Source organism: Microcoleus sp. B3-D7, assembly GCF_036705305.1.
GTDB lineage: Bacteria > Cyanobacteriota > Cyanobacteriia > Cyanobacteriales > Microcoleaceae > Microcoleus.
In genome coordinates this window covers 1-52,563 of the sequence record NZ_JAUBUE010000045.1, presented here as the reverse complement: position 1 = coordinate 52,563, position 52,563 = coordinate 1, and the positions used below count along the sequence as shown (strand labels likewise).

Genomic DNA, 52,563 nt, shown 5'->3' with positions numbered 1-52,563 from the left:
ACATTCTCGATGCTGGAATTGACAACGACTATCTCTGGGGTGGTCAAGGCGATGACACTTTATCAGCCCAAGCTGGCGACGACTACCTGTTTGGGGAAAACGGCGATGACATCCTTGATGCTGGCGAAGGTAACGATTCCCTCTACGGTGGAGACGGCAAAGATACCCTGTTCGGCGAAGCTGGCAACGACTTATTGCAAGGCGGTTTCGGCGATGACTCACTTTTAGCAGGCGACGGTAACGATACCCTTCTCGGTCAAGCTGACAACGACACTCTCTACGGCTTCAGTGGCGATGACATCCTGGAAGGCAACTCAGGAACAGACCGACTTTTTGGGGAACTCGGCAACGATACTCTCAATGGCGGTACTGAAAACGATACCCTCGAAGGTGGCGACGGTAACGACATTCTGGACGGTGGCGAAAATAACGACAGTTTGTTCGGACAAGTCGGTGATGATACGGTTATCGGCAACCGTGGCGATGACATTGTTGACGGCGGTTTGGGCAATGATTTGCTTCAGGGTAATCAAGGGCGCGATCGAATTTACGGTCAAGCCGGCCTCGATACCCTGTTCGGTGGCAGCGACGGCGACACTCTTTGGGGAGGAGACGACAACGACAATTTGCTGGGAGAATCCGGCAGCGATACCCTGTTCGGCGGTTTCGGCAATGACCAACTCGACGGTGGCGAAAATAATGACAGCCTCTACGGGGAAGGTGGCGATGATACCCTAGCTGGCGGAACAGAGGACGATTTTGTAGATGGCGGTACCGAAAACGACACTCTCTCCGGCAATGACGGCCGTGACAAATTATACGGCCGCCAAGGCAACGACTTTTTAGAAGGCAATGCCGATAACGACCAACTGTGGGGTGGAGATAACGAGGATACGTTGTTAGGACAAACCGGAGACGACATTCTGCGGGGCGAATCCGGCAATGACAGCCTTGATGGTGGCGAAGGGGCCGATCGACTTTTCGGTCAAATCGGCAAAGATACCCTCTCCGGTAACATTGGCGACGACTACTTAGAAGGTGGCGCAGACGATGATAGCTTAACTGGCGGCGCAGGGCGCGATCGCATTTTCGGAAATGATGGCAACGACATCGCCGACGGCAACAGCGGCGACGACTACATCGACGGCGGCGCTAACAACGATACTTTAGCAGGGGGAGAAGGGGGCGATCGAATTTTCGGTCAATCCGGCAACGACAGCCTCGAAGGTAACGACGACAACGACTTCCTCGATAGCGGCACCGGAAATGACACGCTGTGGGGCAACGACGGGGACGACGAACTCTACGGCCGAGAAGACCTCGATTTCATCGACGGCGGCCGTGGCAACGACCAAATCTACGGCGGAGATGCAGCCGACACCCTCCTCGGACAAATCGGCAGCGACAACATCGACGGTGGTTCCGGCGCCGACTCGATTCTCGGCGGCGATGGCAACGACAACATTTGGGCCCAAGCCGGCGATGACTTCATCCACGGCGGCGCCGGCAGCGACAACATTTGGGGCGACGAAGACGACGACCTGATTTTTGGAGAAGCAGGTGAAGACAAAATCGATGGCGGTTCCGGCTACGACAGCATCGACGGCGGCGCCGGCAACGACCAACTGTTCGGCGGTACGGGCAACGACCAACTGTTCGGCGGTGCCGGCAACGACAAAATTGACGGCAGCATCGACGACGACAAACTCTTCGGAGGTGCCGGCAACGACTTGATGTTTGGCAGTCAAGGGCAAGACACGATGTTAGGCGAAGTAGGGGAAGACACCCTCTACGGTGGCGATGAAACCGACTTGATGGACGGCGGGGCCAGTAACGACATGGTTGTCGGCGACTCCGGCGACGACACCCTCACAGGCGATTCCGGCGACGACACCCTCACAGGTGGTGGTGGCAACGACTGGATGGGCGGTGGTAACGGCGACGACTTAATGTTCGGCGAATGCGAAGACGACACCATGCTGGGAGGTGCCGGTCAGGACACCCTTGACGGCGGTTGTGGCAACGACTTGCTAACTGGGGAAGCTGGCAGTGACAACCTCTTGGGCAACGAAGGCGATGACAGTCTCGATGGTGGCAGCAGCAATGACACCCTCGATGGCGGTAATGGCAACGACTTCTTAAATGGTGGCAGCGGCAACGACAGCCTTAACGGTAACGATGGCGATGACAGTCTCTACGGCGGCGAAGGTAACAACGTGCTCAAGGGCGGAAATGGTCAAGATTCGCTGATTGGAGGCAGTAGTTCCGACATATTTGTGCTAGCACCAAGTTCTGGACTTGATAACATTTTCTACTTCCAGGCCGATCGCGATTATTTTGGACTAACACAAGACCTCACCTTTGACCAATTGCAAATCGTTCAAGGCGGCGAGAATTATAGTAACGATGCTTTGATTAGCATCGCAGGCACCGGCGAACATTTAGCTTGGGTGAAAGATACTCAATTTAGTGCGATCGACAGTTCTCGGTTTATTTCCATCACCCCCGGAACCCCGCTGCCTGGAGTTTTCAATACTCCCTCGGATATCGATCTTTTAACCGGGCAACCTGTTGATAGTGACGATGTTCTAAGTGCGATCGACAGCGGTTCTGATACTAGCTTGTCCAGCACGACTACTGAACCAATTAGTCAGCCAAACAGCACGACTACTGCACCAATTAGCCAGTCAAACAGCACGATTACTGAATCAATTAGCCAGTCAAATAGCACGACTACTACTCTAGAAAGTGCCAGCCAGCCACTGGTGACAACAGCTACTAATCCAGCTATTTCAACACCAACTGCTGCCACATCTACCACCGATGACATCTTGCTAAATGGCGGTTCAATTCCAACACTGAATAGCTTTAGTGGCATCGATGATGACATTCTCATCTACGACTCTAACAGCTTGTTAACATCTCTAACCAACGCTCAAACTCAGCCAATTATTCCTTTGCAAGCGACGAGTGTTGGTAGTGCGATCGCTCCTACTGCTAATCCTTATGGTAATGAATCTGACCTCTTACTTAATGCGAATCCGAGTCCCATTCAGCTACCAACAAGTAGCGATTTAAGTGCCACTTCTACCTTGTAGTAATTGTAGATTTGGGTGAGGGCGATCCAATAGATAAAAACCCGGTTGATTGAAGAAACCGGGTTTTTATTATTGGTTATTTTCAGTCTGCACTACTATAGCTATCTTCTAGAAGTGCCAGTCTAGTAACTTAGTGGTCTAACGGTATAGTTGAGCAGCAACAGACAGCCTCAAACTTAGCACCAAGCTCTGTTGGCTGTCCGCTCCAACGCAGTGTTAGACTGCTGGTCTTCAGGGGGCGACAATCGCCCCAAAACCATTACAGGCTAATGTTTTCGCGCTTCAAACCCACGTCATAAAATAAAGCTTATTGACAAAATAATCTTTATAGAGGAAAAAGCGCCTAGTTGTGATAAAAAGGAAAGGCCTCGCTAATACCACAAGACCAAAGTTATAATATGTTACCCTCATTCTATCACAGAATCCTCGAAAAATATCTCAACCCCCAACAGTTATTGACTCTTCAGATGCTCGCACAAGTTGTTACAATCTCAAAAACAAGTCAGAATAGAACGATTAGCTGCAACTCTGCCATTAACCATTTTACAAAACAGTCGCCGTCGTCACATACAACGTTTTTTATCAATTAAAGCGCTCAGCATACTTGTGACGCAGGTTCCCGATTATTAGAGAGGTCATATCTCGTCAAATCAAAGCGGGAACTCAATTAATTATTGCATTGGATAGAACAAAGTGGAAAGAGTATAATGTTTTAATGGTAAGTGCAATTTATCAAAAAAGGGCTTTCCCCATATTCTGGACACTGTTAGATAAACAAGGGGCTTCTAATTTAGCCGAACAACAACAGGTACTACGTCCGGTTATTCGGTTGTTAAAGAAATATAAATTAGTGATAATTGGCGATCGGGAGTTTCATAGCATAGAGTTAGCACTTCGGGTTGCACCGTCAGCATCTCAGCTTTGTACTCCGTCAAAAAGGTAATACGACTTTTCGAGAAAAAAGACAGCCATTTCAAGCACTAAGCAGCATTCTAGTTAAACCAGGCATTCATCTCTTCTATCCCCTAATTAATTTAACTCAAAATAAAGGTTTCTCTCGCTTTAACTTGGTTGCTTCTTGCCCAAGGAAATATAAAGGTAAACAAGAAGAGGAACCTTGGTATCTGCTAACTAATCTCCCAAATTTAAAAAGTGCTAACAAGATTTACGGCTGGGGGGTGACAAAGAGGCTTAGGAAATAGACCGAATCAGCGTTGCAGCTTAAATTAAGGTTCAATAGTCTCCAACTTGTGAGCGAGTAGATTATCCATAACAACTACTGCGCCCTCCCTTAAGTTTGGCACTAAAAAATGTCCAAATCGATTTTTTGGGAATTTTCAAAACAAATCAAGTTACTTGTTGTTATACAACGAGCTATAAAATTCTCAACCAGCCAACTACTAGAAGGAAAATTAAGTTTGCTGACCAAAACAACAACATGAGCCACAGTAAGCTATACGCGATATAAAAGTTAACCTTACCATTGTGAGGGTTCACGGTTAAAAACTTTTGCTTTGCCACAGTTAGTTGCTAAATTCTAAATGTGGTGTAAATAGTGCCAATGATGAGTAACAGACTCGGAGAAAAAATGCGACTGCAAATTTGCTCGGTGACAATTTGAATTACCATAACTAACAAATAGCCTCCAAAAATAGTCCGCACGTTGGGATTACGTATTCACACCAAAAATGCAATTACAGGCAACAGTAAGCCAATCACAATCGCAATTTGTATCCAAATCTTCACAAAACCCAGCTCCGCTTCGCTGTAGGCTATCTGAGTTTTAATCGGCAGGAGGTTGGCGGTCATCAGCCAACCGCTCAACAGAGTTAAAAGTGTGGCACCAATGATAAAAAAAAGTATTGTTTTCCAGTCCATAATAACTATTTTGCACGGGACAATATAGATGGAGTTTAACTAATCACACTCACGCTTGGAGCCGGGCAAGTTTTGAACTTTTAGCATTTTAAGAACGGCATAAATTTTCTCCATTTATCTAACGTTTTACTGATAGCTGTCAGGACTTTTTGGGAAGTTGGTTGTTTTTTGTAAAATGCTCAAAGGTAGTTGATGTAATTGCTTCGAGCGTTCGTACCGATACATAAATTACGTTATGATATTCAAGGGCAAGGAACAGGTCGCCTAACTCTTTTTGGACAGTAATAGTTGCTCCCATCAATGCAAGGCACTACTGGAGCGATTCAATTGCCACTTGCACCTATTCTATCGGGCAATCGAGCAATTGTGAAAGGACAGCCTTTATTTCCAAGAGCGTTAAATTTTCTGGTTCCATCAAATTACAAGTCCACTTACCTGGCCAACGATGGTCGAGTAGATATTTTGCTACCTCATCGCCGATATCATGAGTGCTAATCCACGGAAGATCGTGGTCATTGGCATAGGGGAAGTATACGGTGCGATCGCGCAGTGAGCCAGAGACCTACCGTTTCCCTAGTTCCTGAACCCAAATCCATAATTGCCACCAAATTCAGTCCGACTCCCAGTTGGTTTTTTTGGAATTTCCTCTCTCGTTCTTTTTCCTACCTATCGGTAGTAAGAGAGAAAAGATTCATTCTTAGAGTGACCAATGCCTCCCGATTATATCAACCTTCTTTCCCAACTAATAGCCAGACATGATTTTCACCAAAATAACTTTCCAGAAGCAAGCCACTTGCAGCCAACTGCAACAGCCGACTTGTGTGAGTTTTTAGGCGAAGAGGTTATTTATCAGACAATCGCGACTGCTACAACTCCTAAGCTCTACAAAATTCCTCAAGACTTGCCGCCTTCAATAATTTCTGCTTTGCACCGCCAAGGCATTCAACAGCTTTATTCGCACCAAATTAAAACACTCAAAGCCGTCCGCCAGGGCAAAGATGTCATCCTCAGCACAGCAACAGCTTCTGGCAAATCTTTAAGTGCGTACTTGCCTATTTTAGAGGGCATTCTCCAACATCAATTTACTGCACTCTCTATTTATGGCTTGAAAGCTTTAACAGCCGACCAAAGTCAAAAACTTGCCGATTTGCTCCAACTGATTCCTGAGCCTGCGCGCCCGCGCCTTGCTCTTCTAACTGGCGATACTCCTCCCCAAACCAGAGAACAATTATTGGCTACAAATCCTAGCATAATCAGCGCAACACCAGAGTTAATTCACTATGCGCTGAAAGGGGTTCACTGGAGTCAGCCTTGGCAGCACTTTTTAAGTCGCCTCCGCTATATTGTTTTAGATGAAGCTCACACTTTTAACGGAGTTTACGGAGCTAACATGGCTAGCTTAATTCGCCGCTTAAAATTGGCAGTAGACGAGCGCGGAGGTTGTTCTCAAAAACTGCAATTCCTGATGTTGAGTGCTACCGTTGGCAATCCCGTTCAATTAGCGAAGTTACTATCTGGTAGAAGTCGAAAGCGAAATCTCAATAAATCAGAGCGGTTAGTTTGGATTAACTCTAGTGGAGCTGCTGTCCCAGAACGGCAATTAATTGTTACTAAACCGACTCATGATGCTAATTCCGATGTTGCTCGCATCATTATGTTTTTGTTGCAGCAAGGGAAAAGCGGAATTTGCTTCGGTAACGGCAGACAAGCAATTAAGAACTTGTGGGCAACTTTTAAGCAAGAAGCTGTAACTCAAACTAACTCTGGAATTGAGTCGCAAGTAGCAATTTTCTACGGCAGTTTAACAAGCGAGCGCCGCATGGAAATTATTAACTCTTTGCAGTCAGGAACAGTTAAGTGTATCCTCAGCACTAGCGCTCTCGAAGCGGGAATTGATTTGCCTCAACTTGATTTTGCTATTATTAGGGGATGGCCGGGAAGCTTGCAAGCTTTTAGGCAGAGGGCTGGCCGGGCTGGTCGCGCCAACTCCGGTTTAATTGTTTTCATTCCCATTGCACAATCACCTTTGGATAACTATTTTGCCGAGCGCCCTGAATTGTTACTGTCGGCCGAATCTGAATTGGTGAGTTTTAATGCCAATTATCCCATAGATATTGCCAAACATTTGATGTGCGCGGCTGTCGAAACGGGCATTCCTGCCAGTAAACTTAAGCACTACTTTGGCAAGAGCGCTCCTCAAATTGCAACGGCTTTAATTGAGCAAGGTGTTCTTCACAGAAGCCGGGATAAATTATGGGCTAAGGGCTTTCCCCATAAAGATGTAAACTTTCGAGGGGGAACGGGTGCTAGCACGATACAACTGGTGGATGCAGATACTCAAGAAGAGATTGAACTCCTCAGTGCGGAGATTGCTTATCGAGAGGTATTTCCTGGTGCTATTTACCGCACGCAAAACTCAGACGGCTGTTTGGTGACTTATACTTCGCGCTCGCTCTTGAATGGCAAAGCTATTTTGCAAAACACCCCTGAAACTCGACTGTTTACTGTAGCGATTAGCCACACTGATACCAGCCTCAAGCAGAATTTGAGTTTGCCTCAACAAATCCCGTTGGTTATTCCAGAAGTTGAAGGAAATGTTCAAACCAATTCAACGGATAGTAAGGCAATTCCAGCTCAAGCTATTCTGGAACTGGTTTGGGGAGAAATTAGCCAACTCGTCACTGGTTATCAATTATTAACTCGCAATTACGAGTTAACTTGTCTCAATAGAAAGTGTGTCAATTACAAAGAGCATTTACCAAAATGTACTGCCTGTCCTGTTTGTGGCAAGAGAACTCGCTCTGCTGAGCTAACATCGGTTCTTAATGAGGTAAACTTTGAGCAACCTTACGAAATTAAATTTGCGACTCCTGTACTGCAAATTAGTTTGAATTCCCCGGTTGAATGTTACCTGCAACAGGTAGTAACAGCTACTCGCCAAGAATTGCTTCAATCTCAACAGCCGATTCCTCCCGGATATCAGCAGTTGTGGGAGTACCCCGCGAATTTGTTGGCTATTCACAGTTTCGGTCATCAAATTTTAGCAGCTTTACCTCTGACTATTTTGGCTTCACCTAATGATGTGAATTTTCTGGTAGAGAAGAGAGGTGCAAATGATTATGCAGGACTCTTTTACGATTTAGCAGAAGGGGGTTCGGGAACCTCGGAAGCTATTTTTCGTTCTCTCCCTCAATTAGCTCATGCGGCTGCTGAGTTAGCCCGCAGTTGTTCTTGCAGTTCTGGCTGTCCTAAATGTTTGATTCAGTCGGGATGCCCTGATGGTAATAAAGCTTTACTTAAGCAGGTGGGGCTGCTGCTGTGCGAAGCATTTTCTACTCCTTAAATATCAAAAAATGGGTGGAATAGACGGCTGAGAAAGCGGAATAGGGAGAGAGAAATAGGGAAAATGGGAGTGGGAATAGAGTGTAGCTTTTTTGTTGGAAAATAGCTACACTCTATTCCCCAAATTTTTTTACTGTTTTTATTAAACAAGACGCTGCTTGCATCAACATAGAATTGTGCGAACCGCTACTGCGGTTTTTAGGGGTGCATTTTTCAGACTTGTACTCATGAAAAACAAGCTTGTCTTACCAGTCATTGACTCCAAGACTAGAGAGTCAACGCTGTTACATTTCAGAAATCAACCCTATAAACAAAAGAAAAAGCAAGCTTTAATCCCCAACCTCACACGAGATTTAAAGCATGGCTGGCTTTTAACAATTCTCGCACAAATAGACCGATGTTTATGGGGAAGGTGGGATTATTGGGCTTTGTGTCAAGCTGTCCCCGCTCATGCCTGGATGCGGTGGAAGATGGAGCCAATGCTAGCCATTCTGGAAAACAGAAAACCCGAAAGCTTACCCAAATTTGTAATTGAGGAAACTTTGCCAGCAGAACCGATTCCCCAAATTGAATGGCAGCATTCTCCTGCCGCAGAAGCCATGTTAGATAATAGCCTCAATTGCATTCCTCAACATGGAGAATGGAAAACTTGGTCAGCTTGGGACTATTTGGAGTTTTTCTTGGACTGGGTTTTGTTCGCATTCGGACATCCAGCTTATAAAATGTTACCCAAAGAACCCGCCGGCTGTGAAGGTGCATCAATGCGTCTCTATCAGATGTTTGACCTATCAATTCTCATGCTATATCCTGAAGATTATATGGGCAGACTGCTACCCCAAATTTGCGGAAAGACTGCTCAAAAAAGTTCAGGGTTTTATCCGACACCCTTAGCTTTGTGTCAGTTCATATCTAAGTTAGTCAGTGGTGATAAAACAGAGCGAATTTCCAGCTTCAATGAACCTGCGTGCGGTACGGGTGCTTTAATGTTAACACAGTCGAATTACTGTCTGAGCGGTATCGGTCAAGATATAGACCCTACTCTGTTAAAATGCGCTTTGTTTCAGTTTTATCTGTTTTCACCTTGGCTGGCTGTTCCGATTTGGTGGTTGGGTCAAACTGATTTGCTCCTTGGCAATACTTTAAGTAGCGATCTACCCCAATCAATGAACGCCACTTATTGGTACAATGAGTGGTTTGAGCCTGTCGAGTCTCAGGCTAAAAATCATACTGATTGTCCAGTCGAACATGAAATAAGTTCAGGAGAAAGCTCAGAAGTTATTGATTTGAATGAGAAGACATCAATTCACTCAAATCCAGTAATTCAAGAAGTTGTTAAGGGCAAACGCCGATCCAGAAAAACGACAACATCTCCTCACCAATTTACGCTGTTTAATTTGGATGATTTCTAGCCCAATACGTACCTAATTCTCACTTGTGGCGGCGGCGGGCGTAATGTTATGAGTAGGCTGGACTTCTGAAGCGAAACTGATTGTAGAAACTGCTGCTTTGAGGAGTTGTTCCGCCCAATCTGCTACAGCCAGCCCTTGAGTTTTAGCCGCATCTTGCATCTGGGCTTGCAGGTGTATCGGGAGCTGTAGAGTTAAGGTAAAAGTATCTCGTTGGGCTCGTCTTGCCTTTTTGACTAACTCTGGCTCGATCCATCGATCGAGCCACAATTTACATTTAGATCCTCGTTCGTTACCATCTTTCTCAATAAAGCTTAGTTTGCCTAGCTTTTGACAATAAAAACTGTGAGGGTCGTCTTGAACAGGCTCAAAACTGCAATGATAGCAATTCCAGCAGCTTCGGCATTGAGTTTCTGTCTGACTGGATGTTGCTCCCAATCCCTCAGCATTCTCTTGAGTGGCTGCTGAAATCTCACGGTTTGACGATGGATGATTGGCCCAAAGAGTTCGTTGGTTTTTGGAACTGTTCTCGTTGTTAGACTTATTCCTCGAATTTTTTTTCTGGTGTTCTTCAACAACTCGGGCAACGTGAAAAGCCGTAAGTTTGCCGTTAGGAGCAGTAGAAACGGCTTGGGCCCAAGCCCTAGGCTGCTCTTGGGAGGGTAGTGCTGTTAGAGGGCGAACTTGGCGCTCATTGGCGGGAAGGATTTGTGCGCCATGGCGCACATTTTCATAGACGGTTGCCGCTTCAATCAGTTGGTAGGCCCAGCGACGAGACATTTCCCACCGATTAGTGCAATAGTCTTCAAAAGTCGAGAAGTCTTGTCGGTAGAGGCGGCGATCCCGGATCTGGCGCAAAGCTTGCCCTATTTCCCAGAAAGCTTTCAAGCTCCGTTCGACTGTAGCTTCCAAGCTGCTTAATTCTAATGCTTCAGCATCAGTGAGCGTACTGCTGTGGGCAGACAAATCTTTAGCGTCGGCTTTGTTTAGGTGGCAGTCCTGTGCAACTCTCGCAGTGAGTTCAGCGCTGGGAACAACAGAGAAGTTATGTGCATCAGAACCGCGAACTGTGTTGGAGGATGACATTGATGTTCCGTCCGTCTTGCGCGGTGCAAGATTAAGTATTGCATAATGCAATGGTAGTTGCGTAATCGATTAAGGCTGTGATTGCTCAAATTTTGTAGAAAGGGCGTAAAATAGCGAAAAAGTATCGGCTTCAACGCAGCAGAAAGTAAAATAGTGTACGGTAAAAGCGTTAGTTGACATCCTCCGGGTGCGTTCGCGCGCGGGGATTCCCAAGACCACTCTTTGGGCTTCCTCTTTCCACTACTCGGCTTACACTCGGAGGAGTCTCCTCAGCCAAACTCTTGTCGGTGTCTCGCAAGGGCGTTAGTTCCCGTGTGCCCCAGGACTTTAAACCTAAATTTTCGGTAAGCAATTGTGACTGTTAGCTCTGTATCTTCTCTTATACTCGATCGCCAAAAGCGGCTGACTCAGTTGATCGAGCTGCTGCTGAAAGAAGGCTGGACTCAAAGCGCTTTAGCGTCCGCTATCGGAGTAGATTTTTCAACCGTATATCGGTGGTTAAAAGGGAAAACGATACCCGAATCCGATTCTAAGAACTTTCGGCAACTGGCAAAGTTAAGCGGTGGCAGTACCAAGACTCTGCAACTTTATTTGGATGGAGAAATATCCTTATCAGTTTATCAACGCGGTTTGGATGAGGTGGCGATCGGTCAAGTGAGTGGCAGCAAGAGGATAGGCTCTGAAAAAATTAAAAAAGAAGTTTTAGCAAAGATTTATTCCCTCGATCCAGATGATATTGCCGATATCATTTCTTCATCAGTAGCATTTTTAGCCAAACTTGTATAATTAGGTAACAAGCAGCCTACACCCTCACGGTTTTCGGTTGAGAAGCCGGAAAAGTCAGCGTCTCATTCTCCATTCCCCCCTGACTTCTGGCGATCGCCGCTATTGCTCAGTCTTTTATGCTCTGAGCAATGTACCTCCTTACTCTATCAGACCTCAATCAAACTATTCATACTAGCCCAGTACAAGAGCCGCCTCTTGTTCCTTCCTATCTGCAAGAACGCTTGCAACTGCTTGTCAAGCAAATTTTAATGGGATTACCTGTCGAGCCAATTCTCAACAGTCACCCCCAGTTCCAGCAGTGGGTTTTCCAGCTCAAAGAACTATCGCCATCACTGTTTTTACCGCAGCGAAAACTGTTTGTTGACATTCCACTTCAAACAAAACTAGACCGAACAAAAAGGGGAGTGACAGAAGAAAATTCTTCCCCTTCTCCTCCATTTAAAGTGATACAAGTCCGTACAAATGTGGGTTTAGTCAAAGGAACACCCAGACTATTTGAGTGGGCGATTCGCCATCCTGTACTGACTTGGCAAGACCGAGTTAAGTTATGGGTAGCTGCCGAATTCTTCGAGATCGAGCCTCACAAGCTACAACTGATTATTTTGGCACTGCACCCGACTCAACCAGCAGAAAAAGTTCTGTTTGCCTGGGACAGCAAGCAACACCGACACACTCAAAATTGGCTTTTGACTACCATTGAACGAGAGAGAAAACAAACAGTTATCAAGCTCAATGGTCATCTAACACCTCAACCGAAGGAAGTAGCAACAGCTATCAATTTGGATGAAGTCAATTTGGATGAAATCAATTTGGATGAAGTCAACGAAGTGTCGATATAATCTGTTCAGACTGTGTATAGCTCTTCTGGATTTGTGGTGGGAACGGTAGTGTGAGCCTCTCGCGCGGGCTTTTCGGGCCGCATCACTAGAATTTTTATGATCACCTAAAAATCGGGAGAACCGACTTTATTACCATCCTCCTATCGAGAGACATCCACCTTCCGACGAAATTGCCCAAAAATCAATACTTTTCTTCTCTCCATAGGAGGATGACACTCTTTAATATGAGGAAAAACAATAGACTATGGATAAAATGTAGTAGGAATCTTAATCGTGACTGCAACTACCGCCACCCAACCAAAAACAAGCCAACTAAAAACCATCCTGATAGTTGAAGATGACCCGATGATGCAGCTCGGTCTACAGCATATCCTCAATAACCAACCCCATTTAACAGTTGTCGCACAAGCTGTTAACGGCAACGAAGCCGTCAGTGCTGCACTGCAACACCAACCAGACATAGCCCTGATGGACATTGACTTACCCGGAATCGACGGTATTGCAGCCGCGCAGCAAATCAGAGCCGTACTGCCGCATACTCGCATCCTGATGCTCACCCACCACAGCAATCCAACTCAGGTAATGGCGGCTTTGTCAAGCGGCGCTCACGGCTACTGCGTTAAAGGCACTAACGCAGAACAACTTCTAGCAGCGATTACGACTGTGCAAGAAGGTGGCAGTTACCTAGTAGACCCTAAGATTGCCGACTGCGTGCTGCAAAATCTCAAAACGCCACTGCCCGAAAGCTATGCGAATGACGACATCAAGCTGACAGAACGGGAAATGCAGGTTTTGCAGCAGCTAGTTGAGGGTAAAAGCAATAAACAAATCGCTGCTCAACTAGGAATGAGCGTCCACACCGCCAAAGGTCATGTAGAGATGATTATAGCTAAATTTGAAGCGAGCGATCGCACTCAGGCAGCCGTTAAAGCACTGCGTTTGGGGCTGGTTTAGCCGTTGGAATGCAGCTTCTAATTGTTCTAAAAAAAGTGGTTTTTGAGGCGTAGCTATCGCGTAGCAAATTATGACAGCCTATCAATCTTCAAACTTTGGCAATGTCAACCAAAACCTCGCTCCTTTTCCCAATTCGCTATCAACGCCAATCTCTCCGCCGTGAGCCTCAACAATTTGCCTGCAAATGTAAAGTCCCAATCCCAACCCTTGCCTTAAACTAACTCCAACTCCCCTCGTATAAGGCTCGAATAATCTTACACATTGCTGAGGAGAAATTCCTGCCCCATTGTCTGCAACCGTACAGCGAACCATCTCACCTTCCCGTTTAGCTTCTACAGTCAAAATAAACCCAGACTGATTGTATTTAACAGCATTGTCGATCAGATTGCCAAACACCCGCCAGAGCTGCTGGCCATCAGCATTGACTAAAGGCAAATCTGCTGTAAAACGCTGCTTAACCTTGACTCGATGCTGGTTGAGAATTGGTAATCTTTCAATAAGAATATTTTGGACTAAAGCGGGCAGCGACAGCGGCTTCCTTGCTAAAGAAGCACTTTTCAGATCAAACTGTTGTGTTGCTGTTAGTGACTCAATCAACTGAAGTTGGCGCGAACAACTTTGCACCATCACCTCCACAGTCCGCCTATCAATAGCAATGTTACTGGCAGCATTATTGAGGCAACTCCGCAGCAGCAGCGACATTCCCGATAGAGGCGATCGCAAATCGTGCGAAACAGCGTGCAACAGCATTTTTAAATTGGCTTCTGCTTGCTGTCTTTCTTGAATTTCCTGGCTGAGCTGAGCATTTTGTGCAGCCAATTGCACGTTAGCGCAGCGAAGTTGCTGCTGTAAACGCTGCATTTTAAGTTGGGCAGATACCCGCGCCAACACTTCAACAGGCTCAAAAGGTTTTATAATGTAGTCAGCACCGCCCGCCTCAAATCCTTTTACTTTGTCAAATATGTCATCTAAAGCGCTGATGAAAATTACAGGGATACCACAAGTAGCTTCAGATGCTTTAAGTTGGCGGCAGACTTCATAGCCATCCATACCGGGCATTTTTATGTCTAGCAAAATCAAGTCGGGTGCTTGCAATTCTACTGCTTTTAAAGCTCGCTCTCCACTAATCAGCTTCCTGACTTTGTAACCGTTTTCAATTAGCAGTTGAGAGAGCAGTTGAATGTTAGCTGGAATATCGTCAACAATCAAAATGTCAGCCAAAAATTGTTTAGTTTGCTCCATTATCTATCGCCACCAAATGACAGATTTTTAAGTTTTGTCCGAATATTGCCAACCGCTATTTTTCCAGCCGCGCTGTTCGCACCAGCAGCATTAACAGGCGACTTAATATCAGCCACAGTCACGGGTTCTTCTGGATCGTTCGGATGTGGTAGCAATTGGTAAGCGAATTGAATCCGCTTGTCGAGTTCTTCATCTATATTGAGCAGTTTACCCGTCTGCTGCTCTACTGACAAAGCTTTCGCCCGCCTTTCAAGTTGCGGTCTGATGCTGCTGTCCCACAGTTCTTCAGACTCTTTGGCTCGTTTTATGTCGCCGGGCCGCACCGGAATCTTGAGAGGGTAGGGAAATAAAGCTTCCGTCCCCGTTGCGTAGGCCGGTGAAGTGATAACGCACTTGCCTTGAGGAAACCTCAGAATTTCGTCAGGACTAATCAGCGGTTTCTTTTGCAACTGTTCGCTCCAGTTGACAGAACGGCTCGTTTGCTGCCCCGTCGAGCTGCCGGTCGATCGATTTTTTACCAGCACTTCCACTTCCCCGTACCGCTTAGAATATTTTTCGGCTGTCTCAAAATCGCCGGGGTTGAAGAGGACATGAGTTGACAAAGCACTGGCGATCGCAGCCCCTTTTTTATCCCCATAGAGATTATAGAGTTGATTGAGCGATTGAATGCCAACAATCGGTACGCCGCCAGCAGAACGATATTCGTTAGCCCACTGATCCATTCTGTCGAACTTGAGAGACGGAAACTCGTCTAAGCAGTACAAAAATGGGTCAGAACGTACCCGACTCAAATTAGACACCACACATAAGTGAATAGCAGCAGCTAACAGCGGCCCCACTACAGTGCGCCTTTGGTCATCTAATTTAAAAATAATGCACTTTTTGCCTTCTAAAGCAATCGGAATGGTGCTGCGACCAATAAATGCCCGCAGCAAATCTTTTTGAATGAAACTGGAGTAGGTTGCCTCTGCGGTTGCCTTAATGCCCGCCACAGTTTTTTCAGCATCTTTTGAACTTAATAACTGCGAAAAACTAGAGGCAATCCACCTGTCCATTTTGAGGGGATGACCGTCGGGTCGGTGAACGGCGTGGTCGATGCGCTTGACCAAATCTGGCAGTTGAATAATTGCATACACAAAAGCTAAATCCGGGTAAGGACTGCTTTTTGCCAACTGCACTAAACCCTTCGCCATCAACTCGCCTGCTTTCTCAAAAAACTCATTGCCTTTACTCTCCCCCGGACTAGCATTTCGAGCAATAACTTGTCCAATTTCTGCTGCCATTACTGCATCTTGTGCATCTCTCATAAAATCCAGAGGATTGATAGTGCCGCTGTAAGCTTCCCCTGGCGCAAACACTTGCACATCGTAGCCATAGCGCACTGCAAGGGGTGCAAGCACTTTCATCTGGTCTCCTTTTTTGTCGTAAATAATGGCAGGAAAACCTTGCTGGAATGCACTTTCAACCATCCGGTCAATGACGCTGAATGTTTTGCCAGAACCCGGAGCACCAATGACTAAAGTTCCGCGTTCTGCGTGGGGAAACCAAACCGTCGGATTTGCACCTAATAGCGTTTGCAATCGAGCACTCAATCCCTGACAACCTTTAAACCAATAAGTCGGCGTACCGCTCCACAAAGTGACGGGCTGCCGTTTTTTTTCTTTCATTTGCTTGAGGGCAGAGCCTGTGGCTGCCAATTTTTCAGCCGTCCCGCAGAGCCGCCCGGAGGTAATTTTACCCTTCCCGTTTCCCACTAATTTGGAAGCAATAAGTAAGCCTGCCATTAGCCCTAACATTGCCAGTCCCTCTGGCTTCATAAACTGACCCAACAACCCCCCAAAATCTATGCTAGTTAACGAACGTTTAGGAGCTTGAACTGCCATTGGTACCAAGGTAGCTTTGTTAATTTTAGGCAAAAATTGCAAATTGTTCATTTTTTTTACATCTTAAAAAACTAAATGTTTCAGCTAGCGGCTATCGCCTCAAGGGGGAGACCATGACAAAAATAGGTAAACAATGGTAAGAAGTAATAACGCGAAATCTCCCAGTAAGACAGTACAGAATTCTAGTGGAAACTCCAACACGCAAAAGAACAAGAGTGCTGATTATTACGAGATAGATCCGGAGCTATTCAACAGTGAATACAACCAAACTCGCAAGCCCTCTTTGCCCTATGGAATCGTGATTAACGATAACCCAGCAGGTATTTTGCTCCCGAACGACCAGCTTGTCAAAGCGGAATGGCACGTAATGCCTAATGTTGAGGAATTGACAACGGTCGAACTAAGCGAAGAAGTGACAGGCTTGCTGCTCCCAAAAGCGAGAATGTTGGTATTAGCTTTTGTGCCTGAGTACATCCGCTACAAAGATATTGAAGAAAATGGAGAATTAGCAGGTAGTTTTATTGGGCTTTACGACGAATATCGCGATTCCCTCGATAAAAAGACGCAGGAAGTGTGTTCCGAACACGCTCTCATCTTTCTAAATCCCAAAAACCAACCCCTGCATCAGGTACCGATTGTCGTCCGCTTCAAGAATGTAGCCCTCTGGAGCTTTAAGAGCGCTAGAGAAGAATTTTACCGCAATTTGGAACGGGCATTTGCTGATTGCTTTGGGAGAGATTACAGCGGTAAAAATGACAAGTGGCGCTCTTTGGGAGTGTTGAATGTCGAGTTTAGAGCTCTCAAAGAAGGGGAAGGCAAAAATAAATCGTTTTGCTGCAAAACTCACAGCATTACTCAGCCAACTGATGCTAATTTTCATAAGCTATTTCTAGGTCAAAAACAACAAAAGAAATTGATTTGGGGACTGCACAATAACATTGCTGGTTTCATTGAGGCTAGCGATGCCGGGTTGCCAGCTATAGCTGCTGGTGCCGAACCTGAAGTCCAGGCGTTGCCAGAAAGCCTAACTAACCGCAAAGGTCGAGGTAAATTGTCGCCCCCTCGCAAAATTGCACAAGTTGAAGGAGGAACAGACTCAGAATTAGAGGAGTTAGATGAATTGTCGGAAGCTGCTGAGGTTGAGGTTGAAGTTGAGGTTGATTCAGAAGAAGATTTTGACTTCGATGAACCCGCCGACTACTAAACACTAACCATCTTTGAAAAGCTGGCTGTCAGCAAGTTGATAGGTAAGGCCGTCGTAGCAAAATTGAAGCTGGCGGCGGCCTTCTTTGGAAAGCTGATTCACTCCTAGACAAGGCAAACCCTCGTGTGAGGAACTGTCAGCCTTAAACAAAGGAGTTTTCTGCGGTTTATGGGGGTCGAGATAAGCTGCAAATACTTCTGTTGGCATTTGACTTGAATCATTAGGAATTAAGTAGCCAACATAAAGGCAGCCTTTTGTGCCGCACAGAGTGGAATTATTGAAATCATAAAGGTTCAGCCGTCCTACCGAGCCATTAACTTGCCACACTCGCATTCTCTTAATTGCTTCCGCCGCTGCACTTTGCCCAGCCGCTACTTTGAGTTCTGGAAGGCTGCTGTGTTCCTGTACAATTCGGGTTAAAGTTTCTTTTGGGGTGACTCGCAAAGCTTGTTGCCAAGACGCCGGTACGGTTGTTGCTGAACTAGAAGAACTGCAAGCAACTGTCCCTAATAATAACGACAGGGCAGTAAAAACTGTCAAACCAATGCGAAACCAGTAACCAACTTGATTTAACCAAACCGGGGGTTTTACAATCTTTTGGCTGCCTGCTGTTTTTTGCTTAACTCGATTTTGTTCAACCATTTGTTACTCCAATTATACAAAATAACAGAAAAAAAGGACAATAAAGCGGAAAAAAAAGACACGAAAAGAGAGATTTTTTTGCTTAAGTAAGCTGTTGTATGTCTAAAATTTACAGTCAATTTTAATGACTTCCTTATCGGAATATAAAACGACTATGCAATTTAGAGCGAGAACAACGTAGGAACAAGTCATATCAAATCCGTTGATATCGGAATTATTAATCTCTCTCTTTTCTTTCTCTGCGTCCTCTGCGTCCTCTGTGGTTTAATCATTCCGATGCCACCGGAATAGATGTCAGAACAGAAATGCAATAAAATTCATGTTTCGGAATAGATATCAGAACAAAAACGTAAGAAATTCATGTTTTCAGCACTTAAAAACGTCCTGTTAGCGAAAAAGTTGTTAGAATCCACTACGCTTGGGTTAGCCCTTTCAGACGAATTCCATTTCACGAATTTTTAGGATATACAGACTTGTGAAAGGAAGTTAGAGTGTTCTTACTTGAACCGTATTGTGTTAGAGTTCACGAGTGAACGCAGAGACACTATTTGTAAGGTGTTTGTAGGTGCTTTTCGGTGCAGTTAGCCACAAATACTGTAAAATTTGCTGTCTTGCGTAAGTCCTATAGTTGTTAATACCTTGCATTTCCACTTCCCCTTTCCCTTTGTTCAATGGGAGAGTGCAGCGGTGCCAAGAGTAACTGCTATCCCCAAACCGATTAATATCAGAAAATTTTGCTGCTTTCGCTTGTGAAAAAGTCGAATTAAAAACCACATTCCCACCAAAAAAGAGCTAATGAACAGCGCAACCTTAATACTCCAACTAGCATTTAAAGTAATGCCCGAGCCGACCGAGTTGCTGATGCCACTGCTGTCACCAGAATTAGCTTGGCAATTGTCGCTGGTATTGTGGTTATAAAGCTCTCGAACTTTTTCCCCGTACTGTTTGAGAGAGTAGCCGCCTAAAATGTTGGAATAGCTGGCATCAATTTTACTGCCAGAACCCCCAAAGTGTTTCTGTGCTACTCGCTCAATTAAGCGATCGCCCTTGAACACCTGCCCAGTTTTAGGGTCAATTTCCTGTTGGCTGCGGACTAAGTTCTCAGCTAGAGAATTTTGCAAGACTTTATCCTGAACAGCAGGAGGAAAATATTGGAAGAGTTCCTCTCTTGTAGGTTTTTGGCCTTTGTTGACGTTCAGGATAAAGTTAGCCGCCCCTGGAATTGAGCTGACAGCACGCTGCACGTCTTCCCGGTAACTCATCAACTGATAGCGACCGATCGCCCGCCCGCAGTTGCGAGATCCTTCGGTACAAACCATCTCGCCAATAGCTTCGTAATCGCCACTGGCTGCATTTTCCAAATTGGCGATTCCTTCGGAAAGCTTTGCTAACGCCTCCCCTAATGAAGCTACATCCACACCGTTAACGTAAGTTGCGGGGCGCGCGCACTCTCGCTTTGATTCAGGTACCGGCTGAGCTGGTAAAGCGTTTTTTTTAGCTTGATTTGAACTTAGCGGCTTTGAAGGTTTTGTTTCAGATGCGACGCCTTTTGAACGCGAAATACTGTTAGAAGAACCACCCTCCAATCGACCGACAAACATAGGCGAATTAACGCTGTAACTGAGAAACGGAACCGGACCAATAATGTAAGGTGATTTGCCGCAGGGCAAACTTAACCTGAAGTACAGGGCCGTGTCAACAGTATCGCTGGTTTCTGACGGTTCCATTACCACTACTTTAAACACTTCCCCAAAAGGATGCCGGCCCGTCGGTTCCCAACCAGTCAAACAGCCAGAACCACCTCGCACTTCCTGATATTTGCCGCTAATCCACTGCTTGCCTTCTAGTGATCCTGTGGCGCGGCGACCGGCGTTTTCCATGTCGTCGAGTTCGATATAAGCGCAATCTTTCTCGCACGCTACCGCAAATCCTTCTACATCTGAACCGGAGATTGTATTAGAGCGTTTGCTTTCGTACCGGCTGTAGATCGTGTCAATTCGCATGACTGTGCTGCCAATGGACGCAATAGGAACAGGAAAATTAGAAAGCGGGACTTGACTGAGTAGCGGAATATTGCTGATGAGTTCCTCTGACCACCCAGAGAACTGTTCTAAATTTACGCTATTAAGATTGGGAATTTGGGCGATCGCAAATTCAGATAGGTCAATTTGGTTGAGTTTTGCCTGCGCTAGTTGCGGTACTTGTTTTACAGCTTGACCAATTGGCAATTGGCTGATGTTAGGGTTCACTCCGGCTATTTGAGAAGATAAAGAAGCAATTGGAGGAACATCGCTCAATTGAAATTGGCTGAGATTCGGAACAATTTCAGCTAAGTGACCGACAGTTTGCTTACCAGCTAAGGGAAATGCTGACAAGCTGATATTCTCTAAATTGATATCCCCTAGTGCCAATTGTTCAATTGCTTGCAAAGACAGAATTTCAGGTTTTACATCGTTAATGTCCCCCAGCTTCAAGATGTTGTCAACAGAAGTGCCGGCTTGCCAGCTTCGGCCGCCAGAACTTCCCGAACTAGCAACGGCGGGCAGGGAACTAAAGGTAATCTGGTTCCAATCTGGCAGCAAAACTCTAGATTGCTCTTTTTCCCAAATTTTAGTAGGTAAGGAACTGGCGCTAGCAATTGATGGAAAGCTTAAGAAAGTAATGCAGATGAAAGCAAAAATTAGGCAGAGTGTACTGTCAGCAATTAAAGCATATCCTACCTGGCTTAATTTTTTTAACTGCTTTGGAATGTTCATTGGAATTCTATTTTTGTTAACTACAATCCGGTAGAAAAAGCTGCTATACTTCGGATTTGAAAAACATTTGTACTGTCTTTAAAACATTACCAAAAATAGAGCATCATTGCAGAAATAACCTATCAGCTAAACCTCCCTATCCCTCTCTCCCTATCCCTCTCTCCCCTCTCCATTTTAGGACTTACCCAAAAACCCGGTTTTTGAGGGTAAGTTCGTCATTTTAGGTTGATAATGAGAACAACAAACCGGGTTTTTTAGGTTGATGCGTCCAGGACTACATTTCTTTAATCAAGCTCCAGCTCCAACTGTGGATTCGGGCGGACTGCTGAATCTGTCCAAGGAGTATCTGCTAAGTTTGACAAGTCATAGACATTTTCTTGGTAAGCGTCGTCAAAATTACCTTGACGAACTTCTGTGGATGATGAGTAACCAACTGTCAAATCAGGTTCGGACTCGTAACCCGATTTGCTATAGCCAGAATTAGGTTCAGTCCATGAATTGTGCATGGTTTTTGTTATTTTATGTGGTAAACAATTCCAATTTAAATCGCATCTAGTTCCTGCACCTTCATTCCTGTGAGCGATTTTGTTCCGTAAAAATTACCCCCTCCACATGGAGGGGTCAGCTCTATGAAAGTTACCTAACGGCTCTCAGCACTGGGCAATTCTACGAAGTTGGTAAAAATGTCTTTTAAGAAAAACGATCGTTGCCATTACTGAGGTTTCCTCTGTCGGCGCTGCCGCGATGCGGCCTTGATTGCTGACATATCCAGCGGAGTTGCTTCACCACTGTCTAGCCCAACCTGGATTTCCTGCCGCAATTCCTGCAAGCGAGTTTGCTGGAATTCTTCCCGTTCTTTCAGCAGGCGCAACCCTTCACGGATCACCTTGCTAGCAGAATAATACAGTCCGCTTGAGACTTTCTCCTGGACATACTGCTCTAACTCCGGTGTCAAAGACACGTTCATGCCTGAGTCCTCCTGTAATTTGGGCTATTCCATTTGCGCTTTAATAACAGGGAATAGCAATTGTTGTTATTATTGCACTAAAAAACTCGCTCTTGTGTACAAGCGAGTTGAGCAATTGCTAAAGTAAATCTCGCGATCGATCGAAATGAACCAATCATGCCCCAAGTGGATTTCCAACTAAGCCGATAAAAATCAAAACAGTCAATTACAAGCCTGTAAAAATGTCTTTTAAGAGGGAGTAGGAACTAAAAGCTAAAGAATCCCCATGCTTAAGAAAGGGGATATGACGCAGGTTGGGATGCGTTCAAAGCTACCAAATTCGTTCCGCATTTTTTATTAATTGTTTATTAAGTCCAAGCAAATCACTTGGTTTGGTGCAAGAACACCTCCAACTTTTATTACTTGCAGCTCTCCGGTTTCGTCGGGATATTGTGCTTTAACTTGGGCAAGTGCTGCATCTAAACTAGATGCCTGAGCAATATACACCTTCTCAAGAACACTTAGTACCCAAATAGGTTTGGGCCACTTATGTCGAGGTTGAAGAATTGAATAGTGAATCACTTGACCAGTATACTGAACAATTTGCTCGATCGCAGTTTCCGAACAAAACTCCCCCAATTCTGACTCAATACATTGTTTGAGTTCTTTCGCAGGAATTTGCTCAAAAACTGATTCTAAGAGCATTAATGCCGGTCTTGTCTGCTCTAATTGAGTGTGTTCCTGCACGACTAATGACTCTACGAAACGACTCACCTGGTTGATGATTGAGTCAAAATCTAGCTCCATCAATAAATGACCTAAATACTCCCTTAACAAATTTCTTAGCTTTTCATCAGAGATATTGATACCGCAGGTTTTCAGATAAACTGAAGGTTTATTACCCAAATTCCGACCGCAGCCAACTTCTCCATTAGCTGCATCTTCTGCTTCTATCAGTTCCATCAAGCGCGGATAACTGGTTGTATCATCTATTGTGGATTGCGGCTGGGAGGGAATTGAGTTACTCATTTATCTTTCCTTAATGTTTCAAAGTAATTAAGATTGTCTGGTTCTTCAGGATCTGGACCGCAGTCTAGCAGCCCCACTTTCAACTTTCTATAAAATACTAGCGCACCAGGCAGTGCGTGGAAGCCTATCCTTCCTTGGTATCCTAGTTCCTCACTACGAGCGATCGCAAAATCTATCAGAGTTCCACCTACTCCTTTATAAGTGGGAGGATTGTTAATAGCTGGTCGATTCCAGGGAGCCGTTGCTAGGGCTCTGACGTAGACCAATCTTCGTCTCAATTGAGACTCAATATAGCAGCGTTTTTTTAAAATATCGATAGTCATTAAACCCTGAGTTATGCCATCACACTCAATGGCATATAGTTCATCTCCCGGTAAAAATTGAGTTCGATAGCTTTTGCTAACCCAATTCCAGTATTCATCTTCTTCTCCACTCCCTCGAAGGGTTGGTTCCCAGAGGGTTGTGGCATCTTCTAAATGCTTCTCAGTAAGGGATGTCAGGATAGCATTAACTACCTGTCTATCTCGAACTCGAAGAAGCTGGATAGGGCGATTCAATTGCCAAACCTAATTATTGTGACAACTACATTATATGTCATAATCTTTAAATTTAAATTCAAGCAATATTTTCCCACCCACCTCCTTCTAAAAATCTTTTTCAAAATCTAATCGTACAGACGCTAACGCAGCCGTTTGTAAAAAGATTACATATAGCAAACCAGGCAGCGACTTTTTAGGCGGCACTTGGGATAGCCAAAACAACTGTTGCCGACTCTAAAATTGGCAACTATTTTAAATCAAAACCAGGCACCAACTGGTTTTTTTTAGACCAACCGCCATCCTTTATGTCTCTTACCTTATTCCTAAAGTTCAGGACTTAAATTGATTTACAAAAAACAGACTTATAACTCGTATACTTCCCAAATAAAACCCACCATCCTCAAGCTACCTAATGTCGAAAACTCCTTAAAAATAGTTAAATTTTGTGCATTATTGACACGACGATATTCTTTCACTTTTTTATAAACGAAACTAATCATGAAACCTAATCCGCTAAACAAGCATAAAATATCAACCGCTATCCCAACTTTTTTGGCCTCCGATAAGCTTAAAATAGCTCAGTTGAATGTTACACTTAAAACTCCTTACCAACTGATTGATACTGCTTTCAATCTTGAAACAGCCCTTCAACCATTCCAACAAGCAAAAATCATCGGTATAGACTGCGAAACGACAGGGCTAGACCCCTACAAAGCCAAAATTAGATTGTTACAACTTGCCATTCCTGACCATCCAGTAATCATTGTAGATTTATGGGCCATTGAACCGAGTTCCCTCGAACCGTTACGCTTGCTTCTAGCCAGTCCTGCACTCAAGGTAGGTCACAACCTCAAATTTGAATGGCAAATGCTCACTTTTGCCGGACTGGAACCATCCAAACCCTTTTTCGATACCTATTTGGCTTACCGAGTGCTGACGGCTGGACTAAAACGCCATTTGTCTCTAGAGGCTGTCACTGAGAATTTGTTGAAAGTAAAGCTAGACAAAACGCAGCAAGTTAGCGATTGGTCGGGAAATTTAACACTCGTTCAACTGCAATATGCTGCTGCCGATGCTGCAATCTTACTCCCGCTGGCTGCTGCTCTCGAACAAAAATTGAAAGCTTCTAAGCTTTGGAAAACTGCTTTACTAGAGTTTTCCTGTCTGCCTGCGGTGGCTTCTATGCAACTCAACGGAATGCTTTTAGATAGAGAACAGTGGAGAGTTTTGGGAGTGAAGCTCTGTCATCAACGCGACTCTCTTTTAAAACAACTTAATTCACAACTCCATCGACCTAACCCTAATCAACAAATCTCTCTGCTGCCAGAATTTACGGATACAATTAATCCTCGCTCTCCCAAACAAGTCTTAGCGGCTTTGCAAGAAAAAGGTATTCCTGTTACTTCCACTAGCTCTCAACATTTAATTCCTTTGCAAGGCGAGTATCCCGTTATTCAAGCACTGTTAGAATACCGCAGTTTATCGGCTCGTATCGATACTTTTACTCTGGGTTTACCTGAACGCATTCACCCGATTACAGGGCGCATTCATCCCAATTGGTTTCAGATTGGTGCTAGATCAGGACGGTTTAGTTGTCGAGAGCCAAATTTAACGAATATCCCCAGAGATAAGGAAACCCGACAGTGTTTTAAAGCTGTACCCGGTTACGTCCTGCTCAAAGCCGATTACAGCCAGATTGAACTGCGGATCATGGCGAAGGTTTCCGGCGATCGCACGATGGTGAAAGCTTACTCCAAAGGGGAAGATTTGCACTCTCTGACCGCTTCTTTGGTGCTAGCAAAACCTTTATCTAAAATTACTGTCGAAGACAGACAGCTCGGTAAAATTATTAACTTCGGTTTAATTTATGGCATGGGAACACAGAAATTTAAGAATATGGCTCAAGCAGAGCATGGAGTCACTTTAACGCTGCAACAAGCTTCACACTTTCGTAAGAAGTTCTTTGAATCCTATACAGGTATCAAACAATTTCACGGCAAAGTTCGGAGCGCCTGGAGCCGAGGTATTCGAGAGAGTCGGACTGTCTTAGGCAGAAGGAGATTATGGTCAAAAGATACTAAACCGTTGCTTAATGAGATGCTAAATAACCCAATTCAAGGAATGAGCGCTGACATTACTAAACTCGCTCTTGCTCTACTTTTTATGCCTCTGAGCCACACTGGTGCTAAACTGATTTGTGTGGTTCACGATGAAATTTTAATAGAGTGTCCTCTTGAACAAGTGACGGCAGTTAAAGCCTTGCTTAAAAAATGTATGGTGAGAGCCGGGAATAAATTTCTCTCTCCGATTCCTTGCGAGGTAGAAATTAAGGTGATGGAAAGTTGGGGAGGGTAAGAGATTAACGGGGAAAGATTGGGAGTGGGGAGGGGAGAAACCGCACCGCAGGCATTGCTGTGAAAATTCCACTTCCTGACCACTCCCCATTCCCCTAACAGTCACCGCATAATTCCGCGCCCAACCTCCCACCCCTAAACAACGATTGTTGAGGTGCAAGTGAACAGTTGATTTCAAAACATAATGAATGTAATTCTCACTGTTAGTAACCAAGCCGCAAATATCGTTGGTAAGTTATCAAAATGCGCTATTGCCATGCTGCACCAAGCTGAATATAGCGTTATCAGGCAGGAGGGAGAGCGCGGCTACACAGGTAGAGTCGATAGGGGCATTTCTACCCCTACCTCTCTTTCAGAACCGGACATGAAACTGGCGGGTAAGAGAGCCTACGTCGCCGTATCTCCCTCCCCTAAGAACCGGACTTGACACTTGTCGCATCATCCGGCTCAAGCCTTTGCCTTCACAGTACGTTTACCACTGTGTACAACTTTATGACAGATTTTGTGTAGGTGCTGGAGATTGTCGATGTCATCCGAGCCTCCTTTTGTCATTGGTACTATGTGATGTGTTTCGATAGCTTCACCATTGCTAAGATATTCGCCACAGATAGGGCATTTCCCTCCTTGATTTTGGGCAATTTGGTAATACTTCGACCCTTTTTCCCAGATGGTTTTCCCAGATTTTGCGGCTCTTTTAGCCCAGTATTTTGTTAGGTTGGGGTCGTCTGGGGATGCTGTTCCTTTTACCTTTATGTGGCGTTCGATGGGTATTTTAGCTATGTTAAATAGGCTAATTTCCTTGTTGTTACCTTTTCTGTCCTTGACATTGCAGGTAAACTCCCACCCTTTGCCTCTAATTTTAAAGTATCGGTTGGCAATCCACCGTTTGCTCTTGTTTGGGTGTCGCCGTTTTGCCCATCGCCAAAGTGCTATCCATACCTCAGAACTGATGTAGCTAAACACTTCTTTGCTGACGGCGTGGCGATAGTAGTTTCCAAAGCCTCGAAGTTTGGGGTTTAATTGTTCAATGACAATTTTCTGTTCTACCGTTTTATTTCTTTTGAGCCATTCCCTGATTTCCTTAAGGAATTTTAGGACTTTCTCTTTTTGCGGTTTGATCAGTAGTTTGCCCTTGTATTGTCTGAGATTGAACCCCAGAAAATTAAATCCTTCGCTGATGTGCACGATTCGGGTTTTCTCCCTATTTAGTTGTAACCCTTTGTTGGATAGCCATTGTTCGATTTCAGGTCGGATTTTCTCTATGTCTTCTTGACAGGTAGCGGTGACGATGAAGTCGTCTGCGTATCGGACGAAACCATATTTATCGGATTTGTATGAGCCTTTGACCTTCTTGAATTGGCTCAAGAAGTTTTCCAGACCGTGTAAGCCGATATTTGCCAGTAGGGGGCTGATAATGCCTCCTTGTGGCGTTTCGCTTTGTGTTTCATGAAGTTTTCCCTTGTCTATGTATCCTGCTTTTAACCATTGTTTGATTAGGCTGCGGGCGGGGAAATTCCCTATGGAATGTAGGATGGTTTCATGAGTGATATTGTCGAAGAATCCTGATAGGTCGGCATCCAGAACCCATGTGTCTCTATTACCTTGTAGGCGTAGAAAACACTGCTCAATGGCATCGTGGCAACTTCTTCCGACTCTGAATCCATAACTGTTTGCCTCGAAAAGAGCTTCCCAGATTGGTTCTAGAGCGTTCTTAACTATGGCTTGTGCTACTCTATCCTTGATGGTGGGGATGCCTAATGGTCTTTGCTTCCCATTGGCTTTTGGTATATATACTCTTTTGGTGGGTTTAACCTTCCATAGTGTGTGCTGCCCCATTTCTCGGATGAGTTTTACCCGTTGTTCAGGTGTTAATGCTACCTCCTTGTCCACACCTGCTGTTCGTTTTCCTTGATTCAGTTGGGTAACTTTACGCACTGACAAAATTAGATTGTCGAAGCTTCTTAACATCAGTTTTGTAAGGCTTCTGACCTGATTCCACTGACCGTTCTGTGTGGCACGATAAATCCGTTTCCTCAGATGCTTAACATTCTTGACGACTGATTTCCAGTCAATCTGTGACCAGTCGTTAAGTTGTCCAGAGTCTCCGATAACCATAGTGGTTTCCATCTTTCAATCTCCGTTTAGTTTCTTTGAATTCTGTTTATCGTTTAAGACCTGTCAGAAGTGGGCTACCATTTTCAGGTGGTGTGATGTTGGGATATTCCTCAACCCTTATCCTCTGCATTACACAGGGCGTTCGCTTTCTCTGACTTCCTTTACCCCCTAGACAATTCGGCTGTGATTACTCTTGGCTTACTCCCTTGTTTCGACTTTAAGAGAGAGTCTATTGGGCTTACCGTGTTTCGCTTTTGATGACCTGCGAAAAAGGTTAGGGTTCGACTCATACTCCGATAGCTTTTTGAACTTCTTTATTAGACAGCGAAACTTCTAATAATCAGCTATTTACCTTTTGGTTAAGGTGTTCCAGCCTGATTTCACCTTTTCGGATATCACGGAGCTAGATTAGTCGTTTACTTATCGTTAACCCTTCCTTTTCTTCCTCTTGCATACACTACCGATTTAGGCTATCAGCTTAGATGCTTTTGTGGTCTGCACTCCAACGATTTTATTACTTACTTTCGTTGTGACCGGACTCGGATTGAGTCTTTTACACGAGGACTGAGGAGAAGTACCTCAGAGAGAGACGGCTCTCTACTCATCAAATGCGACTTTGCACGTCGCGCTTCGCTTCATCCGGCTCCTTGATATCTTCACCCTTTTTATGGGTACAATTCAAAACGGCTTATCATCATAGCTCTTTTGGAAGGAGCAATCATTTTTAGTTTTTGTGCCGTGACAGTGTTTGTGTAGAAGTTGGAGGTTTATATATTCATCCTTACCACTTAAGGAGCGGGGTTGGATATGATCAACTTCTACAGTGTCTGTAGGTGTAAAGTACAGACCGCAGTGGGTACATTTACCTTTTTGTTTTTTAAGAAGTGTTGCCACTCTTGTTGGTGTTTCAGGGTATTCTCCACGTCTAGAGCTCCAATAAATCCAGTCACCGTTGTAGGGTGTTGAATTGCCCTTGACCTTTACGTGCCTTATAATAGGCGTTGCTGAGTGTTGGGCTAACTTTATACCTTCTTCTGTGCTGAAACACCAATTTCTGTCGCCTACTGTACGCCAGTATTTGTCTTTGTTGATGTTACCTTTTCCCCGTCGTTTTGCCCATGCTCTTAATTTGTCGTAAATAAGGCTATCTACTTTTAAAAACCTTTCCTTACTTACTACTGTAGAGTAATAGTTTGACCAGCCTCTAATTATGGGATTTAGCCGTCTAATTAAAGCAGCTTGTGGGGCGGTATTATGAGTGTCTATTACTTCAGCTATTCTGGAGAGGTGAGCTTTTATTTTTGCATTTGAAGGGGTGATTAACGTCTTAAACCCTAGTGGTATTCCATGTGTACTTCTGGCACTTCGGTAGTTGCCTACCTTATGTTGTTGTATGTGGAACCCTAAAAACTCAAACCCAACATTTCCATTGTATTCATTGAGGGTGTGGGTTAATTTTGTTTTGCTTGGCTTTAATTCTAAGCCAATGTCACCTAACCATTCCGCAATTATCTGATGACAGGTTGTTACTACTTCAATGTCTTTGTGCATAATCACAAAGTCATCGGCGTATCGGATTAAGCTTAGTGATGCTCGTTTATCTTTTTTATTGATCCCCAAGTATCCTTTTTTTAGCGTTTCCGCATATTGTTTAACCCGTTCTTCCATTCCGTGAAGGGCTATGTTAGCCAATAGCGGGGAAATAACCCCTCCTTGTGGCGTACCTTCCGTGGTCGGAAAAATTTCACCTTGGTCTAATACCCCGCTTTTAAGCCACGACTTAATTTGTTTTCTCAGTCGCGGATAGGTATTGATTTTGTCAAGTAATGCTTTGTGATTAATGCGGTCAAAGCATTTGGCAATATCAGCGTCCAGCACGTATTTAGCTTTATATCTGATACTGTCAAAGATAGCTCCTATTGCATCGTGACACGACCTACCGGGTCTAAAACCAAATGAGTTAGGCTCGAATTTAGCTTCCCATTCTGGCTCAAGCGCTGCTTTTACAACTGCTTGTAAGGCGCGGTCGTACATAGTAGGTATGCCTAATGGTCTTGACTCATTAGTTCCTGGTTTTGGAATCATTACTCGACGTGTCGGTTGTGATTTGCCAGTTGGTTTGAGCTGACTTACTAGCTTAATTCGTTGCTTCGGGGTTAGTAATTTAATACCATCCACTCCTGCTGTACGTTTGCCAGTATTATCTTGTGTTACCCGTCGTACTGCTAAAACCTTATTAGACCAAGAATTAATCAAGGTCTTCTGAAGCTTACGAACTGCTTTGACATCGCCACGCTCACTTGCTCGATAGATACGTTTTTGCAACTTGAACGTCAATCTTTCGACTTTTCGCCAATTGATTTGGTTCCATTCCACCGTCGGGTTGTCCCGCGTTTTAGACTTATTCATTGCTACTCAAATTCCTATCTTTGAAGTTATCATGCGTCTGTCTGCATATCTCTGTCATTACAACAGAGCGTTGGCTTTTGACACAATCCTTCTCTCACATACTATTCGTTAGCTACTTACTGGGTAATCGACCTGTTTCCAGAAATACATGAGAGTTACTTCGTTCCGACTACACATTGTTTGAGCTTTTAGTGTGATGCTCTCCACCGGGTTTCTGGGCAGTGCTTGTAGGTCATATAGGTAAACGCCTATGCCCTATCCTTGCCTTTTGGCTTGGTCTTATTCAGCCGTTAGACCATCTTAAAATGACGATGGTTCAGACACATCTTTGCTTTCGCTACACATAAACTCTTGCTCGGCAGTTACCAGTTTCGGCTATCAGTAGTCTGCCTTTTATCCCCGCTTTACTTTGTTAGTTGCTACTTAACAAAATAGGGGATATGCTTTTACCGCTGCACCTGCGGACTAGGACTAGGGACTTGTGAATCCTGCACCTAGATGTATAATCAGTTACACTAACCAAGGGGTTAGGCTAACCGTCCCTGGATTTTTAATCCATTTAGGTTAAACGAATCGCACACCAATGCTTTAACTGTACCGCTTGAACCAGAAACAGGTTTAACTTGGCAGGGAGTAAAACTATGCCTTGAAAATTGCGGCTACCGCGTCCAAGTTAAGTCTTAGATTACTTATACAATAATCCCTGCATCTGGTTAATAACAAATGCACGGGTTATTATTTCCCAGACCGTCCTGGACGCAACGCCACCACCACAAACGGGGGGATTGCCCGCTATTTCAGGCTTATTCAGAGGCTGGGCGTAAGTCCTGCTATAGAAAGTGCCATAAAACTTTTGCGCTAATTCTATCACCAGTCAAAACTTTTTGGCTCACCAACAAACCCATGCTATTGTTGTTTATCATGCACTCAAGTTTTGTCGTAAGCAGGTGGCTGATACTCGAATAATTCTTGCTCTCCCGCCGCAAATTTAGACCCATCCCTCCCAGAAGCAGGCCGAGCAAAGGACGCTTTGTTGCGAATCCCCTGGATATCTTCAGAAGAACGCTCAGACGATAGCACAAACTGAGTTCTCTGATAACGCAGATCGGCCAATTCAATTTTACCAGGTCGCCCTTCACAATAAGCTCGCTCAGCACAGCGTTTAACTGCGATCGCAATTTCAGCACTCGTTGCTCCGGCATAATCAGATAGTAGCGAATACCACTGCCTGTCGCTCCAAAGATTCTCTTTTCCTTCCCCAAACTGCTCTGGGAAATACTTAGCTAAGTGCAAATTGAAAATCTCATAGCGAGCGCCGCCGTGCGGCAAATCCACAAACCAGATTCCGCCGTCGTCAAATCTGCGGATAAGTTCAGTCGGCAGCATTTCTAAGCGGTTAACAGTAGCTAACATTAACACGGGGCTTTCATGCTCCTGCATCCATGTGAGCAATTTCTGCGACAGCCGCCTAGCTACACCGCCGTCAGCATTTGATTCCCAGCCAGAAAAACCCTTGTCAAAATCGTCGAAAAATAGCACGCAGCCACCCAAATTATCGGCTGTATCCAGCATTTTATTGAGAGCGCGATCTGGATTAGAGGAACCTATAATATTGCCCCAACTTGCTGCTAAAAGCGCATAACCTAGCTTCTTAGCAGCTAGCTTTGCACTCAAACTTTTGCCAGTCCCCGGCGGCCCCCACAGCAGCATTCCTTTGGGAGGTCTGAGGTGATATTTCTTGGCATCAGCTTCTGACAGCTTTACGACTTCGCTCAAATAAGCGTCTAATAAATCTAAACCGCCAGCATGAGGCACGTCTGGAGAAGCAATGAAATCCAACCCCTGGTCTCGAAGTTGCGATATTTTATGCTCCAATACCAACTGTGCGATTTGGACAACTGAAGCGGTCATAGAGAGCGATCGATCTAACACCAATTCAATTTCAGTAGTTGGCAGCCCTAGACTAGAAACAGCCAGCCGCTTTTTAGCAGCTACCGCATCCGAGCCAAAATCAAGGGAACAATTGCGAGCGCAAAAATTATCTACAAGAACTTCGACTTCAAAACGATCGGGTAACGGACATTTGAGTAGAGGAATTAATGGACTTAGCTTTGATGGCAGTTGGATGTACTCGCCCAGCAGTACCCAATATTGGTCGGTCCAACGCCCTTTCAGCTCAAAGAATGCGTTAGCCAATTGAGAATAACGTCGGACAAGAGGCTGTTCGGTACTGTCTGACTCCAAAATGTCCTCTAACAAAAAGATACCGGGGCAGTCATTTTCCAGCAGAAATTGCAGGACATCACTCTCGACAGATAGCTCAGTTTTACATAGGACGCATTCACTGTTATACGTTTCCGAAATATCTGAAACGCTTGTCAAGTCTGAATGACCACCTAATTTCGGGAGATGTTTATCCAAACACCGCACCTGTTGAAGAGTTGCATAGCCGGGATTCCAATAATAAACAGGTAAACAACACTCACTGGCGTACTGATGAAATGATGACAAGATTTTTTGGCGATCGGCACTGTAATATTCAAGGGCAAGTATGGGAGTTTGAATGACTCTTAAATTAGACCAAGTATTGAAACTTTTCATGATTCATATACAACTAAATACAGGATGTTTAACATAATAATTTAACTAACATAATTAAGATTTAACTTCCTGCTAATGAGCGAAATACGCCCCCTCAACTGGAGGGGGTAATTGTGCCTAACGGCACTCATAAATTGATGTTAAGCAAGTTAAATTGTCAATCATGGTCACAACTAAAAAACAAACCGCAGCCACTCCTATTCGTTCTCACTCACCAGTGCCTGCTAAATCTAAACCGCCTGAAAAGCAGAACAGTCAAACAGTCGGCAGTAACAATGGAGCAAAATCAAAACCTCAACCTAACCTCAGCCCGGAGCAACTTGCTGGCGAGCTAGTCAAACAGATTCGCAATACAATTCATAAGAAGTACGGTGTGACAATTCAGCGTCGCGATAGCCGTATTTCGACAAAGGTTGGCCACGCAATTCGCGAAAAACTGGGATTGGATATTCAAGCTCAGTTGAACAAGCGCAACGGTAATGGCAATGGTAAAAAGTTCGACTGGCAAGAGTGGAACAATACTGTGTTTCCCAAGCTAGTTGGCCGACCCGATGAACTCAAGTATGATGTCGAAGTTGTTGCCTTAGCGATGAGCCAACTTTACGATACAATTGCTGACAACCCGCAAGCTGCCATTGCCGATTTAATGGAGTTCAATGCTCAAAGCTTAAAGCGTCGCAACGAGTTAGCTAAATCCTCTGAAGAAGATACTGAAGAACTAGATGAGGACGACGAACTCGATGATGAAGATGATGAAATTGATGACATACTCGATAAAATTGATGAGGATGACGAAGACTCCGAAGGCGATGAGGATGAGGAGGATGACGATGAGGAGGATGATTTTAGTTTAGACGAAGACGAAGAATTTGAGGAAGACGACGAATAATCGCTAAAGTTTGATTAGAAAGCTCTGCTGAAAAAGCAGAGCATTTTTTTGCCTCTATCGAGGCCTTTTCCACGAATCGCGATGCTGGGTAATGATTGTCGCCACCGTCCGAATCAGGACGCTCTGGGAAGCAGACCCAACCAATTCACAATCAAGGAAATTTTGACCTTGGTTGTGAATTGGATTTTACCCACCCACCCACCACTAATTTTTTTGAATTAATTGTAATTAGCGAACTGTCGTCGCTTTAGTTGTGAAGAAAAAACACGCTTGAGGGTTAATCATGGCTAATCGCAAATCCGCTCCAACTCCGATGCAAAAGCAATTTGCAGAAACTCTTGAAGAACAGCGCTTCGAGATGTTTTTGCACGTTGCCCGCGAGTTAACGGGACGTGCCAAACAACGACAGTTGCAGAAAGGTAAAGCTCTTGACTGGGAAGCGTTCAATACTTGGTTTAACAAGCAATATGAAGGCTACTCGGCTGACGAGATGCTTGAAGAAATCTTGAGCAACGTTTACTGGCTTTCATCTGAGCAAGCAGTGATTGACTTGCACTTCCGTTATATCGAATCGGCAGTCAAAGCTTCTCATAAGAAAAAGGCAACTGACGATAATGAAGAGATTGATGATTTTGTCAAGTAATCAATGACGACCCCCGATAAAGGGGGGAAAATCCTGCTCCAAGCAGGATTTTATTTGCCCGCCCACCCACCGCATTAGTTCGATTTGCGACATTTATGATCGCATTCTCAGAAGGATTTAGTTAATAGCGCTTGGAGTAATAACTTAATTATGTCATTCTGAACCCTTGACGGAGTTTACCATCGAGCGTAGGAAAGCTTCCGCAAGTAATGCGAATAATCTCAAACCTTTGCAACACAGTTACAAAGCGTAAGTTATGGTTAATTGGTTTTATCCGAGAATGTAGGTTGCTCAATAAGTCAGCGTAAAACCGTTTTGCAATAAATTAAATGGCTGTTTTTGTTAAAAGGCTTTGATATTAAACGCGAGCGCGTTTGAGAGATGTTCCACTTGCAAATTATAATCATGTACGAACGTATTCAGCATTTTCTTACCCTCACAATTGAAACTGTGGTAATTTTTGGTTACGGTGGCTTAATTGTTCACTATATCGCTAGGCTGTTAGCATCGAAGCGGATGAATCCTTCTGAAAAACTCTCAGCAGAACTTGCCCCAGATTTTGTGCCTCTTCTCAATGAAATTGCTTCCTTTCCTGCTGTTACCGAATCGGCAGCAACTCCAGAACCCACAGAAGAACAGCGCCTCACCTCTTCGCTACAAGTTAAAGCCGAATTTGCTTCTAATATTCAACTCGATACCGACACATTAAATCTACCCTTCATTCAAGTCGATAGCCTGACTCTTCGACAATGCCGCACCGTTATTCGAGCGCTCAATTCCACTCTCCCACGAAGTGAGCATATTCGCATTAAACTCAACAAAAAAGATGTGCCAGCAGATTCGTTAAAATTTCAAATTAAGAAGCACTTTGAGCATCGACCGCAGCAAGTTGTCTCCCTAATTGAGCAAATTTTGAGAGTTGCACGCTCGGGGAATCAACAAGCCAATTAGTCTTTTATTTCAAAACAACTTATGGTAACGATTTGATAGAAAGTTTTTTTGAATGCACCCTCCTTTTCCTGACCAAGCTATTAGTTACTTTCTTCAGCGCCAAGGGGAATCAGACCCTTGCCAATCTGTTCGCTCAACTCGTTGAGACTCAATCCCCGTTCAATTGTGATCGCACGAATTTCCTCCATCCTACCGACGTTACCTGGATATAAGCTACATAGCAGCATATCTGCCGGCAGCGAAGATTTTTTGTGCGGTTAATTGCAAGTCGGGAAAGATTGATGAAATAAGCCGATCGTCATTTTGAAACAACTGTTTTTGATACTCGTCATCTTGCAGCGTACAAATTGTAACTGTTGGCTGTTTTGGTTTGCCAATATATTCTCTGCCACCAATGCCCAAATAGTCAACAATCCAATACTCAGGCACTCCAAGCAGGGCGTAATCTTCAACTTTGCGAGCGTAATCGTTTTGCCAGTTGCTGCTAACGACTTCAGCAATCAGTTTAATTGAGGAACCCGATGTAATTACAGGTTCTTGTTGCCACAAAGGTTCATTAATCAGTCGAGTTTCATCTAATACCAGCACATCGGGGCGAAAGGCTGTTGCTGTTCCTAATAATTTGATGAGACAGCGAGGGGGGATAAGATAGGGTAGATCCAGGTGGTCAATTTCTACATTTAGTTTTCGTCCCAAAAACCCGGAGACTTGTTCGTGGGACCCTGTTGGTTCCATTTCGGTTAATTCACCATCAATCAGTTCGTAGCAATCGCTGTCGCCGTAGTTAGTAATAAATTCATCAACAGTTATAAGTTTTGGAGGTGATTGAACCATTGTGTTTGTTCCTCATCCGACGGCAATGTACGTCTTTATTCAAAGCCTCCCCATACCTGAAAGATTGGCTGTGGGTTGTTTGCGACTTTGTTCCTCGACGTCAGTCAAAGTAATCTTGCGCCTGCCAATCTGTTCGATCAACTCGCTCAAACTCAATCCGCGCTCTCTAGCAATAGCGCGAAAACCTTCCCACCCCGCAGATGTTACCTGAATGTTCCTTTGCTTTTTTGGCTCCTCATATCGAGGTTCGCCTCCGCCTAACTTTAAATTAGCTAGAGAGTTGGGGTGGAGCTGCGTTCCTTTGCTTGGGGGCATTTTGCAACATTATCCTTTCGACTTTTTTCTTTATTATCCCACATTACCAGCCGTTTTCCGTGGTACTATAGGTAATATGGAATCAACCTATACGAGTCAACTTCTTCAATCTGGTGTCTGGCTTTGGGGCTGGCAAGTCAGGGGTTGACTTATCTCAGGAGGCACTAGGAAATGCACCCAACTCAGGAGACACCGGGCAGCGAGCAGCGTCAACCTTTAGTAGTTTTGCGAGGCTCAACCCGAAAGCACCACCACACTGTTGCAGACTCCCTGCGGATTGACCCAGATTTCCAAACGCTCATCCCTCCTTTGAGTGCGAGCGAGTTTGCTACCTTAGAAGCCAGCATTCAAGAGAAAGGGTGTCGGGACCCTTTGGTGGTTTGGGCTGAGGAAAAAATTCTCATCGACGGTCACAACCGCTATGCTATTTGTACGGCGCACGGCATCCCCTACCAAACTGTAGAGATGTCTTTCGACAGCCCTAACACCGTCAAAGTTTGGATGCTCCTCAATCAACTGGGCCGCCGCAATCTCACGTCTGAGTCAGTCAGCTATTTGCGCGGCACTTGGTACGAACTCACCAAACAGTCCCGCGGTGGAGACAGAAAATCAAGTGGTCATTTTGACCACTTGAAAACAGAGACAAAGTTGGGGGCACAGTTCAAGGCATCCCCAAAAACAATTCGCAGAGACGCTCAGTTTGCTAAAGCAGTAGACACCCTGAGTTCTATTGGAGGAGAGGATATGAAGTGGAAAATACTGAATCGCTCTGCGGGGATGACCAAGAAGCAGGTCATCGCTTTGGCTTCGGATGCTCGCAGCCGTCCAGTTAAGGTTGCCAAAAGTTTACAGGGGCGCGACCAAAAAGTAAAGCTTGAAGGTGAACCTACCATCGCTCATCACCTGACGCTCACAATTGGTGCCTTAGTGGAAGTGTACGCGCCAGATCGCGAAGACGTTAACGGCAGGTTAGGCCGCATTCAGTCAGTCGGGGAGAAAACCGCCACTGTGTGGATGCGACACATCCCCACCGTTACTATGTACTTGTACACCTTCAAACACTCGGCTCTTACTGCTGTACCGCTCGAAAATCAACCCGGACTTCAAGAAATTTGCGATCGCACTGACCGACTTCACCAATTAGGAAATCTAGATCCTTTTGAGATAGAAATCCTCAACTTGTTAGAAAGAACAACGGCTCTTACTCCCACCGAATTGCAGTATTTAGCTAGTCAGACGGGAATCCCCACACTATATCGCTTCGATTAGTGTGGGATGAGAGGCGCGTGAATCGAGGATTCCACATTTTCATGTCCTCGCCAGCATAGCGGGCGAGCAATGAAGGTGTGGATGACGAGATGAACAAATCTTTATTTGCCAACATCGTTACTTGACATAATTATTAAATTACTGCTTGACACAATATAGTTTTTTCTGGTATTTTTATTCTCAGCAAATGCGTAAAGGTCGTAGCGCAATGAAAGTAACATATCAGTATCAGTTCTATCCCAACACCATTCAAAAGTTAAGTCTAAATCATTGGTTGAGAATTTGTCGCTATTGGTACAACAGGCAGCTAGGCGATCGATTTGATTGGTGGGAGAGTAACCGAACTGCTATAAATGCTTGCCCATTAGTTGCTAGCATCTCTACGCCTCGTGAAAAGCCTAACTACTATTCCCAAAAACAACAATTACCAGTCATCAAAAAAGACCTAGTAAAAGTCTTCCACAGTGGCGAGCTATTGGACTTCAAGCAGGTAGATTCAACTATTCTGCAAGATGTTTCTAAGCGAGTAGATAAAGCCTTTGAGCAGTTTATCGTAGGGGACAGTAAAGGCGGGCGATCGGGTAAGCCCCGATTCAAGACTGAAGCGGATTACCGGACGATGACTTTTTCTACGGCTAATAACGACTGGATTAAGCTGGTTCGCAAGAATTGGTTTTATATCCGATTGCCGAAGTTGGGTGTCATAAAAGTTCGGATGCACCGCCCAATCCCCGATGGATTCACTATTAAGCAAATTAGTGTAACTAGAAAGGCTGACGGTTGGTTCATCCAGATAATGCTTGAAGACGCTTCAGTACCCCAGTTTATTCCTGATAAAGTTACCCCAAACTGGGATAACTCAATTGGGTTGGATGCGGTGCTACATGAAGATGTCTATTTAGCAACATCGTCAGGGGAAAAGCTACCTTCGTTGAAACCGCTTCGCAAAAACCAAGCTAAGTTAGACCAGATATCAAGGAAGCGGAACAAACGGAAGCGCGGTTCTAAAGCCCGACGGAAATTAGCCAAAAAAGAAGCGAGACAGCACCAAAAAATAGCGCGTTGTCGCCAAGATTTCCACTACAAAACAGCTCACAGACTTGTCAGGTCTGGAGCTAAATTCTTTTTTCATGAGGACTTAAACTTAAAAGGCTTAACGAAACGGAATAAAGTTAAGCAAGATAATGAGGGTACTTACCTCCCAAACGGTCAATCAGCTAAATCAGGACTAAATAAGTCTTGGCTGGATGCTGCGTTCGGTCAGTTTTTTAAGACGCTGGAATACATAGCCGAAAAAGCTGGATCAGTCGTCGTTCCGCAAAAACCTGCTTATACCTCAATGGTTCTGTGCTATCGGAATGAAATTGTTTTCACCGATTGCGGTATGCGAAGCTATTGGGATGAGCAACATTCTTTAATGGTCGATCGCGATGTTAACGCCGCGATTAATTTAAAGAGACTTGGGTTGGGCATTTTCCCAAGGAGAAAACGCCGTAGCGGGAATCTTTCTATAGTAGGAACTATAGATGATAGTACCGCGAAGGAAATTTTGCACACCCTTCATCGGGCTGCAAAGATGCCCACGTCATAGCTGTACTCAGCTTGATGTGGGAGTATGTCACTTGATTCACTTGACAGTTCAAACACTGAGTCAATCAATTTTTGTTGAGCTGCTAATTGTTGCAGTGAATAACAAGCTATTGCTCGCACTCGCTCTGGAGACTTGCTAGCATTTTTAGCAGCAAACGGCCCCCAGAAAGCACTCAGCACAATCTTAATCTGTTCCGATATTGGGTATGTTTGACTCAAACAGTAATCCCAAACCATCTTATCGAATGGGTCGTCTAGTGCAACTAAAACACCCGAGATTGGCGACTGCACTTGCTTCTGATTTTTGTCCGGTAACGGCTGATTGTTCAAATTGGCAATCATAAATTTCTCCTGTTAAGCTAACTTATTTACATCCCATTCTCGATTTTAGTATTTGTCATCAAGGAACAAACTTTCGTTCTTGAGGGGAGCGAATCCACAAAGTACAAAAACCTTTTTGTGCAGGTTTACCCTCTACTGTCAGCGTCACCCCCAATCGATTTATCTCAGTTTCACACAATTTTTTGCCCCCTTTCTCGCTCAACAAAGCTTGATTCCAGTTCATAAATTGGCGAGCATATTTCCCTTCATTGCTTGTTGCCCACTGAATTGTATCCGCGTTCAGGCGAGCAAACTGACCCTCTTTGCTCAGCCCCCATTCGAGCGCTACGGCTTGTTCTAAAGTGAGCTGACGCGGCCCTTTTGGGTCGAGTTCTGGCGGTGGAATGAACCGGGGCACCGCTAACCCGATAAACGCGCCGATCGCCATTGCTCCTAACACTACCCCGCTCCCAAAAATCACCGACCAAATATCGTGAGCAACTTTCTCTAAAGCTGCTTGTCGCACTAGGGTGTAAACTGAGTTAGAAATATGGCGATGTTGCACCTTAACAGCCGCTTTTCCCTGCCGTTCTAAAAACTCCCTGCTTTCTTTTTCCCAATTTTCAGTAAGCTGGCGAACTTGTTCCAGTTCTTGAGAAATAACAGCTTGAGAATCTTTCAAATCACCTTGCCATTGAGATTGCCAATTCTTGAAAAACTGGTCAATCTCTTGCGGTTTTTTTTCTAACAGCAGTTCGAGTTGACCTGTCGCCAGCAATACGATAAAAAGTGGGTCATTTTTATTGAGACCGTATCGGTAAGCTGTCTGAATGACGTGAGAGCGAAATTTGGAGTCTTTGCCCTTGAGTACCTGGCTGATTAGTGACTCAGTATCTCTCTCGTAGATGGGAGGGCTAGATAGAGGATCTCGGTTCAGAGCTTCTCTTTCCCTCGAATCATCTTCTATGAGTTGCCAAAACTCCTCTTCATTTAGCTTACTCCCATCGGATTTCAACTTTTCTTCTACTGCATATTCTGGGACTGTATCTGGAGAATCGGGCAAACTTTGCAATTTTTCAGCGGATTGTAGGGAATTATTTTTGGTATTATTAAGTCTGCCCTCTTCCCTTGGCGTTTCCAATATCTCGCCAAACTCTTCACAGTCAACTTCGGAAAGTTCTTCTAAAAGTCGATCCGACATTCAGCCTCCTACTTAATCAAAATCCCAATCTTTATGCTGTCCAGACTCGCGCAGTCTCTAGTCTGAACTCACACATTTTGTCCGTCCAATAAAGTTGACAACCGGTTCCTAAATTTGTGGTTTATTCTCGGGTGGCATTTCCTCATCTTTTTTTCGTTCATAGGGAGCGATGACTTCTTTCTTATTGCGATTGGGTGCGTTGTTAAACAAACCTACATCTTCTATCAGACGGAAACAGTCTTCCAGAAAAGTATGCAATCGCTGTTGACTAATCAAGAAGAATTCAGAGTGTTTCATTGCTTGAGAAAATGACAACCGCTTCGTATCAATAAACTTGCGCTCTCTTGCACTCAGAGCCGGCAAATCTACGACAGGAATTCGGTAATTATTAATGAGCTTGTTCATTTCCTTATGGCTTTGTACGTGCGACCAATCTTTGCAAACTCCAAAATTGCGGACAAAAATGTGATTGAGCTGACCTTCAAAGTAGTTGAAAGAGTCAATAAACATTTCAATGCTGTCCGTCGTGCCACCGCAAATAAACCACTTGCATACGTCAACTCCTGACTGCTCTTTAAAATCGGGAGAAGTTAAATTAGCTTCGTCAATCCATTTGTTGATAATGCCGTAAACCCGAGCTGGTAAATTGACAATCACAGGAGTTTCTACTGCTGTTTCAAAAATAATATCGATATCGAAAAACTTCTCTTCATCCTCAACTAAAGCTAGGATTTTTGCATTGTGTTCAGGATAGCGCTGCTGCACGTCAGGATTTTGAAAATCGCCATCAATTAACGTGTACAGCAGTTCATACTTCTGATTGAATTCAACCAGAATCCGAGTTAGCATCGACTTGCCAACGCCACCTTTCTCGCCGTCAACCAAGTGAATCATGTTAGTCATTTCATTTCTCCTTGCTGGATGTCGATTTCTCTTCAAGACTTAATAATTTTTAACTAAAGCTAGGCCCGACCATTGCCGGATCGAAACCAGCTAAGTTAAACGCGCTGTTTTCAAACTCAACTTCTCCCGAAAATTCGTCTGGTTCTTTTTCTTCGGGCAAACTTGCTGACTTTGAACTCTCAGGGGCCGTTAATTCTGCAGCAATAGATGCACCTGAATTCGATAATTGAGGGAAAGTAGCTAAAGGAATTAAACCCGAAGAAATACCAGGGGCAATTGCTCCTAACTCGGTACAGTTAAATCCCGCATCTCGGCAAACTTCATCTATCTGCCTGAGCAAAAAATTAATGCTTTCTCGCCTCAAATACTCTAACTCTGTACTAGAATGACTACCGCTATTGCGTAATGATGCTAACAGCCACCGCGCTTTGATTAGAGGTAAAATCGTTTCCTGGAAACTAAAAAAAGGATGATTTTGCAGGTAAGACAGCAAGATAGCGTCTTCGGAATCCGGCAAAACTTGACAGCGCCAGCAAAATTCCTTGTAACGTTTTCTAGGCATAATTCCTCACCTTCTTTCCAGCACCTCGGTAGGGTCCTCCCAATAAGAGAGCTGCATCTAAGTTTGCTTCTGATTCCTCTAATGAAGGTTCTGTATTGGACGACGACTCATCACTCAATTTATTAGAATCATCTAAGCAGCTCTCTTTGATACTTGAATTAGCCTGTTGTTGAGCGCAATTTTCAGTGTTTTGTTCAGTAATATCTTCAGTGTTTTGTTCAGTGGGTTCCTCAAATTTTGATTCAGCGGGTTCTTCAATTTTTGGTTCAGTAATATCTTCAGTCTTTTGTTCAGTAGATTCCTCAATTTTTGGTTCAGTAGATTGCTCGGATTTAGCGTGAGTAAACTGCTCAAGTTTTAATAGAGTAGGTGGCTCGGATTTTGGGTGAGTAGGTTGTTCAGATTTTGGCTTGATAGATTGTTCAGATTTTGGCTTGGTAGATTGTTCAGCACATTCTTTTACACTCTGTATATCAGTCGTGGGGACTGGAGCATCTCCTGAACGGGAAGTTGTATTTTCTGCCCTCTGAGAAGTTGCCGCAACAGAGCTTTGCCTCAGTACCTCAAACTGAGATTTGAAGTAAGAAAATAGTCCGTAAACATCAGCTATGCGGCAACCTAAACCATCAGGGTCAAGTGTTTTTGGCACTGTTATACCTGCGTGCCAAGACAGCGAATAATGAGAAAACTGATTTCGCAGTTCTGGCTTCATATATTCAGAAGTACCCCCGCAAAATACAATTTCATCTAAATCGGGCGGCAGCACTTCATTAATCCAATGAGATAGCATGCGAGCGTAGTCAAAGCGAGACAGCTTGACTGCTTCAATCAATTGGTCAACTTCTCGATCTTTAGCTGTTTCCTCTCGATTCCGAGCAATTCGGTAAAAGTAAGGGCGGTTGTAGCTTACGCCCGCTTGAGCAATTGATAAAGCCAAACGGGAAGCATCGTAGTTAGAGGTTCGCTCTTGAACTAGATCCACCAACCTTACCATTCCTAAGTCTGAAGTTTTGCCCTTACCGACAGCACCGCGTGCCGAAACTATTACCGAAGCATTGCGAAATCCTACCATAACAAAGGCAGTTACCCGCTGCTTGAAGGCTGAACCTAAATTACTGTTGTGGATCAAAGCAATGCCGCCCCCTTCTTGCAAAGCTTGGGTTTTGTCCAGGGTGACGGAGAGCTTGCCGGTGGGTGTTTCAAATGAAGCAGAGTATTGACTTAAGAGCTCAAAAAATTGCTTGGAGTCATTAAATTCGCCTGGGGGCAAGAAAACGGAGATCGCAGCGCTAAATTGACTGCCTAAATCTAACTTCCGCGACACTACCCACAAAGTTGCTAGAGCTTTGTACAAAGCGCTACTGTACTTCAGTCCCGCTAAACCGATGTGAGCATTGAATTGCGATGCGGCCAAGTAGCCAACGGCTCGGCATTCATTACCAATTGCCACCCAAGCAATATTTTCGGGACATGCTGATGCGAGGTTGGGTTGTGTGAAACAATTGGCTATGTCTTGGCTCACTGGCCCCACCTGCGATTCCATTACAAAGGAGTTCGCTTTACTGCCTGCTTGCGAGCTTTGGCAGAAAACTCTAGTAGATAAGCCGCCAAAATCTATAGCCAGAATTGCATCTGGTATTGATGGTTTTTTCTTCATAAATGCTGGCTTTTATTACGTTATAAAATAATAGTATTGGCTTCAGTTTAAGTCTGACCTCACCAAATCCGGTGGTTTTGGATAATTAAAATAGCCCCCTCCAAATGGCGGGGACAGACTGCCTTTCAAGGAAAAAATCTTGGGTGGATTATCAGGGAAAGAGCTTTAGAGTTGTGAGAAACAGTGTAGGTATTGTGAGTGACATACCGAGCAGGTACGCCCAAAGTATCTTCAATTGTTTGAGTTCCGTGTGGGAGTAGCACTTCTCGAACGTACCCCACTTGGTAATTACGCCATCGCTGTAAGCAATACCCGCATGATTGGTCGATCGCGGGCGTGATAGCACTAACCACGAGAGTTGGGCGGGTTAGGTGGTAAGCAGAGATGAGCGCTTCACACCGAACCATGAGAGTTTCAATAGTGCTGAGGACATAAATCAGGGTGACAATATCAGCCGCTTTTTTGATTCGGGGAAATTAGTAAGGGTCGTAACCCCGGGAGCGAAAACCCATTGCTTGGACGAAGCGGACATCATCCCCACGACCACATCCATAATCCAAGTGCGTATGGTGGTGTTGGAGTATCCCCCCATCAATATTAGCAGCCATAGGTAAGCTCAATTCATTGCGCTTGAGAGCGACTTTGTGTCTCGGTATTGTTCTCTGGTCTAGTTGAGTTGGTGTCATACTAAATCAACTTAATATCAAGAGTAATTTTAAATATACCAATAATTTAAATTAAAGGGCTACCGCTAGGGTGTAAAAAAATAGGGAGTAAGCTATGCTCTACGCTTTGATTAATTCAACAGGAATCCACCGGCTGGAAGTAGAAGAAAAGTTGAAACTGGCAGATTTGCAAAACCGAGTGGGCATTGCAGGTGAACCTGCGTTCATAGAATATGTCCGGAATCAATTTCCAGAACCCGCGATAGACCTAATCTGTGGTCAGTAACCCACCCCTGAAGGGGATGGGCTTGTAAGAAATTGCAAGCCGTACTGACCAGCCTTAGTCCTCAGACTACGTTTTGTGAGTCAAGACACCGGAGAATGCGAAGCTAGTTTTCCGCTCTGTCATTTGCAGTTAAAAAGCGTTAAGGTCACTGACGCAGTGCTGCAAGTCTAAAAAGCTCACTAAACATTGGCGAAGCTAAATTTACCCAGAAATGGAGTGGCAGAAATGTCAAATTTCGTATTCGTTATCGACATTAACAAACAACCTTTAACTCCTTGCCACCCATCGGTAGCAAGACGGTTGTTAACCTCTGGTAAAGCTGCGGTTTTCCGCAGATACCCATTTACCCTTATGCTCAAGGTTTCAAAGAATGAGGTCACACCAGAGCAACTAACTCTTAAGTTAGACCCAGGCTCCAAAACAAGCGGAATCGCTTTATTGCAAGGCTCTAGGGTGCTGTTTGGCGCAGAATTAGCCCATCGGGGTCAAGCAATTAAAGCTAGTCTTGAATCTCGTCGCTCTCTACGGCGCGATCGTAGAAACAGACATACTCGTTATCGTCCAGCAAGGTTTCTAAACCGGACTAAACCGAAGGGATGGCTAGCGCCATCTTTGCAGCATCGAGTTGAAACAATAATGACTTGGGTGGCAAAACTAATTAGATTTGCACCAGTTGGTTCAATTGTTCAAGAGTTGGTACGGTTTGATTTGCAACAATTAGAAAACCCAGAAATCTCTGGTGTTGAGTATCAACAAGGCACTTTGCTTGGTTATGAAGTGCGGCAGTATTTGCTTGACAAATGGGATAGAAAATGTGCTTATTGTGGTATCGAAAACGTGCCGTTGCAAGTTGAGCATATCCATCCCAAAGCTAAAGGTGGTACTAACCGCATCTCTAATCTTTGCCTTGCTTGTGAGAAGTGCAATATCAAGAAAGGTACTCAAGATATTGAGAGGTTCCTGGTTAAAAAGCCAGATGTTCTCAAGCGGATACTTGCCCAAGCGAAACGTCCTCTTAGGGATGCGGCAGTAGTTAATTCAACCCGTTGGGCTTTACTGAATCGGCTCAAAGAGATGGGTTTACCTGTATCGACTGGCTCTGGTGGATTAACCAAGTTTAATCGCACTCGACTGGGATTAGCTAAATCTCACTGGATTGATGCGGCTTGTGTTGGGCATATTGAGTCTTTGGAGGTTTTGACAAATCAACCTTTGTTAATTAAAGCAACTGGACACGGTACGCGCCAAATGTGCCGAACTGATAAATTTGGCTTTCCATCCCGGTACACTCCTCGCAACAAGTTTGTCAAAGGTTTTCAAACTGGCGACATTGTGAAGGCGGTTGTAACCAGTGGAAAAAAAATCGGCACTTATGTGGGTCGTGTTGCTGTTAGAACAAGTGGCTCGTTTAATATTTCTGCATCTGAATTGGTTCAGGGAATTGGTTACAAATACTGCCAAATTGTTCACCGAAAGGATGGCTATAGCTATTCTTTCTCGAAGACTCACTGCGACTAAATTCGCAAAAACTCCTCCCATGCCTCAAGGCGATGGGTTTCCGTTTTGGAGAATTTTATGAATTGCCCGAACACGCAATTTTATGCGACACTGTTCGCCATAAAATGTATGTCGGCGCGTACAAAGAAATCGATTATTTCCTGTTACAGCAGCATCCCCATGAGCCGTCCCAGTTGACCGCCCAAGAGTTGGAAGAAGCCGTGAAAGCGGTGGAAAGTATGACCTTAGAGCAAATGCAGCGTTTGGGAATGTTCGAGATGTTCGGCAACACCAATCCCCAAGCGCGCCAAGCAACCGCAGAATTGGTGCAGTGGCTAGACCAACAAATCACCGAAGAATTGATACAGCAATATATCCAATTAGCTAATTGGGGTAATTGGACAGCGGTGATGGCATTAGACACCCTCAAGCGTAGAATCTCGGAAACTAGGAAATACCACCAGAAATTAGAGAGCAACTAAATTATCTATGCCGGAGAAGTCTCGATATTACAGCCCCGGCATGGGTACAAAACACCCATAATGTAGCAAACGCGGAGTTAGCCCATGAAAGAATTTACTTGGAGGGATAAAGCAATTCGTAGCATTGCCAACGCTCTGTTAGAGTACGAAGCTCAATGCTTGCTCATGGGAGAACCAATAGAAGGGAAAAGCGCTAAGAAATGGATATCAAAGGAGCGCTTTTCCTTCGGTTTTAGACAATACACTCCCTACAAAACATGGCTCCAAGAAGTTGCCAAGATTCCCTCTTTCATCAGCACGGGATGGCCAGCCACATCCTATCCGGGTTGGCGTAATGGGTTATCAAAGCCGAACCGAAGATGCAAAGCCCTAAGTACAAGTGTGGGGCAACTCAGTTTATTTGATGTCCAAGCTTTCCTGAATGGCTAATATTTCCAAAACCGATTTAGCAACGGGGTCGCATCAGCTATTCACGGAGATGCGGTGAGTCCAGGTAAACAAACGATCAACGATCGCTAATTTTTCCCTAGTGCGCCAGTATATTCGGGTCAGTAGTGCGGTTGACGAGTTGTAATGTTTGGGATATCAAGTTTTTCTTGTCCGTGAGCGTTTTTTGCCTTATGGGTTTGGTAGAATCATGGCACAATTTCTTAATGATGAGTCGGATTACCACAACCCAGAATCAAGCCCTACAAAACCCTACCGCCACTTCCCCCGCCCGATAAGAGCTAAAAGTGCAATGTAAGAGGCGCTCTCTGCTTCATCCCCCAATAGCCGATCGCATTACTGAACTTGTGCAACCAAACTAAAGTCCTTACAGCAGAAACACAGGATACAAAACAATGAGGCAACAAAATTCTAAATTAGCTACTTTTTTAATTAAAAATGTGGGAAATTTATGTGTTTGGATGGTGATTGGATATTTTGGTTGGGGAATTGTAACGACATTTATGAGTAGAGTTAGGTACGTAAGGGAAGGAATGGCCCAAGAGTATGTTAGAAACTACAACCAACGCCAGGAAGCCCATTTTGCCAAAGAAAGTGTTTTTAGCACTTCACTTAAGCCTCTAAAAGTTGACATTAATGCTGATCCAAAAAATTACACATATTCCTTTTTAGTCACAAAACAGGCAACCTTTAATTATGCAATCTCAAAGCAAAGAAACTATAGAAGCTTTGTCGGCGCTGTGTTTGTAATTCCTGCTACAAAAGTTAAACCCAATACATCGAAAAGTAAGATAACGACCAAATCTATAGTGTGCAAAAATGATTCTGTCGGCACAATTAAACCGCCAGAACCGACCTATCAAAATGGTAATATTGCTTGTGCTACAGGTACATACTCAAGATAGCTGAGGCACTCACTACAAAAAGCTTTACCTGCCTTAAAATACTCCCTACCTAGCTCATCTCATCAAGCGCCTAACTTTCCGCCATCGAGTAAAAACCGAAAAGCCCAGACTGCCACATAGGCTATCCGAGCTTTTCCCTTTATTTTTTCTCTAACAAGTAGAGATGCCCATAGGGAATTCCCTTTTAGGCGGCGAAAGTTTCTAACCAATTAGTGTCCCTAACAAGTAAGGACGCCAATAAGGGGAATTCCCCTTTTTTTAGCTAGGAGAGCTTTCATTAAATTAGTGTACCCAACAAGTGGGAACCCCTCTAGAATACACAACACAGCATAAGGTGTCTAGACATTATTTGCGAGGCTTAGATGTTTCCCCTCGAACTTAAACTCGTGCTGCTTAAAAAATATGCCTCACACCATTGCCATCTCTAGGTTTGTCAAATTTAGCTCTAAATTTTAGCTCGTTAATCAGTAATTTTCTCGATGCTGGGGAGCTTTTTAACAGTAACGAATACCTTTAATTCTTGGTGTCACCTCGTTCGAGGCGTTTTGACTGCCTCAACAGCTCAGGTGTCGAGTTGATCCTTAGCCTTCTTTGCCCTAAGTCGATCGTTTACCAAGCGTTTGTTGCTCTGTTCGGTATACGCTGCAAACCCGAGTACCCAAAGCATCCGGTGCAATTCCGCAGGTTTCCAACCCTCATCCTTAGCTAATTCTTGCATTTGCTCTAAAAGCGGAGCAGGCACGGAAAAATCTATGCGTACCATTTTAGGAGCATCACTGTCGGGCATTTTCAATATTTCCACAATTCATATACTGCTTATCCTACAAGGATTTAGGGGTTCCTAAGTCCTTAAGGATTCTCCCTCATGCCCAATATTCGACTCTGAGGGTATACACAGGGACTCAGAAGGGGTACAATGTGGAAATTCATCCAAAACCAAACCCCGCCCCCTCTGACTCGCAATCTTCTGGGGCGGGGTGTGGCACTCACAATGGAGATTTCCTCTATGTTCGCAGATTACGGGCAGCCACCGCAACCCGCCCGACCAAGCTTTGTAGAAATACCCAATCCCCGCGTCACCACCACAATGGGACGCATGGAAGTGACCGACGTTCGCTCTGAAACCGTCACCGGTCGCTTGCTCGATGACCGAGATAATTTGATACAGGAAGACGGCCACCCAGTTTACCTCTGCGTTCGGAAGTCGGAGATTTTGTGTTCCACCGAACGAGCCGACGTGATGAGTTGGTGGGAACTGGGGGAACAAGCGATTACGGGACACACAACGCCCCGAAAATATTCCCTCGAATCCTTGATTAATCGCTTGGATGGACTCAACTTAGATGAGCTCTACGCTTTGCGAACCTTCGTTTGTTTGGAGAGCGACCCGTTCCAAGCGTATTCGGGTAGCGTCAACAGCGACTTATCCCACTTGCAGGCTTGGTTTCCGACAGTGCGAGTTCTTGATCGTGTCGAACAAAACCAACTAGCAAGCGCACTGTGCTGGCGAATAGCTAGCGAATCCAACGCACCGACAGCACCCACACCGGGCGACGGGAGGCACGATTAATTCTTGGGTTGATAGAAGATGCCGTCCCAAATTTCTCTTTGAGTCCGGTTAATGGGCTGAGTTTTTTTATAGGGCAATGATGCAACCTACAACTAATCACGCCAAGAAAGAATATCTGGAACATCCCCCACGCGACTAATCCCCTAGAACGAGTAAGAGGCTTTTTTATGATTGCAAACTTTGGCATTGGGTTGCCAACGACACCGAGTTTCACGCAGCAATTGGTTGATTCGCAACCAAGTTTCACGCCGCAATTGGTTTATTCCCCCAATCTGGATTTTGTGCCGAGTTCAGGCGATACTTTACCGTCGGTCATTCCTGGTGTGGACAGTTTGCCAGCTCAATCTGATGGCTATGAACGGGTTGATGACTGTTGACATTTTACCTGGATTTACCTAGGATTTAGTAGTTAAATTCTCGGTAAGCCAAATGATAGATTGATGAGTATTGGCGAGTTAGCAGAGCTTTAAAGCTCTGCTAACATACAAAAATATAAACACATTGAGAGGTCGAATCAATGGCTACCCTAACTTATTGCAAAGGCTTACCCACACCAGTACACGAACTCAACGAACTCGGATTTACAGATTTCGAGATGTTCTTGGAAGCTTACGCCCCAATCTTTAGGGCTGCAAGTATTGAAACAGTCAACCACTTACTTTTTAATACAGAATTCAAGAAATCCGAGTGGAACACGCATTTACAGCAAACCTACGGCATCAATAAGCGCCACGCAAATGGTGTAATCAGTTCTGCTAAGGGTCGTGTAGACGGTGCGAAAGAACACAGGATTTTACACATGAAAGCTCTTGAAGGAAAAATCAAATCTATTGGTGCGGGGCTCAAAAAAGCCGAACGCAAGTTGGTATTAGCTCGTAAATTCTATGCTAATAAAAAATGGCACAAATCAAAAACAGGTTGCAATTTTCCCCTAGCCTGCTCGCTTCAATATCAATCCACAAACTGGCAGAATTTGCGTTTTCAAATTCACAATAAAAAGCGTAAACTGACTTTGTTAATTAACAGAGTAGAACATTTAAGACTTTTGCCAGTCAAAGTCTTCATCCCTCCATGTGATATTTTTGTCGTCGGCTCTAAAGATGAGTCTTTTGGCAATCAAGTCTGCCAGTGGGATGGGGATAAAATAACTTTTTGAGTCCCAAAATGCTTAGAGTCGCGATTTGGAAAAACCCTGTCCTCTGAGATTGGTGATTTTAGCCATAACATAAACAGACTGCCAGAATGCGGTGCTAAAACCTGGCATTTCTACCGTAAGAATGGAAAGTGGGTTGCTGCTGTGCAGTTTACCCCCAATCCCGTGAAGCAGGTTTCTAGAGAGAGAATATACGGTTGCATTGGTATCGACATGAATCCCGGTTCTATTGGATGGGTGTATGTCGATTCTGAAGGGAATCTCAAAGCCAAAGGACAACTCCCATTGCAGATGGGTTTACCCTGTGGTAAGCAACAGGCTCAAATTGTTGATGCCTGTCTGCAACTAGCTGTAAAAGCCACAGAATTTGAATGTCCTGTGGTTTGTGAAGAACTTGATTTCTCAACAAAAAAGCAATCGCTGGGAGAGAAAGGTAGAAAGTATGCTCGGATGTTGTCGGGTTGGGCTTACAGTGAGTTTTATAAACAGCTCAATTCTATTCTATCGAATCGCGGAATTGAATTGATTGCAGTTAACCCGGCTTATTCAAGTATTATCGGCTTGGTGAAATATTTAAGAATGTATGGCTTAGCTAGTGACGAATCGGCTGCACTGCTAATTGCTCGCAGGGCTATGAAATTAAGTGAAAAAATACCTCGCTCCTTAACCGCCTATTCTGAAGTGAATTCAGAAAAGCACGTTTGGAGCGAGTGGAACCAACTAAATAAAAATATCAAACGTTCCGCTACAATATCACGTCGTTGTGATTATTATAGCGTTTCTAACTGGAGTTTCTTGGTCAACCTCGACATCGGGGAAGCATAAGCGCTAAGAAAGAATGTTTAAAGCTTATACCGCAGAGCTTACCCAGGTTTACCTAGGTTTTTATAAGCGGTAAGGGTAATGGTTTTTGGATCGAGTTACGGGGTAACATACACGATTCGCTGGCTTTACAGGCTACAGTTCGCTCATATCAGCGAGTGGAGTTTCCTTATGCCTGCTCCAAGTGAGGGTGAATTTATGAGCATTGTTACTAAGCGAATCCCATTGAATCCAACTAACTAATTGGCATCAAACTTGGTAATAACTTAGTAACAACTTCTTGGGCGACGCTGGCGATAGTTTTATCTGTATCAAAAGCGATCGCCAGTTTCTTCTATCAGACACGAGTGAGGCATGACTATGACCAACGGCAACGGGCCTAACGGTGATACGCCCCAACCCGATCCAATACAACAGTTAACGGTGCGATTCGTTTAACCTAAAGTAGGCTGAAAAGCTTATAGGACGGTTAGCCCAGTTGTTGAGACTGGT

At 44.5% G+C, this 52,563-nt stretch carries 44 protein-coding genes and 1 pseudogene; 22 read left to right on the top strand and 23 right to left on the bottom strand.

From position 1 onward, the window contains the following. A pseudogene (locus QUB25_RS23955) lies at window positions 1–3,098 on the top strand (hypothetical protein); the annotation flags it as partial. Window positions 3,099–4,775: 1,677 nt separating this feature from the next. Here QUB25_RS23955 and QUB25_RS23950 read toward each other — a convergent pair. Further along, window positions 4,776–4,976, bottom strand: coding sequence for a hypothetical protein (locus QUB25_RS23950; RefSeq protein WP_333186862.1), 201 nt, complete (start codon window positions 4,974–4,976; stop codon window positions 4,776–4,778). A 709-nt stretch (window positions 4,977–5,685) separates the two neighbouring features. On the opposite strand from QUB25_RS23950, the gene QUB25_RS23945 reads away from it, so the two are divergent. Further along, complete coding sequence (locus QUB25_RS23945; protein WP_333186860.1) at window positions 5,686–8,319, top strand: DEAD/DEAH box helicase; 2,634 nt, start codon at window positions 5,686–5,688, stop codon at window positions 8,317–8,319. Between the two features lie 226 nt (window positions 8,320–8,545). Beyond that, window positions 8,546–9,727: a hypothetical protein gene (locus QUB25_RS23940; RefSeq protein WP_333186858.1), complete on the top strand. Its 1,182-nt coding sequence runs from the start codon at window positions 8,546–8,548 to the stop codon at window positions 9,725–9,727. A 12-nt stretch (window positions 9,728–9,739) separates the two neighbouring features. Here the strand turns inward: QUB25_RS23940 and QUB25_RS23935 are convergent, their stop codons facing one another. After that, window positions 9,740–10,810, bottom strand: a complete 1,071-nt coding sequence (locus QUB25_RS23935) for a hypothetical protein (RefSeq protein WP_333186855.1) — start codon at window positions 10,808–10,810, stop codon at window positions 9,740–9,742. Window positions 10,811–11,164: 354 nt separating this feature from the next. On the opposite strand from QUB25_RS23935, the gene QUB25_RS23930 reads away from it, so the two are divergent. The 3 genes from QUB25_RS23930 (at window position 11,165) to QUB25_RS23920 (ending at window position 13,389) form a co-directional block, all read left to right on the top strand. Continuing rightward, window positions 11,165–11,596 carry a helix-turn-helix domain-containing protein gene (locus QUB25_RS23930; RefSeq protein WP_193975537.1) on the top strand — a complete coding sequence of 144 codons (432 nt, stop codon included), beginning with the start codon at window positions 11,165–11,167 and terminating at the stop codon, window positions 11,594–11,596. 128 nt (window positions 11,597–11,724) lie between these two features. After that, the gene (locus tag QUB25_RS23925; RefSeq protein ID WP_333078169.1) at window positions 11,725–12,435 is read left to right on the top strand and encodes a hypothetical protein; all 711 of its coding nucleotides are present in this window, start codon (window positions 11,725–11,727) and stop codon (window positions 12,433–12,435) included. A gap of 273 nt (window positions 12,436–12,708) precedes the next feature. Beyond that, window positions 12,709–13,389, top strand: coding sequence for a response regulator transcription factor (locus QUB25_RS23920; protein WP_333186851.1), 681 nt, complete (start codon window positions 12,709–12,711; stop codon window positions 13,387–13,389). Between the two features lie 81 nt (window positions 13,390–13,470). Here the strand turns inward: QUB25_RS23920 and QUB25_RS23915 are convergent, their stop codons facing one another. Both QUB25_RS23915 and QUB25_RS23910 read right to left on the bottom strand, forming a co-directional pair. Further along, window positions 13,471–14,631, bottom strand: a complete 1,161-nt coding sequence (locus QUB25_RS23915) for a hybrid sensor histidine kinase/response regulator (RefSeq protein WP_333186848.1) — start codon at window positions 14,629–14,631, stop codon at window positions 13,471–13,473. After that, entirely contained in the window at window positions 14,631–16,565 is a 1,935-nt protein-coding gene (locus QUB25_RS23910) for a type IV secretion system DNA-binding domain-containing protein (protein ID WP_333186845.1), read from the bottom strand. Before QUB25_RS23910 ends, QUB25_RS23915 begins: the two co-directional genes overlap by 1 nt. Window positions 16,566–16,647: 82 nt before the next feature. On the opposite strand from QUB25_RS23910, the gene QUB25_RS23905 reads away from it, so the two are divergent. Further along, window positions 16,648–17,718, top strand: coding sequence for a DUF5895 domain-containing protein (locus QUB25_RS23905; protein WP_333186842.1), 1,071 nt, complete (start codon window positions 16,648–16,650; stop codon window positions 17,716–17,718). Between the two features lie 3 nt (window positions 17,719–17,721). Here the strand turns inward: QUB25_RS23905 and QUB25_RS23900 are convergent, their stop codons facing one another. The 6 genes from QUB25_RS23900 to QUB25_RS23875 all read right to left on the bottom strand — a co-directional run bounded on the left by QUB25_RS23900 (window position 17,722) and on the right by QUB25_RS23875 (window position 23,648). Continuing rightward, complete coding sequence (locus QUB25_RS23900; RefSeq protein WP_333186839.1) at window positions 17,722–18,360, bottom strand: hypothetical protein; 639 nt, start codon at window positions 18,358–18,360, stop codon at window positions 17,722–17,724. A 668-nt stretch (window positions 18,361–19,028) separates the two neighbouring features. Next, window positions 19,029–21,116: a hypothetical protein gene (locus QUB25_RS23895; RefSeq protein ID WP_333186838.1), complete on the bottom strand. Its 2,088-nt coding sequence runs from the start codon at window positions 21,114–21,116 to the stop codon at window positions 19,029–19,031. A 284-nt stretch (window positions 21,117–21,400) separates the two neighbouring features. After that, entirely contained in the window at window positions 21,401–21,622 is a 222-nt protein-coding gene (locus tag QUB25_RS23890) for a hypothetical protein (RefSeq protein ID WP_333186834.1), read from the bottom strand. A 206-nt stretch (window positions 21,623–21,828) separates the two neighbouring features. Next, complete coding sequence (locus tag QUB25_RS23885; RefSeq protein WP_333186831.1) at window positions 21,829–22,083, bottom strand: type II toxin-antitoxin system ParD family antitoxin; 255 nt, start codon at window positions 22,081–22,083, stop codon at window positions 21,829–21,831. Between the two features lie 336 nt (window positions 22,084–22,419). Next, complete coding sequence (locus QUB25_RS23880; RefSeq protein ID WP_333186828.1) at window positions 22,420–23,091, bottom strand: hypothetical protein; 672 nt, start codon at window positions 23,089–23,091, stop codon at window positions 22,420–22,422. Then, on the bottom strand, window positions 23,088–23,648 hold the full coding sequence (locus tag QUB25_RS23875) for a hypothetical protein (RefSeq protein WP_333186825.1): 561 nt from the start codon (window positions 23,646–23,648) through the stop codon (window positions 23,088–23,090). Before QUB25_RS23875 ends, QUB25_RS23880 begins: the two co-directional genes overlap by 4 nt. A 480-nt stretch (window positions 23,649–24,128) precedes the next feature. Here QUB25_RS23875 and QUB25_RS23870 point away from each other — a divergent pair, with 480 nt between their 5' ends. Together QUB25_RS23870 and QUB25_RS23865 are read left to right on the top strand one after the other, a co-directional pair. Then, the gene (locus QUB25_RS23870) at window positions 24,129–25,985 is read left to right on the top strand and encodes a bifunctional 3'-5' exonuclease/DNA polymerase (protein WP_333186823.1); all 1,857 of its coding nucleotides are present in this window, start codon (window positions 24,129–24,131) and stop codon (window positions 25,983–25,985) included. Window positions 25,986–26,168: 183 nt separating this feature from the next. Next, entirely contained in the window at window positions 26,169–26,411 is a 243-nt protein-coding gene (locus QUB25_RS23865) for a hypothetical protein (protein ID WP_333186820.1), read from the top strand. Window positions 26,412–26,431: 20 nt separating this feature from the next. Here QUB25_RS23865 and ltrA (QUB25_RS23860) read toward each other — a convergent pair whose 3' ends face one another. The 3 genes from ltrA (QUB25_RS23860) to QUB25_RS23850 all read right to left on the bottom strand — a co-directional run bounded on the left by ltrA (QUB25_RS23860) (window position 26,432) and on the right by QUB25_RS23850 (window position 33,109). Then, a complete protein-coding gene (ltrA, locus tag QUB25_RS23860; protein ID WP_333186817.1) occupies window positions 26,432–28,111 on the bottom strand; it encodes a group II intron reverse transcriptase/maturase in 1,680 nt (559 codons plus the stop codon). Window positions 28,112–28,777: 666 nt separating this feature from the next. Continuing rightward, a complete protein-coding gene (ltrA, locus tag QUB25_RS23855; RefSeq protein WP_333186815.1) occupies window positions 28,778–30,508 on the bottom strand; it encodes a group II intron reverse transcriptase/maturase in 1,731 nt (576 codons plus the stop codon). Window positions 30,509–31,435: 927 nt separating this feature from the next. Further along, window positions 31,436–33,109, bottom strand: a complete 1,674-nt coding sequence (locus tag QUB25_RS23850; protein ID WP_333186813.1) for an AAA family ATPase — start codon at window positions 33,107–33,109, stop codon at window positions 31,436–31,438. Window positions 33,110–33,272: 163 nt separating this feature from the next. Here QUB25_RS23850 and QUB25_RS23845 point away from each other — a divergent pair, with 163 nt between their 5' ends. The 3 genes from QUB25_RS23845 to QUB25_RS23835 all read left to right on the top strand — a co-directional run bounded on the left by QUB25_RS23845 (window position 33,273) and on the right by QUB25_RS23835 (window position 35,592). Further along, window positions 33,273–33,998, top strand: coding sequence for a hypothetical protein (locus tag QUB25_RS23845; RefSeq protein WP_333186811.1), 726 nt, complete (start codon window positions 33,273–33,275; stop codon window positions 33,996–33,998). Window positions 33,999–34,281: 283 nt separating this feature from the next. Next, on the top strand, window positions 34,282–34,641 hold the full coding sequence (locus tag QUB25_RS23840; protein ID WP_015179737.1) for a hypothetical protein: 360 nt from the start codon (window positions 34,282–34,284) through the stop codon (window positions 34,639–34,641). Window positions 34,642–35,046: 405 nt separating this feature from the next. Next, entirely contained in the window at window positions 35,047–35,592 is a 546-nt protein-coding gene (locus tag QUB25_RS23835) for a hypothetical protein (RefSeq protein WP_333186808.1), read from the top strand. Window positions 35,593–35,672: 80 nt separating this feature from the next. Here the strand turns inward: QUB25_RS23835 and QUB25_RS23830 are convergent, their stop codons facing one another. The 3 genes from QUB25_RS23830 to QUB25_RS23820 are packed head-to-tail and all read right to left on the bottom strand — an operon-like array spanning window position 35,673 to window position 36,741. Further along, on the bottom strand, window positions 35,673–35,819 hold the full coding sequence (locus tag QUB25_RS23830; protein WP_333186806.1) for a hypothetical protein: 147 nt from the start codon (window positions 35,817–35,819) through the stop codon (window positions 35,673–35,675). Continuing rightward, a complete protein-coding gene (locus tag QUB25_RS23825; protein ID WP_333186804.1) occupies window positions 35,806–36,426 on the bottom strand; it encodes a Uma2 family endonuclease in 621 nt (206 codons plus the stop codon). The genes QUB25_RS23830 and QUB25_RS23825 overlap by 14 nt, the downstream gene beginning before the upstream one ends. 39 nt (window positions 36,427–36,465) lie before the next feature. After that, complete coding sequence (locus QUB25_RS23820) at window positions 36,466–36,741, bottom strand: hypothetical protein (RefSeq protein WP_333186801.1); 276 nt, start codon at window positions 36,739–36,741, stop codon at window positions 36,466–36,468. Window positions 36,742–36,912: 171 nt separating this feature from the next. Here QUB25_RS23820 and QUB25_RS23815 point away from each other — a divergent pair, with 171 nt between their 5' ends. Continuing rightward, on the top strand, window positions 36,913–38,010 hold the full coding sequence (locus QUB25_RS23815; RefSeq protein WP_333186798.1) for a hypothetical protein: 1,098 nt from the start codon (window positions 36,913–36,915) through the stop codon (window positions 38,008–38,010). Between the two features lie 208 nt (window positions 38,011–38,218). Continuing rightward, entirely contained in the window at window positions 38,219–39,601 is a 1,383-nt protein-coding gene (locus tag QUB25_RS23810) for a transposase (protein ID WP_333186795.1), read from the top strand. On the opposite strand, the gene QUB25_RS23805 is transcribed toward QUB25_RS23810, so the two are convergent. From QUB25_RS23805 to QUB25_RS23780, 6 genes are all read right to left on the bottom strand, one after another. Next, window positions 39,571–39,942 carry a hypothetical protein gene (locus tag QUB25_RS23805; protein ID WP_333186793.1) on the bottom strand — a complete coding sequence of 124 codons (372 nt, stop codon included), beginning with the start codon at window positions 39,940–39,942 and terminating at the stop codon, window positions 39,571–39,573. The genes QUB25_RS23810 and QUB25_RS23805 overlap by 31 nt on opposite strands. A gap of 58 nt (window positions 39,943–40,000) precedes the next feature. Continuing rightward, window positions 40,001–41,122: a DUF6753 family protein gene (locus QUB25_RS23800; protein ID WP_333186791.1), complete on the bottom strand. Its 1,122-nt coding sequence runs from the start codon at window positions 41,120–41,122 to the stop codon at window positions 40,001–40,003. 108 nt (window positions 41,123–41,230) lie between these two features. Beyond that, window positions 41,231–42,025, bottom strand: coding sequence for a mobilization protein MobD-like protein (locus tag QUB25_RS23795; protein WP_333186788.1), 795 nt, complete (start codon window positions 42,023–42,025; stop codon window positions 41,231–41,233). Window positions 42,026–42,074: 49 nt separating this feature from the next. Beyond that, entirely contained in the window at window positions 42,075–42,587 is a 513-nt protein-coding gene (locus tag QUB25_RS23790; RefSeq protein WP_333186785.1) for a hypothetical protein, read from the bottom strand. Then, complete coding sequence (locus QUB25_RS23785) at window positions 42,580–44,244, bottom strand: hypothetical protein (RefSeq protein WP_333186782.1); 1,665 nt, start codon at window positions 44,242–44,244, stop codon at window positions 42,580–42,582. Before QUB25_RS23785 ends, QUB25_RS23790 begins: the two co-directional genes overlap by 8 nt. 476 nt (window positions 44,245–44,720) lie before the next feature. Then, window positions 44,721–44,930 carry a hypothetical protein gene (locus QUB25_RS23780; protein ID WP_333186779.1) on the bottom strand — a complete coding sequence of 70 codons (210 nt, stop codon included), beginning with the start codon at window positions 44,928–44,930 and terminating at the stop codon, window positions 44,721–44,723. Window positions 44,931–45,420: 490 nt separating this feature from the next. Between QUB25_RS23780 and iscB the strand changes: the two genes are divergently transcribed. From iscB to QUB25_RS23760, 4 genes are all read left to right on the top strand, one after another. Continuing rightward, window positions 45,421–46,713 (top strand): RNA-guided endonuclease IscB, encoded by a 1,293-nt coding sequence (gene iscB / locus QUB25_RS23775; protein WP_333186777.1) that lies wholly within the window; start codon window positions 45,421–45,423, stop codon window positions 46,711–46,713. A gap of 32 nt (window positions 46,714–46,745) precedes the next feature. Continuing rightward, window positions 46,746–47,174, top strand: a complete 429-nt coding sequence (locus QUB25_RS23770; RefSeq protein WP_333186774.1) for a hypothetical protein — start codon at window positions 46,746–46,748, stop codon at window positions 47,172–47,174. Between the two features lie 84 nt (window positions 47,175–47,258). Further along, window positions 47,259–47,603, top strand: a complete 345-nt coding sequence (locus QUB25_RS23765) for a hypothetical protein (RefSeq protein WP_333186771.1) — start codon at window positions 47,259–47,261, stop codon at window positions 47,601–47,603. A 413-nt stretch (window positions 47,604–48,016) separates the two neighbouring features. Next, window positions 48,017–48,526, top strand: coding sequence for a type IV pilin-like G/H family protein (locus QUB25_RS23760; RefSeq protein ID WP_333186767.1), 510 nt, complete (start codon window positions 48,017–48,019; stop codon window positions 48,524–48,526). 562 nt (window positions 48,527–49,088) lie between these two features. Here the strand turns inward: QUB25_RS23760 and QUB25_RS23755 are convergent. Then, the gene (locus tag QUB25_RS23755) at window positions 49,089–49,313 is read right to left on the bottom strand and encodes a hypothetical protein (protein ID WP_333186764.1); all 225 of its coding nucleotides are present in this window, start codon (window positions 49,311–49,313) and stop codon (window positions 49,089–49,091) included. A gap of 129 nt (window positions 49,314–49,442) precedes the next feature. Here QUB25_RS23755 and QUB25_RS23750 point away from each other — a divergent pair, with 129 nt between their 5' ends. From QUB25_RS23750 to QUB25_RS23735, 4 genes are all read left to right on the top strand, one after another. Further along, window positions 49,443–50,096, top strand: coding sequence for a hypothetical protein (locus QUB25_RS23750; RefSeq protein WP_333186761.1), 654 nt, complete (start codon window positions 49,443–49,445; stop codon window positions 50,094–50,096). A gap of 167 nt (window positions 50,097–50,263) precedes the next feature. Beyond that, entirely contained in the window at window positions 50,264–50,473 is a 210-nt protein-coding gene (locus QUB25_RS23745) for a hypothetical protein (RefSeq protein ID WP_333186758.1), read from the top strand. A 140-nt stretch (window positions 50,474–50,613) separates the two neighbouring features. Continuing rightward, window positions 50,614–51,252 (top strand): hypothetical protein, encoded by a 639-nt coding sequence (locus QUB25_RS23740; RefSeq protein ID WP_333186756.1) that lies wholly within the window; start codon window positions 50,614–50,616, stop codon window positions 51,250–51,252. A gap of 162 nt (window positions 51,253–51,414) precedes the next feature. After that, window positions 51,415–52,074 carry an IS200/IS605 family accessory protein TnpB-related protein gene (locus QUB25_RS23735; protein WP_333186754.1) on the top strand — a complete coding sequence of 220 codons (660 nt, stop codon included), beginning with the start codon at window positions 51,415–51,417 and terminating at the stop codon, window positions 52,072–52,074. Window positions 52,075–52,563: the final 489 nt, after the last annotated feature.

Excerpts from the sequence above, each read along its gene's own strand:
- QUB25_RS23950 (WP_333186862.1), bottom strand. The coding sequence starts at position 4,976 with ATGGACTGGAAAACAATACTTTTTTTTATCATTGGTGCCACACTTTTA.
- QUB25_RS23945 (WP_333186860.1), top strand. The coding sequence starts at position 5,686 with ATGCCTCCCGATTATATCAACCTTCTTTCCCAACTAATAGCCAGACAT.
- QUB25_RS23940 (WP_333186858.1), top strand. The coding sequence starts at position 8,546 with ATGAAAAACAAGCTTGTCTTACCAGTCATTGACTCCAAGACTAGAGAG.
- QUB25_RS23935 (WP_333186855.1), bottom strand. The coding sequence starts at position 10,810 with ATGTCATCCTCCAACACAGTTCGCGGTTCTGATGCACATAACTTCTCT.
- QUB25_RS23925 (WP_333078169.1), top strand. The coding sequence starts at position 11,725 with ATGTACCTCCTTACTCTATCAGACCTCAATCAAACTATTCATACTAGC.
- QUB25_RS23915 (WP_333186848.1), bottom strand. The coding sequence starts at position 14,631 with ATGGAGCAAACTAAACAATTTTTGGCTGACATTTTGATTGTTGACGAT.
- QUB25_RS23910 (WP_333186845.1), bottom strand. The coding sequence starts at position 16,565 with ATGAACAATTTGCAATTTTTGCCTAAAATTAACAAAGCTACCTTGGTA.
- QUB25_RS23905 (WP_333186842.1), top strand. The coding sequence starts at position 16,648 with ATGGTAAGAAGTAATAACGCGAAATCTCCCAGTAAGACAGTACAGAAT.
- QUB25_RS23900 (WP_333186839.1), bottom strand. The coding sequence starts at position 18,360 with ATGGTTGAACAAAATCGAGTTAAGCAAAAAACAGCAGGCAGCCAAAAG.
- QUB25_RS23895 (WP_333186838.1), bottom strand. The coding sequence starts at position 21,116 with ATGAACATTCCAAAGCAGTTAAAAAAATTAAGCCAGGTAGGATATGCT.
- QUB25_RS23890 (WP_333186834.1), bottom strand. The coding sequence starts at position 21,622 with ATGCACAATTCATGGACTGAACCTAATTCTGGCTATAGCAAATCGGGT.
- QUB25_RS23885 (WP_333186831.1), bottom strand. The coding sequence starts at position 22,083 with ATGAACGTGTCTTTGACACCGGAGTTAGAGCAGTATGTCCAGGAGAAA.
- QUB25_RS23880 (WP_333186828.1), bottom strand. The coding sequence starts at position 23,091 with ATGAGTAACTCAATTCCCTCCCAGCCGCAATCCACAATAGATGATACA.
- QUB25_RS23870 (WP_333186823.1), top strand. The coding sequence starts at position 24,129 with ATGAAACCTAATCCGCTAAACAAGCATAAAATATCAACCGCTATCCCA.
- QUB25_RS23865 (WP_333186820.1), top strand. The coding sequence starts at position 26,169 with ATGAATGTAATTCTCACTGTTAGTAACCAAGCCGCAAATATCGTTGGT.
- ltrA (WP_333186817.1), bottom strand. The coding sequence starts at position 28,111 with ATGGAAACCACTATGGTTATCGGAGACTCTGGACAACTTAACGACTGG.
- ltrA (WP_333186815.1), bottom strand. The coding sequence starts at position 30,508 with ATGAATAAGTCTAAAACGCGGGACAACCCGACGGTGGAATGGAACCAA.
- QUB25_RS23850 (WP_333186813.1), bottom strand. The coding sequence starts at position 33,109 with ATGAAAAGTTTCAATACTTGGTCTAATTTAAGAGTCATTCAAACTCCC.
- QUB25_RS23845 (WP_333186811.1), top strand. The coding sequence starts at position 33,273 with ATGGTCACAACTAAAAAACAAACCGCAGCCACTCCTATTCGTTCTCAC.
- QUB25_RS23840 (WP_015179737.1), top strand. The coding sequence starts at position 34,282 with ATGGCTAATCGCAAATCCGCTCCAACTCCGATGCAAAAGCAATTTGCA.
- QUB25_RS23835 (WP_333186808.1), top strand. The coding sequence starts at position 35,047 with ATGTACGAACGTATTCAGCATTTTCTTACCCTCACAATTGAAACTGTG.
- QUB25_RS23830 (WP_333186806.1), bottom strand. The coding sequence starts at position 35,819 with ATGCTGCTATGTAGCTTATATCCAGGTAACGTCGGTAGGATGGAGGAA.
- QUB25_RS23825 (WP_333186804.1), bottom strand. The coding sequence starts at position 36,426 with ATGGTTCAATCACCTCCAAAACTTATAACTGTTGATGAATTTATTACT.
- QUB25_RS23820 (WP_333186801.1), bottom strand. The coding sequence starts at position 36,741 with ATGCCCCCAAGCAAAGGAACGCAGCTCCACCCCAACTCTCTAGCTAAT.
- QUB25_RS23815 (WP_333186798.1), top strand. The coding sequence starts at position 36,913 with ATGCACCCAACTCAGGAGACACCGGGCAGCGAGCAGCGTCAACCTTTA.
- QUB25_RS23810 (WP_333186795.1), top strand. The coding sequence starts at position 38,219 with ATGAAAGTAACATATCAGTATCAGTTCTATCCCAACACCATTCAAAAG.
- QUB25_RS23805 (WP_333186793.1), bottom strand. The coding sequence starts at position 39,942 with ATGATTGCCAATTTGAACAATCAGCCGTTACCGGACAAAAATCAGAAG.
- QUB25_RS23800 (WP_333186791.1), bottom strand. The coding sequence starts at position 41,122 with ATGTCGGATCGACTTTTAGAAGAACTTTCCGAAGTTGACTGTGAAGAG.
- QUB25_RS23795 (WP_333186788.1), bottom strand. The coding sequence starts at position 42,025 with ATGACTAACATGATTCACTTGGTTGACGGCGAGAAAGGTGGCGTTGGC.
- QUB25_RS23790 (WP_333186785.1), bottom strand. The coding sequence starts at position 42,587 with ATGCCTAGAAAACGTTACAAGGAATTTTGCTGGCGCTGTCAAGTTTTG.
- QUB25_RS23785 (WP_333186782.1), bottom strand. The coding sequence starts at position 44,244 with ATGAAGAAAAAACCATCAATACCAGATGCAATTCTGGCTATAGATTTT.
- QUB25_RS23780 (WP_333186779.1), bottom strand. The coding sequence starts at position 44,930 with ATGACACCAACTCAACTAGACCAGAGAACAATACCGAGACACAAAGTC.
- iscB (WP_333186777.1), top strand. The coding sequence starts at position 45,421 with ATGTCAAATTTCGTATTCGTTATCGACATTAACAAACAACCTTTAACT.
- QUB25_RS23770 (WP_333186774.1), top strand. The coding sequence starts at position 46,746 with ATGGGTTTCCGTTTTGGAGAATTTTATGAATTGCCCGAACACGCAATT.
- QUB25_RS23765 (WP_333186771.1), top strand. The coding sequence starts at position 47,259 with ATGAAAGAATTTACTTGGAGGGATAAAGCAATTCGTAGCATTGCCAAC.
- QUB25_RS23760 (WP_333186767.1), top strand. The coding sequence starts at position 48,017 with ATGAGGCAACAAAATTCTAAATTAGCTACTTTTTTAATTAAAAATGTG.
- QUB25_RS23755 (WP_333186764.1), bottom strand. The coding sequence starts at position 49,313 with ATGCCCGACAGTGATGCTCCTAAAATGGTACGCATAGATTTTTCCGTG.
- QUB25_RS23750 (WP_333186761.1), top strand. The coding sequence starts at position 49,443 with ATGTGGAAATTCATCCAAAACCAAACCCCGCCCCCTCTGACTCGCAAT.
- QUB25_RS23745 (WP_333186758.1), top strand. The coding sequence starts at position 50,264 with ATGATTGCAAACTTTGGCATTGGGTTGCCAACGACACCGAGTTTCACG.
- QUB25_RS23740 (WP_333186756.1), top strand. The coding sequence starts at position 50,614 with ATGGCTACCCTAACTTATTGCAAAGGCTTACCCACACCAGTACACGAA.